At 73.6% G+C, this 57671-nt stretch carries 45 protein-coding genes and 3 pseudogenes (2 of these 48 running past the window's edge); 16 read left to right on the top strand and 32 right to left on the bottom strand.

The window, feature by feature from the left end; genetic code table 11:
• Window positions 1-1576, top strand: partial view of a fibronectin type III domain-containing protein gene (locus tag OEIGOIKO_RS39270; protein ID WP_125058050.1) — the 3' portion only. Its footprint begins 44 nt before the window's first position; only the last 1576 of its 1620 coding nucleotides appear in the window; its start codon lies beyond the left edge, outside the window; the stop codon is at window positions 1574-1576.
• Between the two features lie 115 nt (window positions 1577-1691).
• Here the strand turns inward: OEIGOIKO_RS39270 and OEIGOIKO_RS39265 are convergent.
• Together OEIGOIKO_RS39265 and OEIGOIKO_RS39260 are read right to left on the bottom strand one after the other, a co-directional pair.
• Window positions 1692-2142 (bottom strand): annotated as a pseudogene (locus tag OEIGOIKO_RS39265) (inositol monophosphatase family protein).
• 64 nt (window positions 2143-2206) lie between these two features.
• Window positions 2207-2974 (bottom strand): hypothetical protein, encoded by a 768-nt coding sequence (locus OEIGOIKO_RS39260; RefSeq protein ID WP_125058049.1) that lies wholly within the window; start codon window positions 2972-2974, stop codon window positions 2207-2209.
• Between the two features lie 241 nt (window positions 2975-3215).
• On the opposite strand from OEIGOIKO_RS39260, the gene OEIGOIKO_RS39255 reads away from it, so the two are divergent.
• Window positions 3216-3764, top strand: a complete 549-nt coding sequence (locus OEIGOIKO_RS39255; protein ID WP_125058048.1) for a CchlQ — start codon at window positions 3216-3218, stop codon at window positions 3762-3764.
• Between the two features lie 18 nt (window positions 3765-3782).
• On the opposite strand, the gene OEIGOIKO_RS39250 is transcribed toward OEIGOIKO_RS39255, so the two are convergent.
• From OEIGOIKO_RS39250 to OEIGOIKO_RS44040, 4 genes and pseudogenes are all read right to left on the bottom strand, one after another.
• The gene (locus OEIGOIKO_RS39250; protein WP_125058047.1) at window positions 3783-4352 is read right to left on the bottom strand and encodes a hypothetical protein; all 570 of its coding nucleotides are present in this window, start codon (window positions 4350-4352) and stop codon (window positions 3783-3785) included.
• A 240-nt stretch (window positions 4353-4592) separates the two neighbouring features.
• On the bottom strand, window positions 4593-5222 hold the full coding sequence (locus OEIGOIKO_RS39245) for a uridine kinase family protein (RefSeq protein ID WP_125058046.1): 630 nt from the start codon (window positions 5220-5222) through the stop codon (window positions 4593-4595).
• A gap of 137 nt (window positions 5223-5359) precedes the next feature.
• Window positions 5360-6169 (bottom strand): SAM-dependent methyltransferase, encoded by an 810-nt coding sequence (locus OEIGOIKO_RS39240; protein ID WP_125059552.1) that lies wholly within the window; start codon window positions 6167-6169, stop codon window positions 5360-5362.
• Between the two features lie 155 nt (window positions 6170-6324).
• Window positions 6325-6744: pseudogene (locus OEIGOIKO_RS44040) on the bottom strand (hypothetical protein); the annotation flags it as partial.
• A 290-nt stretch (window positions 6745-7034) separates the two neighbouring features.
• Here OEIGOIKO_RS44040 and OEIGOIKO_RS44035 point away from each other — a divergent pair.
• The gene (locus OEIGOIKO_RS44035) at window positions 7035-7817 is read left to right on the top strand and encodes a histone H1-like repetitive region-containing protein (RefSeq protein WP_371859040.1); all 783 of its coding nucleotides are present in this window, start codon (window positions 7035-7037) and stop codon (window positions 7815-7817) included.
• Window positions 7818-8166: 349 nt separating this feature from the next.
• Here OEIGOIKO_RS44035 and OEIGOIKO_RS39235 read toward each other — a convergent pair.
• The 3 genes and pseudogenes from OEIGOIKO_RS39235 to OEIGOIKO_RS39225 form a co-directional block, all read right to left on the bottom strand.
• Window positions 8167-14706: pseudogene (locus OEIGOIKO_RS39235) on the bottom strand (amino acid adenylation domain-containing protein); the annotation flags it as partial.
• Window positions 14707-15099: 393 nt separating this feature from the next.
• The gene (locus OEIGOIKO_RS39230) at window positions 15100-15237 is read right to left on the bottom strand and encodes a hypothetical protein (protein WP_174857272.1); all 138 of its coding nucleotides are present in this window, start codon (window positions 15235-15237) and stop codon (window positions 15100-15102) included.
• Between the two features lie 401 nt (window positions 15238-15638).
• Complete coding sequence (locus OEIGOIKO_RS39225) at window positions 15639-16211, bottom strand: rhodanese-like domain-containing protein (protein ID WP_125059550.1); 573 nt, start codon at window positions 16209-16211, stop codon at window positions 15639-15641.
• A 153-nt stretch (window positions 16212-16364) separates the two neighbouring features.
• Between OEIGOIKO_RS39225 and OEIGOIKO_RS39220 the strand changes: the two genes are divergently transcribed.
• The gene (locus OEIGOIKO_RS39220; protein ID WP_031005777.1) at window positions 16365-16643 is read left to right on the top strand and encodes a metal-sensitive transcriptional regulator; all 279 of its coding nucleotides are present in this window, start codon (window positions 16365-16367) and stop codon (window positions 16641-16643) included.
• A gap of 103 nt (window positions 16644-16746) precedes the next feature.
• On the opposite strand, the gene OEIGOIKO_RS39215 is transcribed toward OEIGOIKO_RS39220, so the two are convergent.
• On the bottom strand, window positions 16747-17493 hold the full coding sequence (locus tag OEIGOIKO_RS39215) for a sulfite exporter TauE/SafE family protein (RefSeq protein ID WP_125058044.1): 747 nt from the start codon (window positions 17491-17493) through the stop codon (window positions 16747-16749).
• A 70-nt stretch (window positions 17494-17563) separates the two neighbouring features.
• Window positions 17564-18928, bottom strand: coding sequence for an MBL fold metallo-hydrolase (locus OEIGOIKO_RS39210; RefSeq protein WP_125058043.1), 1365 nt, complete (start codon window positions 18926-18928; stop codon window positions 17564-17566).
• A 395-nt stretch (window positions 18929-19323) separates the two neighbouring features.
• On the opposite strand from OEIGOIKO_RS39210, the gene OEIGOIKO_RS39205 reads away from it, so the two are divergent.
• The gene (locus tag OEIGOIKO_RS39205; RefSeq protein ID WP_125058042.1) at window positions 19324-19947 is read left to right on the top strand and encodes a GOLPH3/VPS74 family protein; all 624 of its coding nucleotides are present in this window, start codon (window positions 19324-19326) and stop codon (window positions 19945-19947) included.
• Window positions 19948-20034: 87 nt separating this feature from the next.
• On the opposite strand, the gene OEIGOIKO_RS39200 is transcribed toward OEIGOIKO_RS39205, so the two are convergent.
• The 7 genes from OEIGOIKO_RS39200 to OEIGOIKO_RS39170 form a co-directional block, all read right to left on the bottom strand.
• Window positions 20035-21378, bottom strand: a complete 1344-nt coding sequence (locus OEIGOIKO_RS39200; protein ID WP_170251981.1) for a TolB-like translocation protein — start codon at window positions 21376-21378, stop codon at window positions 20035-20037.
• A gap of 162 nt (window positions 21379-21540) precedes the next feature.
• On the bottom strand, window positions 21541-22434 hold the full coding sequence (locus OEIGOIKO_RS39195) for a DUF4190 domain-containing protein (RefSeq protein WP_125058040.1): 894 nt from the start codon (window positions 22432-22434) through the stop codon (window positions 21541-21543).
• Window positions 22435-22572: 138 nt separating this feature from the next.
• The gene (locus tag OEIGOIKO_RS39190) at window positions 22573-23616 is read right to left on the bottom strand and encodes a hypothetical protein (protein WP_246177860.1); all 1044 of its coding nucleotides are present in this window, start codon (window positions 23614-23616) and stop codon (window positions 22573-22575) included.
• A gap of 169 nt (window positions 23617-23785) precedes the next feature.
• Window positions 23786-25438 (bottom strand): M48 family metallopeptidase, encoded by a 1653-nt coding sequence (locus tag OEIGOIKO_RS39185; protein ID WP_125058039.1) that lies wholly within the window; start codon window positions 25436-25438, stop codon window positions 23786-23788.
• 559 nt (window positions 25439-25997) lie between these two features.
• Window positions 25998-26756, bottom strand: coding sequence for an ANTAR domain-containing protein (locus tag OEIGOIKO_RS39180; RefSeq protein ID WP_125058038.1), 759 nt, complete (start codon window positions 26754-26756; stop codon window positions 25998-26000).
• 121 nt (window positions 26757-26877) lie between these two features.
• Window positions 26878-27555 carry an ANTAR domain-containing protein gene (locus OEIGOIKO_RS39175; protein ID WP_125058037.1) on the bottom strand — a complete coding sequence of 226 codons (678 nt, stop codon included), beginning with the start codon at window positions 27553-27555 and terminating at the stop codon, window positions 26878-26880.
• 137 nt (window positions 27556-27692) lie between these two features.
• Complete coding sequence (locus OEIGOIKO_RS39170) at window positions 27693-28271, bottom strand: DUF2690 domain-containing protein (RefSeq protein WP_125058036.1); 579 nt, start codon at window positions 28269-28271, stop codon at window positions 27693-27695.
• Window positions 28272-28408: 137 nt separating this feature from the next.
• On the opposite strand from OEIGOIKO_RS39170, the gene OEIGOIKO_RS39165 reads away from it, so the two are divergent.
• Together OEIGOIKO_RS39165 and OEIGOIKO_RS39160 are read left to right on the top strand one after the other, a co-directional pair.
• Window positions 28409-28885: a DUF1707 SHOCT-like domain-containing protein gene (locus OEIGOIKO_RS39165; protein ID WP_125058035.1), complete on the top strand. Its 477-nt coding sequence runs from the start codon at window positions 28409-28411 to the stop codon at window positions 28883-28885.
• Between the two features lie 110 nt (window positions 28886-28995).
• Complete coding sequence (locus tag OEIGOIKO_RS39160) at window positions 28996-29229, top strand: hypothetical protein (protein WP_125058034.1); 234 nt, start codon at window positions 28996-28998, stop codon at window positions 29227-29229.
• A 54-nt stretch (window positions 29230-29283) separates the two neighbouring features.
• Here the strand turns inward: OEIGOIKO_RS39160 and OEIGOIKO_RS39155 are convergent, their stop codons facing one another.
• Both OEIGOIKO_RS39155 and OEIGOIKO_RS39150 read right to left on the bottom strand, forming a co-directional pair.
• The gene (locus OEIGOIKO_RS39155; RefSeq protein ID WP_125058033.1) at window positions 29284-30552 is read right to left on the bottom strand and encodes a cation:proton antiporter; all 1269 of its coding nucleotides are present in this window, start codon (window positions 30550-30552) and stop codon (window positions 29284-29286) included.
• 2 nt (window positions 30553-30554) lie between these two features.
• Window positions 30555-31025 (bottom strand): cation:proton antiporter regulatory subunit, encoded by a 471-nt coding sequence (locus OEIGOIKO_RS39150; protein WP_125058032.1) that lies wholly within the window; start codon window positions 31023-31025, stop codon window positions 30555-30557.
• Between the two features lie 193 nt (window positions 31026-31218).
• Here OEIGOIKO_RS39150 and fes point away from each other — a divergent pair, with 193 nt between their 5' ends.
• Entirely contained in the window at window positions 31219-32505 is a 1287-nt protein-coding gene (gene fes, locus OEIGOIKO_RS39145) for an enterochelin esterase (protein ID WP_125058031.1), read from the top strand.
• Between the two features lie 168 nt (window positions 32506-32673).
• Here the strand turns inward: fes and OEIGOIKO_RS39140 are convergent, their stop codons facing one another.
• From OEIGOIKO_RS39140 to OEIGOIKO_RS39125, 4 genes are all read right to left on the bottom strand, one after another.
• Complete coding sequence (locus OEIGOIKO_RS39140; protein WP_125058030.1) at window positions 32674-33759, bottom strand: YncE family protein; 1086 nt, start codon at window positions 33757-33759, stop codon at window positions 32674-32676.
• 181 nt (window positions 33760-33940) lie between these two features.
• The gene (locus OEIGOIKO_RS39135; protein ID WP_125058029.1) at window positions 33941-37885 is read right to left on the bottom strand and encodes a non-ribosomal peptide synthetase; all 3945 of its coding nucleotides are present in this window, start codon (window positions 37883-37885) and stop codon (window positions 33941-33943) included.
• A complete protein-coding gene (locus OEIGOIKO_RS39130; protein ID WP_030018483.1) occupies window positions 37882-38112 on the bottom strand; it encodes a phosphopantetheine-binding protein in 231 nt (76 codons plus the stop codon). Before OEIGOIKO_RS39130 ends, OEIGOIKO_RS39135 begins: the two co-directional genes overlap by 4 nt.
• Before the next feature lie 169 nt (window positions 38113-38281).
• Window positions 38282-39253 (bottom strand): ABC transporter substrate-binding protein, encoded by a 972-nt coding sequence (locus tag OEIGOIKO_RS39125; RefSeq protein WP_125058028.1) that lies wholly within the window; start codon window positions 39251-39253, stop codon window positions 38282-38284.
• Between the two features lie 142 nt (window positions 39254-39395).
• On the opposite strand from OEIGOIKO_RS39125, the gene OEIGOIKO_RS39120 reads away from it, so the two are divergent.
• The 4 genes from OEIGOIKO_RS39120 to OEIGOIKO_RS39105 all read left to right on the top strand — a co-directional run bounded on the left by OEIGOIKO_RS39120 (window position 39396) and on the right by OEIGOIKO_RS39105 (window position 43451).
• Entirely contained in the window at window positions 39396-40484 is a 1089-nt protein-coding gene (locus OEIGOIKO_RS39120) for a FecCD family ABC transporter permease (protein WP_246177858.1), read from the top strand.
• The gene (locus tag OEIGOIKO_RS39115) at window positions 40481-41584 is read left to right on the top strand and encodes a FecCD family ABC transporter permease (RefSeq protein ID WP_125058027.1); all 1104 of its coding nucleotides are present in this window, start codon (window positions 40481-40483) and stop codon (window positions 41582-41584) included. Before OEIGOIKO_RS39120 ends, OEIGOIKO_RS39115 begins: the two co-directional genes overlap by 4 nt.
• Before the next feature lie 336 nt (window positions 41585-41920).
• Window positions 41921-42652, top strand: coding sequence for a GAF and ANTAR domain-containing protein (locus OEIGOIKO_RS39110; RefSeq protein ID WP_125058026.1), 732 nt, complete (start codon window positions 41921-41923; stop codon window positions 42650-42652).
• A gap of 88 nt (window positions 42653-42740) precedes the next feature.
• Window positions 42741-43451, top strand: coding sequence for a GAF and ANTAR domain-containing protein (locus OEIGOIKO_RS39105; protein WP_125058025.1), 711 nt, complete (start codon window positions 42741-42743; stop codon window positions 43449-43451).
• A gap of 121 nt (window positions 43452-43572) precedes the next feature.
• Here the strand turns inward: OEIGOIKO_RS39105 and OEIGOIKO_RS39100 are convergent, their stop codons facing one another.
• From OEIGOIKO_RS39100 to OEIGOIKO_RS39085, 4 genes are all read right to left on the bottom strand, one after another.
• Entirely contained in the window at window positions 43573-44319 is a 747-nt protein-coding gene (locus tag OEIGOIKO_RS39100; RefSeq protein WP_125058024.1) for a class I SAM-dependent methyltransferase, read from the bottom strand.
• A 133-nt stretch (window positions 44320-44452) separates the two neighbouring features.
• Window positions 44453-45238 carry an SDR family NAD(P)-dependent oxidoreductase gene (locus OEIGOIKO_RS39095; RefSeq protein WP_170251980.1) on the bottom strand — a complete coding sequence of 262 codons (786 nt, stop codon included), beginning with the start codon at window positions 45236-45238 and terminating at the stop codon, window positions 44453-44455.
• A 29-nt stretch (window positions 45239-45267) separates the two neighbouring features.
• Window positions 45268-46662 carry a cytochrome P450 gene (locus OEIGOIKO_RS39090; protein WP_125058023.1) on the bottom strand — a complete coding sequence of 465 codons (1395 nt, stop codon included), beginning with the start codon at window positions 46660-46662 and terminating at the stop codon, window positions 45268-45270.
• Window positions 46659-48227: a prenyltransferase/squalene oxidase repeat-containing protein gene (locus tag OEIGOIKO_RS39085; RefSeq protein WP_125058022.1), complete on the bottom strand. Its 1569-nt coding sequence runs from the start codon at window positions 48225-48227 to the stop codon at window positions 46659-46661. Before OEIGOIKO_RS39085 ends, OEIGOIKO_RS39090 begins: the two co-directional genes overlap by 4 nt.
• Before the next feature lie 335 nt (window positions 48228-48562).
• On the opposite strand from OEIGOIKO_RS39085, the gene OEIGOIKO_RS39080 reads away from it, so the two are divergent.
• Window positions 48563-49924 (top strand): DUF4334 domain-containing protein, encoded by a 1362-nt coding sequence (locus tag OEIGOIKO_RS39080; RefSeq protein ID WP_246177857.1) that lies wholly within the window; start codon window positions 48563-48565, stop codon window positions 49922-49924.
• 32 nt (window positions 49925-49956) lie between these two features.
• Here OEIGOIKO_RS39080 and OEIGOIKO_RS39075 read toward each other — a convergent pair whose 3' ends face one another.
• On the bottom strand, window positions 49957-50484 hold the full coding sequence (locus OEIGOIKO_RS39075; protein WP_125058021.1) for a DoxX family protein: 528 nt from the start codon (window positions 50482-50484) through the stop codon (window positions 49957-49959).
• A gap of 134 nt (window positions 50485-50618) precedes the next feature.
• The gene (gene otr(B), locus OEIGOIKO_RS39070; RefSeq protein ID WP_125058020.1) at window positions 50619-52271 is read right to left on the bottom strand and encodes an oxytetracycline resistance efflux MFS transporter OtrB; all 1653 of its coding nucleotides are present in this window, start codon (window positions 52269-52271) and stop codon (window positions 50619-50621) included.
• Between the two features lie 265 nt (window positions 52272-52536).
• On the opposite strand from otr(B), the gene OEIGOIKO_RS43695 reads away from it, so the two are divergent.
• From OEIGOIKO_RS43695 to OEIGOIKO_RS39055, 3 genes are all read left to right on the top strand, one after another.
• Window positions 52537-53058, top strand: a complete 522-nt coding sequence (locus tag OEIGOIKO_RS43695) for a MarR family winged helix-turn-helix transcriptional regulator (RefSeq protein ID WP_125058019.1) — start codon at window positions 52537-52539, stop codon at window positions 53056-53058.
• Window positions 53059-53192: 134 nt separating this feature from the next.
• Window positions 53193-54773 carry an amidase gene (locus tag OEIGOIKO_RS39060; protein WP_125058018.1) on the top strand — a complete coding sequence of 527 codons (1581 nt, stop codon included), beginning with the start codon at window positions 53193-53195 and terminating at the stop codon, window positions 54771-54773.
• A 219-nt stretch (window positions 54774-54992) separates the two neighbouring features.
• A complete protein-coding gene (locus OEIGOIKO_RS39055; RefSeq protein WP_170251979.1) occupies window positions 54993-55388 on the top strand; it encodes a DUF3515 family protein in 396 nt (131 codons plus the stop codon).
• A 54-nt stretch (window positions 55389-55442) separates the two neighbouring features.
• Here OEIGOIKO_RS39055 and OEIGOIKO_RS39050 read toward each other — a convergent pair whose 3' ends face one another.
• Together OEIGOIKO_RS39050 and OEIGOIKO_RS39045 are read right to left on the bottom strand one after the other, a co-directional pair.
• Window positions 55443-56237, bottom strand: a complete 795-nt coding sequence (locus OEIGOIKO_RS39050; protein ID WP_125058016.1) for a 3-hydroxybutyrate dehydrogenase — start codon at window positions 56235-56237, stop codon at window positions 55443-55445.
• Window positions 56238-56248: 11 nt separating this feature from the next.
• Window positions 56249-57671, bottom strand: partial view of an amidase family protein gene (locus OEIGOIKO_RS39045; RefSeq protein ID WP_125058015.1) — the 3' portion only. It continues 59 nt past the right edge of the window; the window shows 1423 of its 1482 coding nt (coding positions 60-1482); the start codon falls outside the window, past its right edge — the gene reads right to left on this strand; it ends in the stop codon at window positions 56249-56251.

Below are 57671 nucleotides of genomic sequence, written 5' to 3'. Positions count from 1 at the left end.
GTGGTACGGCACCATGAAGGCCACTGTGTGGAATTTCGAAAGCGAACCACTGGTCGATCCGGAAATCTCGTTCCGCGTGCAGTCGGACCAGAACGTCACCAACGTCTACGGGCTCGTCTGGCAGCGGTCCGGCAACGTCATCACCGGGCGTCTGGTGCCCGAGCGCAAGATCGTCACGCCGAACCGCGGCACCCAGGAGTTCCGGCTCGGCTTCTCCCGGTCCATGCCGGGCCCCGGTCCGCTGCCGACCGAGTTCAAGATCAACGGGCAGTCCGCCGACGTGCCCGACGACACGACGCCGCCGAGCGCGCCGACGACCCTGCAGGTGGACACGGTCGGCCCGACCCAGGCCACCCTGTCCTGGGCCCCCGCCACCGACAACATCGGCGTGCAGGGCTACGAGGTCACCTACGGCGGCGCCCAGCCACTGCGGGTCAAGGACGAGACGGCGGTGCTCTCCGGGCTCACCCCGACGACCGCGTACACGGTACGGGTCACGGCCGTCGACCTCGCGGGCAACCGCTCCGACCAGTCCCAGCCGCTGGAGTTCAGCACGACCGACAAGCTCCCGGACGGCGGCCCCTGGGACATGCCGCGCGCGCCGTACGTGGACTACATGGCCTGGCCGAACCCCAGCCTTCCCCAGTACGCCCAGGAATCCGGTGTGGACGGCTTCATGCTGGGCTTCATCGTCGCCAACAACAACAAGAAGCTGGCGTGGGCCGGTCAGGACGGCCCCGACTGGGAGGTCGACCAGAGCTCGTACGGGAAGAAGGACATCCAGCAGCTGGCCGCTACGGGCGGCAAGGTCGCCTTCTCCTGCGGCGGAGCCTCCGGCAGGCCCCTCGAAGCCGTCGAGACGAACGTCCCGAGGATCGTCGAGCAGTACGAGGCGTTCCTGCGCAACTACGGTGTGGCGCGCATCGACTTCGACTTCGAGGGCGACTTCCTGGCCGATGAGGCCGCGCACCTGAGGCACACGGCAGCGATCTCCCAGGTCCTCGTCAAGCACCCCGGTCTCAAGATCTCCTACACCCTGCCCGCCGACGCTCAGCCCGGCGAGGGGTCGGCGGGCTTCAGCCCGGTCGGCGTCAGGTTCCTGGCCAAGGTGGCCGCCGCCGGGATCGAGCCCGGCCTGGTCAACGGCATGCTGATGGAGTTCGGCCAGAGCGCGCCGCCGGACATGTACGAGTGCTGCGTCATCGGCCTCAAGGCCATGCACGGCCAGATCGGTTCGCTGTGGCCCGCCTGGGACGCGACGAAGACCTGGAACCGTACGGGCGCGACCCCGATGTTCGGCTGCAACATCAACAAGCGGGTCTTCACCCTCGACAACCAGCGCAGCCTGGTCGAGTTCGCCCACGAGAACCAGCTCGGCGCGCTCTCCGGGTGGGACGCCACCCGCGACCACAACCAGGGCAACCCCGACGTCCAGCCGCCGTGCACCGTCGGCGGCGACCAGTGCGACACCTACCGCTGTACCTGCGTGGACCAGCGGCCGTTCGACTTCAGCAAGCTCATCGCCCTGTACAAGAACGGCGCGGGACCCACCATCGGGGCGCAGTCCCGAGGGTGACGATCCTCTTTCCCGTACGGCGAACGGCCGCCTTTCGAGCGGCCGTTCGTCCGTGGGGAACCATCATCGGCACCGACGCGTTACTGCTTCCAGAACGCTTTGGAACGCTGCGCGGCTACTCCCGACCGCGCACCCTCGTCATCATCAGCCGGTGGGTCTCGGCGTCGGCGGCCGCGACGAGTCCCCGGCCGCCCTGGCCGACCGGGGCACCGTCGATGCCGGTGACGACGCAGTCGGCGGCCCGGCACAAGGCGACGCCGGCCGCGAAGTGACGCTGCCCGACAGGTCGCCGCCGTCCGTGACGTACGCGCGCCCTCGCGCAGCGCCACGTCGACGGCGACCAGCACGGTGCCGACGGCGTAGTTCAGCGTGCCGCGCAGGGGGCCCACCAGCCACTGCCGCGCTGCGTCCGCGGCGCCTTGCCGCCCACCTTCTGCGCCGAGCACCGCGTCGTCGGGCCGGGCGGCACGGAGGACGCCGAGGATCGCCTTCTCGGCCGCCGCATCGGCCTCGGTGGCGAAGGCCCCGCCACCCTTGTCGATACGGGCGAGCCGCTGTCCGTACAGGTCGCGAACGGTGGCGCCCGGCCCGGCCTTGCACCGGCCGGGCGCCCTCCGCGCTGCTCGCCCGCTACGGCTCGACGGTGGTCGGCCGCTCGGCGCGCAGATCGCTGACGAAACCGTCCTTCACCACACGCATCCAGTAGGAGTGCGACCGGATTCCGGCGGGGACGCCGGGGTCACGCTGAAGCGTCCGGTCCATCGAGGTGGCGCCGTCCGGTGCGTTCCATTGGAACGTGTACGGGTGCCACAGGCCCAGCTCACTGCTGTAGAACGGCTTGCGCTCCAGCACGATCACCTGGTCCGGGTCGCCTTGTGCGGCTTCCCAGTTGACGCGGACGGTGGCCGCGTCGACGCGGTCGACGGACGTCAGCCGCGGGGCCTTCGGGATCACCGCCGAGGACGCGGGCCGGAGGGGGCCACTGCGGATGGTCCGCGGCACGGACGGGTCGTAGTGCTCCGGGCGGTCCAGCTTGCCCGTGACCCGGAGCGTGGCGGGGGCCTGGCTCTGCCCGCCCGCGCACACGTCCACCTGGGCGACCTTGAGCCACTCGCCGGAGACCCGCACGAAGTCCTCCTTCTGCAGCGGGAACTCGCGCGTGCTGCCGCCGACGACCCCGCTCACGGAGTAGACGTAGCGGGAGTCGTCGGAGCGGACCACCTGGTAGCTGCACCGGTCGACGGCCGCGGCGCGCGCGTCGACCGCCGCCCTCGGAGACGGCGCATCCGCACCGGCGGCGGTGGCGGACGGTGCCGCCGCGGCTGTGCCCACGCCCGTGGCGAGGGCGCCGAGGCTCAGCGCACAGGTGGCTATGGCGGCGGTGATACGAGAGGTCATACATCCTCCGGTGGCATCCAACGGCTCACGGTACGGCCCTGATCGGATTCGCCGATCAGAACGGGACGCTACCGGCAATGAACGACCAAGAAACAGTCAACAACCGGCAAAGTGGTGACTTCATGGCGACTTTTCACAGTCGGCGGGTCGCGGGCCCGCCCTCTGTTCTTCGGCGGAGGCCGCGCGTAGATTCCCTTCCCGGCACCGTGATCACGGCGGGGAGAGGGAGGGGAGGGCCGTCGTGGACTGGGGAACGCTCGTCGCGACGGTCTGCGGTGGCTCGCTCGCCGTCTCCGGTACCGTCCTGGCCGACCACCTGCGCCGCCGCCACGAGAACGACCGCGGGGCGGGGGAACGGCGGCGGGCCGTGTACATCGAGTTCATCACCGCCGCCGAGGCCGGCCACGCCCGGCTGCGTCAGATCGCCCAGTCCCCGGTGGCCGACGCCGACCTGGGCGCCGCCACCCGGGCGGCGCTGAGCGATGCCGCGATCTACGAAGCGCGCGAACGGCTGTTCATCGACGCGTCCACCGCGGTCGCCGGCGCCGGACAGGCCCTGTTCGAGCAACTCCGCGCCCTGCAACGGGCCGTCGCGACGGGCGCCGAGCCGGCCTCACGCGCCTTTCACGACGCCTACCACCCGTACATCGGCACGGTCTGGGCCTACCGGGTCGCGGTGCGCCACGAGTTGGAGGGCCAGTCCCTCTCCCCCACGGCATTCGGATGGGACCGGTGGGACGGCCGTGACCGATGCCCACTGTGCCGGCAGGCGACCGACAGCGGGACGTGATCTCACCCAACCGTGTTCTCACCAGCCGGGAAACGGCTCTTCTTCCGCCTCCGGCATCGGCTCCTCCGCACGCCAGTCACCGGGGACGGCCGCGATGACCTCCCGTACATCGGCTTCCGTCCGGCCCACGACGACCAGGGCCGGGACCGGCTCAGCCGGATCCGGCTCGTCCGGCCCCGGCTCCAGGCACAGCAGTTTTCCGGGAGCGGAGTACCAGCGCACCGGGCCTTCCGCCGGGGCGTACCAGGCCGGACAGGGCGGCAAGGCCACCGGCGTGCACGTGGCCTCGACGGCCGCGACGACCGCAGCGGTCGCCGGGCACTCGCGTCCGTACGGGCCGTACCGGCGCGCCATGACCGTCTCGCTCAGCACCAGTTCGGCGCACGCCCACGACACGCGCTCCAGGTATGGCGTCCAGCTGACGTCCGGCAGGTGGTCGGAAAACAGGCCCACCGGCGGATCGTCGTGTCCCAGCGTTTCCAGGGGAATTCCCCAGCCCGCGCAGCCCTGGTTCTCACTGCGGAACACCAGCAGCTCGCCCGACGGGTCGAGCAGCAGTTCGTCAGGGGTGAGCAAGGGATTGTGCACGGCGGTCAGGTCCGCTCGCCGGCCGAAGAGCGCATAAGCCTCGTACAAGGCTGCCGGGAGGCGTAGCCCGAGCCGCTGCTCCGCATTCCGCACTTCGCATGACGCAATTCCGTCCCCAGGCGCCAGAGGGCGCCCCCACGCATTCGCGAATTCCTCGATGCTTTTCCACACCGCCGACCGTCCGGTCGTCGCGGTGCCGAATTCCTGGGACGGAGGTTTCCTGTCAGCCATCCATCGATCTCAGGTGTTCAGGAAATCGACGATCGCTCCACGGTACCTGTACGTCGGTACGGCGGAGTTCGTCTTCGGCGAGAGGTGATGCCGGAGTTCTGTGCGGGCCTGAGACCAGACCTGGTGGGCCAGGGTGTCGGCGGGCCGTGTCGCGTCGAGGATCAGGTCGCTGGCGTCGCGGGCCGGTTCGACGTGTCGTTCGTGCGCGTCGCGTCGGTGGTGGAGGTAGTTGTGCAGGAGGGTGTCGAGGGGGAAGCCGTGGTGCAGGCACTTGCGCTGGATCTTGCGTACCAGCCGGAGGTCGGCCGGCAGGTCCACGAAGATATCGAGGCGTGGGCAGCGTGCCGACGGTGCGGTGTGGCGGGCGAACAGTCCCTCGACGATGACGACGGAGGCCGTGGCCAGTGCGGCGTCGGCGTCCTGGGTGAGGCGACCGAAGTCCATCGACCGGGGAGATCCGTAGTCCAGATGCGGTGCCCCCGCGTCGTCGTACCTCCACACGCCGCCGCGTTCCGGTGTGCCGAAGTAGTAGTCGTCGCCGTGCAGGACACGGGTGGAAACCCGGGGCGCGGTGGCCGTCAGCGCATTCGCCAGCGTGGTCTTGCCCGCGCCGGAGCCTCCGGTCAGCGTCAGCAGCATGTGGTTCCCCCATCCACTCGACCCACGGTGGCATCGGTCGCGCCGTACGGCCGGGCCGCGGTCCGCCGGCTCCCTGTCTTCTCTTCGGAGCCGGCGAACGTACGGATCGGACGGACCGGGTCGGCAGGGGCCGGGCCTCAGGCGTTCTTGCGGGCGACTGCCCCGTACATCGCGATGTCCCGGTCGTCGACCCGCTCCTGGTCGGCGTCGGGGCGCCAGTGGTGGACCTGCGTCAGCCCGGGGCCGACCAGGTCCAGGCCCTCGAAGAGCGCCTCGGCCTCGGCCTTGGTGCGCAGCTTCATGGGCATGCCCCGGCGTGCGTACTCGTCGGCGACCCGGTTGACCTCGCGCGGCGCGAAGTCGGCGGTCCCGATGGTCATGGCCAGGAAACTGCCCGCGGGCAGCGGCTCCAGGAGGCGGCGCACCAGGCTGTGGTCGTCGGGCGGGAGGATGAAGTGCAGAATGCCGATGATCATCAGACCGACCGGCTGCCGCAGGTCCAGCAGTTCCTGGAACTGGCCGGAGCCGATGATGGCCTCCGGGTCGCGCATGTCGGCGTCGACGTACGCGGTCCGGCCCTCGGCGGAGCCGGTGAGCAGCGCCCGCGCGTGGGTCAGCACGATCGGGTCGTTGTCGACGTACACGGCGCGGGCGTCGGGCCGCACCTGCTGCACCACCTCGTGCAGGTTCGGGGAGGTGGGCAGGCCGGTGCCGATGTCGAGGAACTGTCCGATGCCTTCCTCACGGGCCAGATAGCGGGCCGCGCGGTGCATGAACTTCCGGTTGGCCCGCATGTGGACGGGCAGTGCCGGCCACTCCTCGCACATCACGTCACCGGCTTCGCGGTCCACGGCGTAATGGTCCTTCCCGCCGAGGATGTAGTCGTACACGCGCGCCGAGTGAGCCGTACCGGTGTCTATCCGGTCCACGGGGTAGCCCTGCTCCAACACCCTTGCTCCTTACGGTTGTACTTGCGCCACGACGGTCCGGCGCCACGGTGAGTGTATGCGGTGCCCGATACGGCCCTGACGGTGCGGTATGCCTGCTCACGGCCGTGGTGCCCGCGCGGCCGACCGACCGGACCGCAACCGTCACGCCCCGTTCACCGCGCCGCTTCGTCACTCAACCGGTCGGCGATCGCCTCGAATTGCTCGATCTCGTCCTGATCCAGGTCCAGGAGCGGGAAGTCGGAAGGCGTGTGCCCTCCGGCAGCGGGGCTGTCCGTGTGGGCGGCCAGGCCGTCCAGCAGGTCCAGCCAGGCACGGCCGAGCCGGGCCGCCACCGTCGCGTCCAGCAGCCGGTCCGGCCAGGTGAGGGTGAGGCTGAGGGCCGGCCCGTCCGCGGTGTCCCGGATGACCGCGCTCGCTTCCAGGACGTGCGGGGCGGGCATGCCGGGGTCGGAGGAGGAGCCGATGGCCGGTTCGCCGGTCAGTTGCCAGGGTTCGGGCGCGCCTGCCCGGGCGGGGGCGGCGAGGAAGCGGCCCATGTAGTTGAAGCTGATGCGGGCGGCCGGAAGGTGCGCCCGCGCGGTGGGTGCGTCGGTGCTCCCCGGAAGGTGGTCCGATCCGTCTTCAGTTGCCGCCCGGGACTGTTGCTTGACCGCTTTGAGCAGCCGGCCGGCCGCGGGGCCGCCCGCCGCCACCTCGGCCAGGTCGATGCCGGTGAGGTCCAGCCGTTGCGTGCGTACGGTGGTGAACCAGCCCACCGTACGGGAGAGGTCGGTCCCGTCGGCCGCCGTCCGGCCGTGCCCTTCGACGTCCACGAGGACGGAGCCGCCGCCGTCCGGCCGTCCGGCCATGACGGCCCCTGTCAGTGCCGCGAGCAGCACCTCGTGCACGCCGCAGTGGTACGCCGCCGGAGTACGGGACGTCAGGATCTCCGCCTGCCCGGCCGGTACCGCCCAGGTCCGTTCGCGCAGGGTCGCCGCGGTGTCGACGGCCGGGTCGAGGTCTTGGCCGACCGGCAGCGGGTCGGGCGCTTGCGCGTCGGCCGACAGCAGGGAGAGCGGTTGTGCGTCGGACGGCAGCAGGGAGGACGGTTGCGCGTCGGCCGACAGCAGGGAGGACGGTTGCGCGTCGGCCGACAGCAGGGAGGACGGTTGCGCGTCGGCCGACAGCAGGGAGGACGGTTGCGCGTCGGACGGCAGCAGGGAGGACGGTTGCGCGTCGGACGGCAGCAGGGAGGACGGTTGCGCGTCGGACGGCAGCAGGGAGGACGGTTGCGCGTCGAGCGGCGATGCGGTGGGGGGCGGCGCGTCGAGCCGCAGTGCGTCGCTCGCCCGATGAGCTTCGGCGTCCGGCCCGGCCGCGGCCGCCCAGGTTCGGAACGACGTGCCGACCGCATCGAGGTGCGGTACGCCGCCCTCCGCCGCCGTCTCGCAAGCGGCCCGCAGGTCCGCGAGCAGGATGCGCCACGACACCCCGTCGACCGACAGGTGGTGGACGGCCAACGCCAGACGCCCCGCCCGCCCGGGCCCGGCGTCCAGCCACACCGCCTGCACCATGCGGCCCGCCGCCGGGTCGAGCCGTCCGACGGCGTCCCGCGCCGCACGCCCGGCAGCCTCGTCGAGATCGTCCACGACCGGCGGACAGGTGATCAGCTCCTCGGCGTCAACCGAACCCCGCTCCGCCGTCTCCAGCGCCCACCCGTCCGCGTCCGGCACCACGCGGGCCCGGAGCATGGCGTGCGTGTCCAGTACGGCGCGCAGCCCGGCCGTCAGGGCGTCCCTGGTGAGTGCGGCGGGCGTGGCGACGATCGCCCACTGCGCGAACCCGCCGCCGGTGACCCGCTCGCCCAGCCTCCGCATGAGCGGCGTCCGGGGGATCCGGCCGACGCCCGTGTCCACGGAGGCCTGCGGGCCGGTCGCGTCGTCCGCCGTACGGGCCAGCCGGGCGAGCCGTTCGGGTGTCTTCGCCTCGAACACCTGCGGTGAGGTCAGCACCAGTCCGGCGCGGCGGGCCCGTGCCACCAGTTGCAGCGAGACGATGGAGTCACCGCCCAGCTCGAAGAAGCTGTCCTCGACGCCGGCCCGGTCCAGCCCCAGTACCTCGGCGAACAGTGCGCACAGGAGCTCTTCGGCCGGGGTGCGCGGCGCCCGGCCGGCGGCCCGCGCGGTGAAGGCGGGGGCGGGCAGGGCCGCGCGGTCCACCTTTCCGTTCGGGGTGCGCGGCAGCGCGTCCAGCACCACGACCGCGGCGGGCACCATGAACTCGGGCAGCGCCCCGGCGACGTGCTCCCGCACCGACCGGCCGTCCACCGGACACCCGCCCAGCGACCGGCCGTCCACCGGATGCCCGTTCACCGCGTGACCGTTCACCGCGTGACCGTTCACCGGCCGCTCGCCCACCGGCCGGCCGGCCGCCACCCCCCTCGGCACCACATAGCCGATCAGCCGCCGCTCCCCCGGCCGGTCCTCACGGACCGCGGCCGTCGCCTCGCCCACGGCGGGGTGGGCGGCCAGCGCGGCCTCCACCTCGCCGAGTTCGACGCGGTGGCCGCGTATCTTGACCTGGTCGTCGGCCCGCCCGGCGAAGACCAGTTCGCCGTCGCCGGTCCAGCGCACGATGTCCCCGGTGCGGTACATCCTCCCCCAGCCTTCGGCCGGGGGGACCCCCATGCCGGGCGGGAACGGGCAGGCCACGAACCGCTGCGCGGTCAGCGCCGTCCGGCCCTGGTAGCCGCGCGCCAGGCCCTCCCCCGCCACGTACAGTTCGCCGGGCACGCCGGGCGGCACCGGCTGGAGGAACGCGTCCAGGACGTACAGCCGGGTGTTGGCGACGGGACGGCCTACGGTGGGCGTCTCGCCGCCGGTCAGCGGGGCGGTGGACGTCTGCACGACGGTGGCTTCGGTGACCCCGTACTCCTCGTGGACCTGCCGCCCCGGGGCCCAGCGCCGGCGCAGTTCCCCGGTCAGCGGCTCGCCGCCGGTCACGATGACGCGCAGGTCCGGCAGGTCGTCCGGCGGCAGGTGCAGCAGGAAGGACGGGGTGCCGCCGAGCTGGGTGATCCGGTGGGTGCGCAGCAGGCGGGCCAGGTCCGCGCCCAGGGGCGGCGGGCCCGGCGGGGCCAGGACGAGGCGTCCGCCCGCGCACAGGACGGGCCAGGTGTCGGCGATCGACACGTCGAAGGTGGGGGCGGCGAGCTGGAGGACACGGCTGTGCGGGCCGATGCCGAACCGGGCCACCCGGTCGGCGACGAGGTTGCGCAGGCCGCGGTGGGTGACCGTGACGCCTTTCGGTACGCCGGTGGTCCCCGAGGTGTAGATGAGGTACGCCGCGTTGTCCGCTCCCAGCGGCGTACGGCGTTCGGCCCGGGTCACGAAACCGCCTTCGCGGCGTGCCAGGGCCCCGGTCAGGGCCGGGTCGTCCAGGTCGGCCACGCGGGCGGCGCAGTCGCCGGGCACCGCGTGCCGGGTGTCGGCGGCGCACAGCACCACGGCCGGGTCGGCGTCCCGCAGCAGAAAGGCCCGGCGCTCGGGCGGGTAGTCCGGGTCGACGGGTACGAGGACGCCGCCCGCCATGAGCACGGCCAGTGCGGCGGTCAGGGACTCCGCCGACCGCCGCAGCACCACCGCGACGCGGCGCTCCGGGCCGACACCGAGGTCGATCAGGTGGCGTGCCAGACGGCCGGCCGCGGTCGTGAGTTCCCCGTAGGTCACGGTCCTGCGGGCGTCCTCGACGGCCACGGCGTCGGCCGACCGCGCCGCGCGGCGGCGGAGCAGTTCCGGTACCAGTACGGCGGGCAGCGGCACCTCCGTACGGTTCCACTCCGTCACCACCTGCCGGTGTTCTTCCGCGTCCAGCACGCCGACCCGCCCCACGGCGGGCGCCGGACCGTCGGTGACCAGCTGTCCGAGGACCAGGGCCAGCCGGGCGGGCAGGGCTTCGACGACTTCGGCGGGGAGCAGTCCGCGCTGGTGGATGAGGTGGACGCGGAGCTGTTCGCCGGGGGTGATGTTCAGGCCCAGCGGGTAGTGGACGACGTCGGTCACGTCCGAGAGGCGGATCGTGAGCGCGCCGGGCCGGTCCGGAGCGGCCGGTGGCCGGGGCAGATTCTGGTAGACCACGATGCTGTCGAAGAGCGCGCCGGGACCGCCCAGTTTCTGCGCTTCGGACAGGCCGAGGTGCCGGTGGGGCAAAAGGGCCGACTGACGTTCCTGTACGTCCTTGAGCAGGGCGGGCACCGGCTGCGCGGCGTCCAGCGGCACCCGTACCGGCAGCGTGTTGATCAGAAGGCCCACCATCGTCTCGACGCCCGGCAGTTCGGGCGGGCGGTCGGCCATGGTGACGCCGAAGACCACGTCCGTACGGCCGGCCAGCCGGGCGAGGACCAGTGCCCAGGCGCCGAGTACCACGGTGCTCGCGGTCAGGCCGTGGGTGCGGGCCAGCTCCTCCACCCGGCGGGACAGCTCGGCGGGGAGGTCGGCGTGCAGGTGTACGGGGTCGGTCGCGCCGTGCTTCGGTGCCGTCGGCGCCACCAGGGTGGGTTCGTCCGCGCCGTGGAACGCGGTGCGCCAGGCCTCCCGTGCGGCTTCCTTGTCCTGCCGCGCCAGCCAGGCCAGGTACTCCCGGTACGAGGTGACGGGGGCCGGGCGCGGGTCGTCGCCGCCCGCTGCGTACGCCGCGGACAGCTCCGCGACCAGCACCGGCAGCGACCAGCCGTCCATCAGGACGTGGTGGGTGAGGACGACCAGGTGGTGGCGGTCCGCGCCGAGACGGATCAAGAGGAGCCGCCACAGCGGCGCTGTCGCCAGGTCGATCCGCCCGCGCTGTTCCCGTGCGGCCAGCTCCGCGGCCGCGGCCGCCGCCGCGTCCTGCGGGAGGTGCGACACGTCCGCCTCGTGCCAGGGCAGCGGCACGTCACGCGCGACGACTTGTACGGCCGCGCCGGACGCGCTCCGGCGGAAGCTCGCCCGCAGGGCGGCGTGCCGGTCCACCAGGGCCCGCCAGGAGGCCCGCAGCCGGCCGGTGTCCAGCGGTCCGTCGAGTTCCAGTGTCCACCGGCTCTTGTAGACGTCCGGCGCCAGCTCGTCGTAGACGGACTGGAACAACAGCCCTTCCTGCAAGGGTGAGAGCGGCCAGACGTCCGCGAGCTGCGGTACCGCCTGCTCCAGCTCGGTCACGTCCTGCTGGGTGAGGGTGAGCAGCGGGAAGTCGGAGGGCGTGTGCCCGCCCGCTCCGGTGGTGCGGGTGTGCGCGGCCAGGCCGCCGAGCAGGTCGAGCCACAACTGCCCCAGGGTCCGTACGGCTGTCTCGTCCAGCAGGTGGCCGGACCAGCTCAGGGCGAGGGTCAGTTCGGGTCCGTCGGGGGTGTCCCGTACGGCGGCCTCTGCTTCCAGGGCGTGCAGTACGGGCATGGCCGGGTCGGCGGACTCGCCGATCGTGGCGTGACCGGTGAGCTGCCAGGGTCCGGCCGGGCCGGCAGGTGTCCCGGTGGTGCGGAACCTGCCCAGGTAGTTGAACGAGACCTGCGGGGCCGGAAGCGCGGCCAGCGCCGGTCCCGTTTCCGGGTTGAGGTGGCGCAGCAGGCCGTGGCCGAGTCCGTCGCCGGGCACCGCCCTGGCCTGTTCCTTGACCGCCTTCAGCAGCGCGCCGGCCGCCGGGCCGCCCGCCAGGGCTTCGCCGAGGTCGACACCGGCGGCGTTCAGGCGGACCGGGTGCACGTCGGTGAACCACCCCACCGTACGGGCCAGTTCCACTCCTTCGGCCACCGGTTCGCGGCCGTGGCCCTCCACGTCCACCAGCAGCCCGGCGGCCGGGACGGTGTCCGGCCGCCAGCGGGTGAGTGCCCCGGCGAGCGTGGACAGCAGGACTTCGTGCACGCCGCAGTGGAATGCGGCGGGTGTGCGACCCGTCAGGGTTGCCGCGTGGCCGGCCGGAACGGTCCATTCCGTACGGCGCACGGTGGCGGCGGTGTCCCGCAGCGGGTCGGGCGCCCGCGTGCCCACGGACAGGTCGCCGCCGTCCAGCAGCGCCTGCCAGCCGTCCAGTTCCGCGGTGCGGCGCCCGTCCGTGGCCTGTGCCGCCAGCAGCCCGGCCCACTGCCGGAAGGACGTTCCGACGGGATCGAGGGCCGGCCGCCGTCCCGCGGCGACCGCCTCGCAGGCGGCCCGGAGGTCGGGGATCAGGATGCGCCAGGAGACCCCGTCCACCACCATGTGGTGGACGACCAGCACCAGCCGGCCGTTGCGCTCGGGCCCCGCGTCCAGCCAGACCATCTGGGCGAGCGTCCCGGCGGCGGGGTCGAGCCGCCGCAGCGCGTCCCGTACGGCCCGCTCGGCGGCCTCGTCCAGGCTGCGGCCGTCCTCGGGGACGATGCGTGTGACCAGCGAGGCCGCGTCCACCGTGCCGCGCCCGGCCACGGTCAGAACCGGCTCCGGGCCCTCCGTCACGATCCGGGCGCGCAGCATGTCGTGGGTGTCCAGTACGGCGGCCAGCCCGCCCGCCAGCACGTCCCGCGTCAGCCCGGCCGGCGCGCCGACCATCACCCACTGCGCGAATCCGTTGCCCGCGCCCCGCTTCCCCAGCGCCCGCATCACCGGGGTCCAGGGCACGTCCCCGGCCCCCGCGTCGTCCGCCGTGGCGTCTTCCGGCCGGTCCGAGACGGTCTCGGCCACCGCCGCCAGCCGCTCGGGCGTCATGAGGCCGAAGACCTGACCGGACGTCAGGACCAGCCCGGCCCGACGGGCCCGCGACACCAGCTGCATCGAGCTGATCGAGTCACCGCCCAGCGCGAAGAAGCCGTCCCGCGCCCCCACCCGGTCCAGCCCCAGTACCTCGGCGAACAAGCCGCACAGGGTCGCCTCGGCCGCCGTCCGCGGCTGTTCCGGCGCGGCGGTGCCGAAGCCGGGCGCCGGGAGGGCCTTGCGGTCGACCTTGCCGTGCGGGGTGAGCGGCAGCCGGTCCAGCGGTACGAGGGCGGCCGGGATCAGGTAGTCGGGGAGCGTCGCGGCGAGGTGGTCGCGCAGGCCGGCGAGGAACGCGTCGGGGTGGCGGCCGTCGGGGTGTTCGAGACCGGCGTGGCCGGTGGGACCGGTAAGTTCTGCGGGACCGGCATGACCGGCGGGCCCGTCCGGCTCCGTCGCCGCCTCAGGGCCGACGGCAGGAACGACGTATCCGACCAGCCGCCGCTCGCCCGGGTGGTCCTCCCGGGCCACCACCACGGCCTGCCCGACCGCCGGATGCGCGGCGAGGGCCGCTTCCACCTCGCCCGGCTCCACCCGGAACCCACGGATCTTGACCTGCTCGTCGGACCGCCCGACGAAGACCGGTTCGCCGTCAGCGCTCCACCGCACCAGGTCCCCGGTGCGGTACATCCGCTCACCGGGCGCGAACGGGCAGGCCACGAAGCGCTCCGCGGTGAACCCCGGGCGCCCCAGGTACCCGCGGGCCAGTCCGGCCCCGGCGAGGTACAGCTCCCCGTCCGTACCCGGTGCGACCGGCCGCAGCCACGGGTCGAGCACGTGCAGGCGGCGGCCGGCCAGCGGCAGCCCGAGGGGCAGGACGTCCGGCACCTCGTCGCCCGGCCGCACCGGACGCGTCGTCGCACACAGCGTGGCTTCCGTCGGCCCGTACAGATGCTGCACGGTCACCTCCGGGCACGCCTCCCGTACGCGTGCCACCGCCGCGGCCGGTACCACGTCCCCGCCGCACATGACCTGCCGGAAACCCCGGAAGCACTCCGGCGACTCCTCCGCGATCACCCGGAACAGCCCTGCCGTGAGCTGCACCGCTGTCACGCCGTCGGCCGCCGCCCGGCCGAGGCGCCGCGCGTCCGGCGCGCCCGGCTCCGCCATGACCACCGTGCCGCCGACCGCCAGCGGCAGCCACAGGTCGAACAGCGACGCGTCGAAGGCGTACGGCGCGTGGGCCAGCACCGCGTCGTCCGGGCCCACTCCCCACCTCGGGTCGCTCACCAGGCCCGCCACACTGCCGTGCGGGACCAGCACGCCTTTCGGCTGCCCCGTCGAGCCGGAGGTGTACATGACGTACGCCGCGTCCTCCGCACCCACCACCGTCCCTGGGCGGCCGGGCGGACAGGCGGCCACCGCCGCCATCACCCGCGGATCGTCCAGCACCACGGTGCGCGCGCCGGCCGGGACCAGGTGTCGTGTCACGGATCGGGTCGCCTTCGAGCACAGCACCACCACCGGGGCCGAGTCCGTCAGCAGGAATGCCACCCGGTCCGCCGGATATCCGCAGTCCACCGGAACGTACGCGGCCCCCGCCTGCCACACCCCCAGCAGCGCCGTCAGCAAGCCCGCCGACCGCTCCAGCACCACCGCGACCCGGTCACCGCGCCGCACGCCCCGGGCGGTCAGGTACGCGGCCAGCCGGCTCGACGCCGCCGCCAGTTCCTCGTACGTGTCCTTGCGTCCGGTGTCCGCCACGGCCACCGCGTCCGGTGTGCGGGCCACCTGGCGGCGGATCAGTTCGGGCACCGAGACGGCCGCGGCTCCGGCGGACACGCGCTCCCGGCCGGTCATCGTCCGGTCCCCGTGCCGGGCCGACGGCATTTCCCGCGTGCATCAGGTTCGGAGGGGGCCGTTGCCGTTGTTCCTTTCCGGTGGCAGAAAAGAGACGAGCGCAGGGGCAGGGGCAGGTCCGAGTACGCCAGGCCGTTCATGATTCCCCCTAGGATGGCAACGACCGAAATGACCGGCGACCCCGTGGCCGCAGGCGCGGCGCGTTCCCGCGACTTCCGCGCTTTCCGCGTCGGTCTGGACCGATCGGCGTGCCATGATTCGAGGGTCGGCAGCCCTCACTTTGCGGTCCGTGAAGTATGGGGTCAACTGCACCCAGTTGGACGAGCACTTGGTCCGCGCGCGTCCAACTGGCTGTTTTCCGCGCCCCGGACGCCGGACCGGCACGGACCGCCGTCAGGCATTCCCGCCGAAGAAGGCGGCGCGCTTCTCCACAGCCTGACCGAAGATTTCACAGCCGTCCCGGTACGAGCCGAAGTCGCCGGGCATACTGCCGACGACCTGCAGCAGCTGGGTCAGCAGCAGCTCCGCCAAGTGGAACGCGCCGAAAGCGAATGCGGCTCCGGGACCGAAGAGGGGAGCCGGTTCGGGGAGTCGGGCGCGAGCTCCACCGAATTCGCCGGGCGAGGGGGTGCACACCTGCCAGGGAACTGCACCCCCGTGCCTCGTCTTCGACCGTCACACCCGTCACTTCCCCGTACAAGGGGACGCTTCCGTCCCCGGATCGCACTCTCCGGGGATACATGTGGCCGACCTTCCCGGCACGCCGTTTCTGCGAAACTCGTACCGTGACCAGAACACTCACAGAAAAGAGCTGAGTGAATGCGGCGGGAGGCAGCCGCTCTGCTCAAGGATTTCTCCCGGATTTCCGAGGAGCACCGGAACTATGTGCGGTCGGCCTTTTTCGGCCCGGCCGTGCGGGCGGCGCCGCCCGGTCAGCGGCCGAGGGCCGCGAAGGTGGCTTCGAGGTCGGTGGCGCGGGGCTGGTTGTGCGGAAGCCTGGCCAGCAGGGCCGCCATGCCGCAGGTGTCGGTCGCGGCGGAGAAGACCAGGCCGCAGCCGATCGCGGCGGACAGCCAGCGGGCGTGCCGGTAGCGGGCACCGAAGGCGAGTCCGGCCACGACGAGGGAGCCGGCGGCCAGGCGGACCTGGCGTTCCATGGGCCAGGCGGTCTTGCCGCCGGTGTCGTCGCCGCGCTCCACCGGATGGCCCTGTGCGGCCCAGGCGGCGGTGCCGCCGGTGAGGGTGGCGGCGGGGATGCCCGCGGCGGCGAGCTGTTCACAGGCGGTGGCGGAGCGGTTGCCGGAAGCGCAGACCATCAGCAGTTCGCCGCGGGCGGCTGCCGCCTCCATGACGGGGACGGCCCTCGCGAGGTGGTCGAGGGGGATGTTGTGGGCACCGGGCAGGTGGCCCGCGGCGTATTCGCCGGGGGTGCGGACGTCGACGACGGTGTAGGCGCTCAGCCGGCCGGCCACCTCGGCGGGACGGACGGCGGCCTGGGTGATCATGTGCATGGGGTTCCTTTTCGTTGCGTCCCCCGGGCCCCGGGGAAGCGGGCCCCGACGGACTAGAATACCCGCGGGGGTATCCGGAGAGCCCGGAGCCGCACCGGGGACTCCCGGGGTGTCCCCGGGACGCGGGTCTGCCGCGGAGGAGGAAATGTGGAGCTGGAGATGGCGGCCGACGAGCTGAAGAGCGTGCTCAACCGGCTGCGACGGGCACAGGGACAGATCGCCGGAATCATCAAGATGATCGAGGACGGCCGCGACTGCGAGGACGTCATCACGCAGCTCGCCGCGGTCTCCCGCGCGCTGGACCGGGCCGGGTTCGCGATCATCGCGACGGGCCTGCAGCACTGCATGGCCGACGGGGAGCAGGCCGGCGGCGACCGGGAGCAGATGCGGGCGCGGCTGGAGAAGCTGTTCCTCTCGCTGGCCTGAGAGGGCCGGACGCCTGCTCGCCCGAGGCGTCCGGCCGCGCGGCGGCCCGAGACGTCCGTCCGTTCACCGGCCCGAGACGTCCGTCGCCGCCCCGCCGGACGCGTCATGTCACGGCCTCCACGAGCATGAAGGCCGCCACCGCCAGCAGGGCGAACGCGAACAGGCGCTGCAGACGGGGCCCCGAGACCTTCCCGGCGAGGCGCTTGCCGTCCCAGGCCCCGAGGACGGCGGCCGCGGTGAACGGGCCGACGACCGCCCAGTCCAGGGCACCGGCCGCCCCGAAGCGGGTGGCCAGTGAGGCCAGTGAGTTGACGGAGATGACCAGCAGGCTGGTGCCGACGGCTGCCCGCATCTCGAAGGCCAGCACCGTGACCAGGGCCGGTACGGCGAGGAAACCGCCTCCCACGCCGAGCAGCCCGGTCAGGGCGCCGAGCCCCGCGCCGGCCCCCGCGGCCCGCCCCTTGCGTACCTCGCGGTCCCCCTCCACCGCGGCCGCGGGGCGCAGCATCCTGATTGCGGCGAGGGCGGCGACGCCCGCGAAGGCGAGGGTGAGGGCCGCCTGCGGAAGGCGGGCGGCGGCCGCTCCGGCGAGGGCCGCGGGCAGCACACCGGCGGCGGCGAAGGCCGCGCCCGCCTTCCACCGCACGTGACCGGCCCGCGCATGTGCGTACAGCGCGGTCAGGGAGGTGGCGGTGACGATGAGCAGGCTCGCGGTGGTGGCCTCGGCAGGAGTGAAACCGAGCAGGTAGATCAGCGCCGGTACGGCCAGGACGCTGCCACCGCCGCCGAGCGCGCCGAGCGCCAGGCCGACCACGCCGCCCGCCACCAGGGCCAGGACCAGTGCGCTCATGCTGCCGGGCCACCCCGTCCGCACACGCCGGCGACCGGCGGGACGGGAGCGACGGGACCGGGAACGGGCATCAGGAGCCGGCCACGGTCAGGCCGGCGTCGGCCGCGGCGTCGAAACCGTCGTCGACGGCGACGACCTGCCGCCCCACCGCGTCCAGGAGGGAGGCGGCGATCGCCGCGCGCATGCCCCCGGCACAGTGCACCCACACGACGCCCGGCGGTATCTCGCCGATCCGGCCGTGCAGCTCGTGGACGGGGATGTGCACCGAGCCTTCGACGTATCCGCCGGCGCGTTCCGAGGCGCGGCGCACGTCGAGCACCACGACCTCCGCGCCGCGCTCACGGGTGGCGGCGAGGTCGGCGAAGGCGGCGCGCGGGAACGAGGCGAGTTCCTCGCCGTCGCGTATCCAGCCGGCCGGGTCACCGGTGGCGGCTGCGGCCGGGCGGTCGATGCCGACCCGGGCCAGCTCCCGCTGGGCGGCGGCGATCTGCTCCGGCGTCGTGGCGAGCAGGGTGACCGGCTTGCCCCACGGGATCAGCCAGGCCAGGTAGGTCGCGAGCTTGCCGTCCCCTTCGAAGTTGAACGATCCGGCCACGTGTCCGGCGGCGAAGGCGACGCGGCTGCGCAGGTCCACCACCCACTCCCCCGCGGCCAGCCGCTCGGCGATCCGCCGGGCGTCGGCGGGCTCGGGCGGGGTCAGGTCGACGGGAGCCGGGCCCGCGGCGTTGGCGGGGCCCATGTGGGCGTAGTAGGCGGGTACGTCCTCCAGGCCGGCGAGGGTGCGGGCGACGAAGGTGTCCACGTCCAGCGTGAGCGCGTCGTTGGCCGTGCGTTCCTTGCCGATCGTGGTGGTGTCGCCCGCGGCCTGCGAGGAGGAGCAGAAGCTGCCGAATCCGTGGGTGGGCAGCACCGGGACCTCGTCGTCGAGCTCGTCGGCGAGGCGGTGGGCGGAGGCGTGCTGGGCGCGGGCCAACCGCTCGGTCAGCCGCGGCTCGACCAGGTCCGGGCGGCCGACCGTGCCGATCAGCAGCGATCCGCCGGTGAAGGCCGCCACCGCCCGGCCGTCGTCCTCCAGCGCGTACGAGGTGTGGTGCGGGGTGTGGCCGGGGGTGGCGATCGCGCGCAGCACCAGGCCCTCGTCCACCGCGACCGTGTCGCCGTCGGCGACGGCCGTGCGGGCGAACGACACGCTCGCCGCGGCCGGGACCAGGTAGGCGGCGCCGGTGACGCGGGCCAGCTCCAGGCCGCCGGTGACGTAGTCGTTGTGGAGGTGGGTCTCCGCGACGTACGCGATCCGCACCCCGCGCCGCGCCGCGGCGGCGATCACCTGGTCGATGTCGCGCGGCGGGTCGATCACGACCGCGGCACCGCCGCCACCGGCCAGGTAGCTGCGGTTGCCCAGACCCTCGAACGTCAGGGTGTCGACGAAGAACACAGTGGTGCCTCCTCCATGGAACGGGAGTGACGGGTGTGGAGCATGTACCCCCGGGGGTATCTGTCATCCACCTTAACAGGGATACCCAGGGGGGTATTCCAAGGTGCTGGGACTCCGGGGATTCCGGCGGCCCCCGGGGACCGGAACCCCTGCGTCCGACAGCGCCCCACTGCGACGGGTACCCGGTGGGGTATCGGGGAATCCGGCCGGGCCCGGGGCGTCGGCGCGCGCGGTCCCGCCGCGGGAGCACGGACCGGGCTACAGTCGAAGTCGGTCAACTCCGCGCGGGGCACCGCCCGTTGCCGTCCTTGGTTCCCACTCCGCCCCGCCCCCGGCCACTCACCGCCGTACCGCTGCGGGTACCCCTGACGTGCCCCTGACACGGAGCCTTCGTCATGACCACCACACCGCGGGACCTCCAGATCGTCGCCGTGCTCGTCTCCAGGGACCCGGCCGCGCCCCGAACGGTGGATCCGGGTGATCTCTCCCTCGCCCTGGCGGGAGCCGAAGTGATCGACCTGTTGCGCGCCGGGATCCTCACCCTGGACGGCGACCGCATCGTTCCCGCCGACCGCGACCGGAGGGCACCGGCCGACCGCCTGCTGGACGCGGCGGCGACGACACTCGCGCGGCAGACGCCCCACGAGTCGGTCGAGGACTGGCTGTGGCGCCGGGGCCGCGGCCTGTCGGCGGTCTACCGGGCCGCCCTGACGCAAGAGGGGACCCTGACCCGCGAGCGCCGTCGGCTTCCGTTCCTCAAGGGCCGGACGACGGTGGCCGCCTCGTCCGCCCGCAGCCACGCGGCCGGCCGCTGGGCATCGGGCGAACCCGTCCTCGCCGCCCTCGCGGCGGCGGCCGGAATCCGCGAAGCGCCGGCCGACGATTCCCTGGGCGGGACCGACGACGCGGTCGTGACCGTCCTCGCCGCCGTCAACGAGGCGGTGGTGGAGCTGGAGGGCGTACGGCAGCGACGCTCCGTCGAGCAGGCGGCCTTCGACAACATCTGGCGAGGCGTGTGACGGGAGGGGACGGTGCGGCGTGGGCCCGACGGACGGAGGCGGACGGTCCGGCCCCGCAGACCGCCCGCGCCGCCGCCCACCGCCCCCTCAGCGCAGGCGCCGTACGAAGATGTCCGTCGCGCCGTTGGTGTCGCCCCGCACCAGGTCGTCACCGGCACCGGCGAAGGCGACCAGCCGGCCCCCGCGGCCGGAGGACACCCCGAAGGAGGCCTCGGCGGAGGGCCCGCCGTCGGGCGTCGAGCTGAGGCGGGTGACCCGCCCGGTCCGCAGGTCGCGTGCGAAGACGTCCCAGGTGCCGTTGGTGTCGTCCGGGGCCAGGTCGGGGGCGTTGGTGGTGAAGTAGGTGGTCCGGTTGTCCGCGCTGAGCCCGCCGCCGGTCACGCTGCCCGTCGGGGGGCCGCCGTCGGGACGGGCCGCCAGTCGCGCGTAGGAGCCGGTGCGCAGGTCACGGGAGTACGAGCCCCACATGCCCGGCCGGTCCCCGGGCAGTACCGCGTCGCCGGTGTCGAACTGGAGGTACCGGCCGTCCGGGGAGAACCGCAGCCCGTACTGGACTTTCGCCGGTATGCCGGACTGGTTGTACGCGCCCGCCCGGGTCTCACCGGTGCGCCGGTCGTGCACCCCGAAGGAGACGTAAGGAGGCTGCGGCCTGACGATGCCGGGCGCGCCCTGGGGCCAGGGGAAGAGATTCCTCGCCTCGGTGGTGAAGGCGACCTGCCGTCCGTCGGCGCTGATGACCGGGTCGGAGGAGGGCGCGGTGCCCTGCGTCCCGTCACTGGCCGCACTGACCAGTTCGGTGCTGCCCTTCCGGAGGTCCCGGACGAAGACGTCCGCCTGCGCGTTGATGTCCCCTGGCACCAGGTCGGCGCGCAGCGAGGTGAAGGCGAGGTGGTGCCCGTCGGCGCTGATCGAGGGCGCGAAACTGCGTCCGGCGGCCGGGTCGCCGTCGTGCCGGGTGACCAGTTCGGTGGCGCCCTTCCGGCGGTCGCGGACGAAGACGTCCATGCCGTCACCGCGGTCGCGCGGGTCGAGCGTCTTCGACGGCGAGTCGAAGGCGACGAACCGTCCGTCGGCGCTCACGGAATGGGTGTAGCCGGGCTCGTACCCCGGTGAGCCGTCCGGATTCGCGCTGACGAGATCGACGCGCCCGGTACGGAGGTCCTTGGCGTACAGCTGGATGCCGGTGCCCTCGGGGGTGCCCGGTACGAGATTGCGGGCCCGGCTGGTGAAGACGAGGACGCGGCCGTCTGCGCTCAGTACCGGGCCGGAGGAGTCGCCGTCGGCCTGTTCCCCGGTGGCGCTGACGCTGACCCGCTGGAGGGCCCCGTACGGACCGGCCGGTGCGGGGCCCGCCCCGTGCGCGGATACCGCGGGCAGCGTCGTGGCGCAGGCTCCCGCCAGCACCGCCAGAACTGCGGTCCGTCGACGCACGGTTCCTCCCCTGGCCCACGGGCACCGAACGGAGCCGTAGATAGCCAACCGGTCCGGCGTCGCACCGGCAACGGAGGAACCGGCCATCCGCAGGTCCGCGACGACGCGCGGCGGCCCGCAACCCCGGTGACGGCTCACGGGGGTTGCGGGCCGCCGCCCGGATCACTTCCCCGTCAGTCCGGTGGGGCCGCTCCAGTAGGTCCGCTCCCACCGCTTGGCGTCGGGAGTGAACTCGACCTCCATGCGGTCGGCGGCGTCCGGCGGCAGCGAGAACGCGTACTTGCCGACGACCTCCCGGCCGGGCAGGACGTACCCCTTGAGGACCTTCTGCCGCCCGCTGCCGTCGATCACCAGCTCCGTCGAGGCGCCGTCGGCGTCGTTGACCGAGGGCAGTCCCGTCTCGATCTCGACCCGCTCGGTCCCGGTGTTGACCACCTTGATCGTCACCTGGACCGCCTTGTTGCCCTTGGCGTGTCCCAGGACGTAGCCGTCCGGTACGAACGGCTGCGGCTCGGCGACCGTCACCTTCAGACCGTCCCCGAAGGTGTACGAACCGCCGAACGACGGGTGCCGCGCCTTCCTCTCGGCCTCGGCGGACTCCTTCGCCTTCTCGATCCGGGCACGCGCGTCGTCGTTCGCCTTGTGCACCACGGTGGCGAGGAAGAACCCGCCGGCGATCGCGCCCAGCAGCCCGGCCACGCCCAGCAGCACACCGGCCAGCGCCATGCCCTTGCCCCGCGCCCGGCCCTTGCGTACCAGGCCGAGCCCGACGGCGCCGAAGATCACGGCCAGCAGCGCCGGCAGCCAGGACATCCAGAACAGGACGAGGGGCAGGGCGAGTACGACGCCGAGGACACCGAGGACCAGCGCCGTGACGGCCATGCCGTTGCCGGGCCGCGGCGCGGGCGGCAGGCCCGTCGGGGGCAGACCGGTCGGAGGCGGGCCCCACGGGGCGGGGGCCGGCCCGTGGCCGGGGGGCGGCGGGCGCCACGGGTCGCGGTCGTCCGGCGTCGGAGCGGCGGGCTGCTCACCGTCGGGCGGAGTGGATACGGTCACGCACAGTCCTCGTAAAGGGTCGAAACGGACAAGCTGTTGACCTTATCAGTCAGTCGGACAGCATCAGTCAGGCAGGCAGACGGCGGTCGGCCGCCCCCTGTCCAGCGTTCGAGGGCCTGCCGTTCCCAGCAGTGCCGCTCACGACCCGTTCACCGCACCCCGCAGCGCCTTGGTGCGGTAGCGGCAGTAGGTCTTGGCCGGGGAGGGGCGGTAGCTCCACGGCAGCGCGCCCACGTATCCGTCCACCGCGCGGAACTGTTCCAGGGCCGCCTCGTGACGGTCCTGCTTCGTCAGGAAGTACGCCAGCAGGTGCCTGACCTCCGCCACCCGGCGGTCGTCCGGCCGCGCCGCGCCGACGTCCCGCAGCGCGTCGTCGGTCATCCCCAGGACATCGGGCCAGCCGTACGCCTCCGACGGCGCCTCGTCGTCGTGTTCGAACCAGGCGATGAGGCGCAGCACCGTCAGCAGGCTGCCGGGCGGGGCGGTCGCCGCGGCCTGTCCCGCGAAGTCGCGGGCGGTCTCGGCGGAACCGCGCCACTTCGCGCACCAGTACTGGAGTGCGCGCACGTGCCCTTCGAAGTGGTGCGGGGCGCGGGTGGTGACCTCGTTCCACAGGTCGAGCATCATCGCGTGCGAGGCGCCCAGGCCCATGTACAGGGGGATCTTCTTGACGTACGGGGTGGGGTCGCCGGGCAGCGCCAGGGCCTCCGCCCGTTCGAACGCCTCCCTGGCTTCCCGCAGCACCCGGTGGAATCCGGCGAACTGCTCGGCGGTGGTGTGCTCGGCGGTGTACGCGCCCCGGATCTTCCAGGCCAGCGTCACCTGCGCGGAGGCCCGGACCACGGCCGCGTCCGGGTCGTCGGGGCGCTCCGCCTCCCAGGCCCGCAGCCAGGTGTCGTCCTCGGCCGCCCGGTCGGCGACGACGCCGACCAGGTGGGAGCGGTGTTCCCAGTCGGTGCCCGCCGCACTGATCATCTTGGCGGCGGTCTGCCACTCGCCCCGGACGAGGGCCTCCGTCACGGCGTCCGCCTCGGGGTCGGCGCAAGGCCGTTCCGTGTCCTGGCGGTTCGGCGGCAGCAGCTCCGTACCGGCCGCCGCGGCGAGCTTGGTGGTACGCCTTCTCTTCCACAGCCAGGTGCAGACCGTGACGGTGAGGATGATGAGGGGAAGAATCCCGTGCATGGGTGCGATTGATCCGATCGAAGGTGTGCTCGCCGGGCGGCCTCGGTGGCTGCCGGCGTGGGGAGTGGTCAGTGACGGGTGACGTGATGAGTGGTCGGTGGCGGGTGCTACGTGATCCTGGGCGGGTGCCGCGTGGCGTCGGCCGGAGCCGGAGCCGCCCCGCGTCCGGTCAGCCGGCGAGGAGGCCGCGCAGCGGTCCGGTGTCGGGGTCGTCCGCGACGGCCGCCCGTACCGCCGCCGCCAGTTCCTCCTCGACGTCCCGCTCCCCCGGCAGCCGGAGCCGGGGCCCGGCGGCCCAGGACGGTTCCCAGCGCGCCCCGGCCGCCTCCACGAGGGCGAGTTCCGCGAGGTTGCGCGCCCCCTCCTCCAGGTCCGGGCGCAGGAATTCACGTGCTGCCCGGCCGCTGGCACGGGCCGCCTCCGGAGACTTGGGCAGGTGCCGGGCGACCCACCACAGCCGTCCCGCGTCGACGGCGTCCAGCAGGGCCGCCAGGTCCTCCGCCGCGCTGCCCGGTGTGATGCCGAAGGCCGCCATCGCCGTCCGCAACGGCCGCGCGTCCGCTTCCGTCAGCGTGTGCACGGCCCGGTGCGTCAGGTCCGGCCAGTCGGTGCGTTCCATGACCAGCGCCTCGGGCGTGAGGACGGTGCCCTCCACCTCGACCAGCACCCGCTCCGCATCGCGCAGCAGGGCCAGCGCGGGCCGCGCCGGGGACGCGGCCGGGCCGTCGTCGGGCAGTGCCTCGATCAGCCGGATCCGTTCGGCCACCGGCGGGTGCGAGTCGTACGGGGTGGGCTCGCCGGACGGCGGTTCCCCGCGCAACTCCGCCAAGTCGGCCCGCAGCTCGGGATCGTCGAGCAACTGCCGTACGCCGCCGACGACCTCGCCGTGCGGCGGGAGCAGGCCCGCCCGGGCGCCCAGGCCGACGTACCGGCCCACGTAGACGTCGTGGACGACGTCCAGGACCGCGGTCTCCCGCAGCGCCGCGACCGTGGCGTCCCGGCCTGCGACCCGGGCCGCCACCCGGTCCGCGGCGAGTTCCTGCTGCCGGCCCACGCTCTGCGTGGCCCGCAGGTAGAACCGCGCGTACGCCTGGAACGGCCTCGCCACCACCCCGTACAGCAACGGCCCGGCGATCCTCCCGAGTCCGCTCCGGACCGCCCGGACCGCGACCGCGGCCGTGCTCCCGCGCCGCTCGGCCCCTGCCTCGGCGGCGGCTGTCCGGCCCCCGTCCCGACCGGGCTTCCTCCGGTCGCCCCGCGTCCGCCCGGGTGCCTGGAGTCCCGCCACCGTCCGCAGCACGCTGTCGCGGCCGCGCAGGGTGATGCCGGCGAGCCGGGTGTCCGCGTTGCCGTAGTGGCCGAGTTCGTGGGCGATGACCGAGTGCAGCTGGGGTTCGCTGAGGCCGATCAGCAGCGGTACACCCAGGTACAGGCTGCGCCGGCCGGGCAGCAGGCCCAGCAGCCGGGTGCGTTCATGCACGGCCGCGTTCACCTCTTCGGTGAGGAGCAGCCTGTCGGGCGCCCGGGTGCCGGTGCGTCCGGCCAGCGAGCGGACGGCGTGCCACAGCTCGGGCTGTCCGGCCTCGGTGACCGCGAGCCCGTGCTTGCCGTCCCCGTCGCCCGTACCGAGCGTGCAGACGCCCCGCAGAATCGGCAGGCCCACCAGGACGGCGAGCACGGTCGCCGTGACCGCGCCGCCGGTCGGCGCCCAGGCCCAGGCCGCCAGTGCGGCGCCGGTGAGCGCGCAGAGTACGGCGAGGGCGAGGACGTAGAAGCCGGCCAGCAGGAACAGTGCGCGCAGGGCGCGCAGAGTGGTGCCCACAGGGCAGAGTCCCCCCACAAACAGAAAAACGGAGCGAGAGGATCATAAGTGCGACATGGTCATGACCTGAACCGATTTCGCGGTCACCGAACGGGCCCCGGCCGCTCACCGGGCGGGCCGGCAGCCGGGGGCCGACCGCGACCGCAGTCCTACGGCCCGGCGGCGGGCCGCCGGGACACCGTGCGGCAGGCCGAGCGTCCGACGGCGATCACCCGGCTCCTCCCCGGCTCGCTCCCCGACCACCCCACAGAAGTTCCTCCGAGCCCTCCCCCTCACGAGAAGTGCGCGCCGCCGCAGCGCTCCCCGGCCTCGTCCACCGCCCCGCGGGTTTCGACCGTCTTGAGCTGCCGGACGACCTGACGGCTCACGTCGTGGACCTGCTGCCCGTACGGCCGCGGGCGTCACCGCCGTCCAGGTTCTGGGCGCGGTCGACGTGCTGATGGACGCCGAGCCGTACGCCGACGACCGCAACCCGGGCCAGGCCCGGGTCCCCGCCGATGACGCCGCCGCCCTCCGTCTCACCCGCAGTGTCGAACCCGACGGCAAGGACGAGACCGTCTCACTCGGCCGGCGCGTCCTCGGCCGGGTGGTGCGGGCCGGCCGGCGGCCGGGGCAGGTCTCCGGTGTCGATGGCTCGCTGCGCGACGGTGGACAGCAGCAGGCCGTGCCGTCGGGCATGGTCACGCAAGAGGTCGAAGGCGTCTCCGAGCGAGACGTCACGGTACGCGGCGAGGTAGCCCTTGGCCTGTTCGATGAGGATGCGGCCGTGCAGGGCGCCGTGCAGCTGTTCGTTGATGGTGCCGGTGTCGGTGTGCCGGAGGGTACGGGCGTGGATCAGACCGATGGTGGCCGCGTCGGCGAACGCCTGCGCCATCGCGAGGTCGTCCAGCGGCACCGGGCTGTCGGTGGCCCGCAGGAGCAGCAGACTGCCGAGGGTCTCCCGGCGCAGCCGCAGCGGGACGGCGCAGGCATAGGTGTAACCGGCGCCCCGGGCCTGCGTGGCGAAGGCCGCCCAGGCGGCGGGAGCTCGGGAGAGGTCGCCGGGGGCGACGGGCTCGGCGGTGCGGTAGGCGTCCAGGGCAGGGCCTTCGCGCAGCGCCAGGTCCAGCACCTTGGACAGGGCCGGGCTGGGGTCGCAGGGCGCGGGGCTGTACATCTGCGGCCCCGGGTAGGCCAGTACGACCGCGGCGTCGGTGACGGCGAAGATGTCCCGGCAGCGAGCGGTCAGCTGCTGCAGGAAGTCGATGACGTCGAAGTCCGCGACAAGGGTGTCGGCGAGTTCGACGAAGGTCTGGGCGATCTTGCCCTCTCTGCTCATGTCCCTGCTCCTCGGTACGCGGGTGCGGGCACGGCAGGCCCGTGCCGGGCGGCGGTGTCATGACGGCAGGTCCCGGAGGACGCCGCGGACAGTCGTGGCGGTGACGGACGTCGCGTGGTGGTCATGGCGGCAGGTCCTGGAGGATGTCGCGGGCGGTCTCGGTGAGGGGCCGGCCGGAGGCGAACGCCCGGGCCCGCAGCCGGACCAGCGCCTCCTCCAGCGGTACGCCGAGCCGGCAACTGAGCACGCCGGTGGCCTGGTGCACCTCGACCCAGTGCAGGTCGACCGCGCCCGCGGCACCCGGCCCGTCGTGGGGCATGGCCTCCCCGGTGTCCGGCCGCCAGGTCAGCAGCCGGCCGGCCAGCGCGTCGGCCACCCGCAGCCCGTCCGCCGCCTGCCCCGCGGACAGCGGCCCCGGCGTCCTGCGGTATCCGGTCAGCGCACCGAACCGGGCGCCGCCGGTCCGTACCGGCCACACGAACACCGCCCGTACGCCCAGTGACTGTGCCTCGACGACGAAGTGCGGCCACCGTTCACCCGCGCCCGCGCCCAGATCCGGTACCTGGTAGGGCACCTCGCTGAAGTCCGTCGTCACGCCGGGGCCCTCCCCCAGGGTGAACTGCGCGTCCTCCAGCCGCGCGCTGATGTCGTCGCTGAACCACACCAGTTCCGCGCCCCACCGCAAGGAGACCGCGATGCCCTCCAGCCCCAGCGCGTGCGCGCACCGCACCGCCCAACTCCGGTGTTCCCCGGAGTCGACGGCCAGCTCCAGACCGACCAGCAGTTCCTGCACAGACACCCGGTGCTCCATCACTGAGCCTTCCGCGCCGAAGGGCGGACCGGCACCGAAGACGGCCGTGTTCCGTAGCTGAAGGCTACTCTCCACGGCCCCCTCGGGAGCCGGTACAGGAGGAGCGGTTCCCCTCTGCCGAGGCATTACTTCCAGGCGGTGGCGTCCGTCACGACAATGCAGTACTTGCTCCACCTGCCGGTACGTGAAGCGGAGATCGTCGGCTCCGCGCAGGCGGTGGCCCGAAACGTTTCGCCCACCGACACCATCGGCGTGTACTGGTCCTTGCCGTACTCGACGACGGCGCTGCGGGCCGAGCCGCCTTCCACCCGGACGGTCACCACGTCCCCCACTTCCGCGCTGGTGATCCGCCCCCACACGACGCCGCAGCGCTTGCTGCGCCGCACCTGCAGCGAGACCGGGTTGTCCGCCGGCGGGAGCCAGGTGACCGCATCGGCGGAGCACCCCTCCTTCTGCGGGTCCTTCCCGTCGCATCCGGCTCCCGGGCAGGTGGCCGGTGCAGGTGCCGGCGGGGAGAGCCAGTCCTGCAACGCACCGGTCAGCAGGACCGGCACCACCCCGCCCACCACGGCCGCCGCGACCGCCACCAGGAGCGCGTGCGTACTGTGGTCACGCAGCCAGCGCCACACCCGGCGCAGCCGCGACCGGCTCTCCGTGCCGGCATCCTCGGCCTCGCCCGCTGCCTCGCCCTCGGAATTGCTCACCCTGCCTCCCGGAGCCCCCCGCTGCCTCACCAGCGTCGGCGGCCCCGCGGCGCGCGGTAAGAATGATTCACGCCTCGTCCGAATCCGGTGCAGGGACCGGAACATGAGCATCGTCGGCGCGACACCGGAGTGAGACGGTGACGCCACGATCGGACCCTCCGCAACGGCCGCTCGACGAGGACGACCGTGAGCGGGCCCTGCAACGCCTGCGGGATGCGTATGCCGACGGGCTCGTCCCGCACGAGGAGATGGACGGACGTCTCGACCGGGTGCTCGCCGCCAGGACGCACGGTGAACTGGCATCGCTCCTGGCCTCGCTGCCACCGGAGCGCCCGGGCACCACGCCGACGATCGCGGCCGCCGGCGGACGGATCCGGCGGCGGGGCGCCTGGCGGGTGCCCCGGGTCCTGAAGGTCGGGTCCGCGTTCGGAAAGGTACGGCTGGATCCGTCCCGGGCGGTCATCGAGCATCCGGTCGTCGACATCGAGCGGCAGCTCGGTACCGGCGGGGACGTTCACCTACGGCGCGCGCCGGGGGCGCGCTGTTTCCGGTGTGCGCCAAGTGGCGGCGGCACGGCGTACCCGCGTCGTTTGCGACCTGCGACCGGAAGGTAAAGAGAAGGTATAGCGGCAGGTCAGGCAGGGTCTTCCGGGCGGGGCGGTGCGCGGGTGGCATCGGTGGCGTCGGCCGGTGGGCCGCACAACGGAGGTGAGGGGGAGGAATCGTGTTCGACCTCAAGGCCGAGGCGGAGATGCGCCTCTTCTCGGAGAAGCTGGCCAGGGAGCTCGCCGGGAAGCGTCCCGGCGCTCGGGAGGACGCGGGCGATCGCGCCCCGGACGGGCCTTCCACGGCGGAAGGGCTTTCGGCTGCCGGCCGGCAGTCCGCGGACGCGGCGGACGGACCGGATGCCGCGGAGACGCCGGATGCGACGGAGATACCGGGCGCCGCGAAGGCCTAGGACATACCGGGCGCGAGCGGTTCCCCTCCCGCCGGTCCGTAGCCGGCCGCACGGTCACATGGTGCCCCGGGTCGGCCACGGATCGTCGGACGGGAGGCGGCTGACGGCCCGTTCGTCCTCCGGAGGTGCCGTGGGCGGTGGGCCGGGCGGGGTCCGGCCGGGGCGGCAGCGCAGCGCGGCCCGCAGGTGGTGGGCGGCGGGGTCGGCCCAGCGGGCGGTGAGTGTGCCGAGGACGACCGTGAGCAGGACGTAGGCCGTGGCGATGGGCCCGATGCGGGGTTCCGTCGCGGTGGCGAGTCCGGCGATGACGATGGAGAACTCGCCGCGTGCCACCAGCGTGCCGCCCGCGCGGAGGCGGCCGCGGGACGCGATGCCGGCGCGGCGGGCCGCGTACCAGCCGGTGAGGATCTTCGTGGTGGTGGTGACGGCGGCGAGCAGCAGGGCGGGGAGCAGTACCGGGGGAATGGCGGCGGGGTCGGTGGACAGGCCGAAGAAGACGAAGAAGACCGCGGCGAACAGGTCGCGCAGCGGGGCGAGGAGGGTACGGGCGCCTTCGGCGACCTCGCCGGACAGGGCGATGCCGACGAGGAACGCGCCCACGGCGGCGGAGACCTGCAGCCGCTGGGCGACTCCGGCGACGAGCACGGTCAGGCCCAGGACGACCAGCAGGAGCATCTCAGGGTTGCCTGAGGAGACCGCGCGGCTGATCAGCCGGCCGTGGTGGAGGGCGAGGTAGAGGACGGTGGCGGCGGTGGCGAGGGCGACGAGCAGGGTGATGCTGCCGCCGGCGAAGGACGCCCCGGCGAGCAGGACGGTGAGCAGCGGCAGATAGACGGCCATGGAGAGGTCTTCGAGGACCAGCAGGCCGAGGACGACCGGGGTTTCGCGGTTGCCGAGGCGGCCGAGGTCGGTGAGGACCTTGGCGACGACGCCGGAGGAGGAGATCCAGGTGATGCCCGCGAGGGCGACGGCGGCCACCGGGCCCCAGCCCAGCAGGACCGCCGCCCCCGCGCCGGGCAGTGCGTTGAGGGCGAAGTCGACGGCGCCGGAGGGGTACTGGGTCCTGAGGCTGGTGACGAGTTCGGAGGCGCTGTACTCCAGGCCGAGGAGGAGCAGGAGGAGGATGACGCCGATCTCGGCACCGACCGCGGTGAAGCTTTCGCTGGCGTCCAGCGGCAGTACTCCGCCCTGCCCGAAGGCGAGTCCGGCCAGCAGGTACAGGGGTATGGGGGACAGCCCGACGCGCCCCGCGAAGCGCCCGATGAGGCCGAGGGCGAGGATGAGGGCGCCCAGTTCGATCAGCAGCGCGCTGGTGTCGTGCACGGTCAGCCTCCGGCGATGATCGCGGCCAGGGTGTCGACGCCTTCGCGGGTGCCGACCGCGATGAGGGTGTCGCCGATGGCGAGCCGGAAGTCGGGGCCGGGGGCGGGGTGGGCGCTGGTGCGGCGCAGGACGGCGACGATCGAGGCTCCGGTGCGGGTGCGGGCCCGGGTGTCCCCCAGGGGGCGTCCGCCGTACGGTGAGCGGGCGTCGAGCGGGAGGTGTCCGGTGACCAGGTCGAGCCCGTCGGCGGGCACCCCGTCCAGCGGGGAGGGGGTGACGAGGCGGGCCAGTTCGGTGGCTTCGTCCGGTTCGAGGGGGACGGATTCCTGGCAGGCGTCCGGGTCGTCCGCCGAGTAGAACCCCAGAAAGCGGCGGCCGTCCTGGTGGACGACGACGGACAGGCGGCGCCCGCCGCGCGTGGCGAAGTCGTACCGGGTGCCGACTCCCGGCAGTGCGGTGCGTCGGGTGCTCATGGCTGCCTCCCGCGTGCGTGCCCCGGCGGCCGGTGCCCGCACCGCGCGAGATCTCCTGCACACCATCATTACAGAGGCGGCGGCACGCCCGGGGGCGCCGGCGGGCCTGGTCGCGCCCGCCCGCGACCGGGACGGAGCAGCGTACGGGACGTAAGGTAAGGGTGACCTTACCCGTCGGCCTGGAGACCATCCGATGACCGTCACCGCCCCGCCCTCCGACACGCCGCGGCACCCGCCCCGGGTGCCGCGGCCCTCCCCCGTGCCGCGCGTCACGGACGAGCGCGTCGTCCGCCGGGCAGCCGCGCTGTCCGGGGCGGAGTTCTGGCGGGCGGTGGAGCGCGAGGGTACGCCGCTGACCGGACCCGACCCGTACGGTGCGGCGGACCACGCGCTGGTGACGTTCCTGTGGCGCGGCTCCCACGCCACCCGCGCGGTCCTGGTGTCGCCCAACAAGCTCGCCGATCCGCGCGACCCGTCCGGGAACCTCATGGAGCGGGTCCCGGGGACGGACGTGTGGCACTGGTCGGTACGGATGCGCCGGGACTGGCACGCCACGTACACGCTGTGTGTGGACGAGGGCGACGGCCCGGCCGACGACACCGCGTACTGGCCGTGGCTGCGTACGCAGCAGCGCTCCGACCCGTACAACAAGCGCGCTATCGCGAGCCGCTGGGGCAAGACACCGGTGTCCTGCGTCGCGCTGTCCGGTGCGCCGCAGGGTGAGATGTGGCGGGAGCGGCCCGGCGTACCCCGCGGCACGGTCTCCGTGCACACCGTACGCAGCGCGCTGCTCGGCAATGAGCGCCGGGTGTGGCGGTACGCGCCCCCGGGCGGCCCGGGCGGCACGGAGCCGGATGCGGATCTCCCCGTCCTCGTCCTCCTGGACGGAGAGATGTGGCAGCCGGGGCTGGGGGTGGCCACGCTGCTGGACAACCTCGTCGCGGACGGCCGCATCCCCCCGCTGGCCGCGCTGCTGCCGGAGTCGTTGGGCGCGGACACCCGCTGGGCGGAGATGACGTGCGACCCGCGGTTCACCGGCTTTCTCGCGGACGAGTTGCTGCCCTGGGCGAGCACGGACCTGCCGTTGACCGCCGACCCGGCCCGTACCGTCGTGGCGGGCCAGAGTCTGGGCGGCCTGACCGCCGCGTACGCCGCGGTGTCCGCGCCCGGCCGGTTCGGCTGCGTGCTGGCGCAGTCCGGCTCCTTCTGGTGGCCGAACGGTCCGGGCGCGCAGTGGCTGACCGAACGGATCGCGGAGTCCCCGCGGCTGCCGGTGCGGTTCTGGCTGTCGGCGGGCGAGCAGGAGTGGGTCGCGCTGCCCGCGAACCGCCGGCTGCGCGACACCCTGGCGGCGAAGGGGTACGACGACGCGGTGTACCGCGAGTTCAACGGCGGCCATGACTACCTGTGCTGGCGTACGGAGTTGGCCGACGGGCTGTGCGATCTGCTCGGCCCGGGGGCGGGAGCAGCGGCCGGCTGACGCCCCGCCGGATCCGCGGCCTGCTGACGCACCCCGGGCCCGGCCGCTGGGGTGCGGCCGGGCCCGGGGCGCCGAGGCGCCGTCGAACGCCGTCAAGTCCGGTTCCACCGCACCGGGAGCGTGCGCGGCGGAACCGGACTCAGGGGCGCGTGCGCGGCGGTACCGGCCTCAGTGGGAGCGCGTGAGGCTGATGCGGTGCACCGAGTCGATCCGGTCGGCGCCGGCGGCGGACTTGTCGACGACGTAGGCCGTGCCGCGGCGGACCGTGACGTGGTTCGGGTTGGGGCCGGTGGCCAGGTCGGCCAGGACGGTGCCCTTCCTCGGGTCCACGACGGTGGTGGTGCCGCTGCCCCGGTTGGCGACGAAGACCCGGCCGGAGCGGTGGTCGGCGGCGACGGAGATCGCGCCCGCGCCGGTGGTGACGGTCCGGGTGACGGTGCCCTTGCGCAGGTCGACGACCGAGAGGGTGCCCGCGGCCTGGTTGGCGGTGTAGGCGGTGCGGCCGTCGGCGGACAGCTCGATGCCGATGGGGGCGTCACCGGTGGGGATGAAGCGCGGCTCGGCCTTGTACGGGCTGACCGCGATGATCCGGTCGTTGGTCAGGTCGGTGGCGTAGGCGGTGCCGGTGCGGGTGTCCACGGCGAGTCCGGCGGTGCCGGCGCCCTCGACCTTGACGCGCTTCTTCTCCTTGAAGGTGCGGGTGTCGAAGGCGACGACCGAGCCGTCGCCGAAGCCGCTGGCCCAGGCGAGGTCGTGGCGCTTGTCGACGACGATCTCGCGGGCGTGGGCGACGTCGGGCAGGGTGGCGAGGTGCTTGCCGGTGCGCTGGTGGTAGACGGCCACCGAGTTGTTGCGGGTGTTGGTGGTCCATACGGTGTCGTGCTCGTCGTCCACGGCGACGCCGTAGACCGCTTCGACGGCGCCGGTCGCCTGGTCGGTGACCGGCGGGGTGTACGCGGCCTTGGTCTTGAGCGTCTTCGGGTCGACCTTCAGCAGTCTGGACTGGGTGACCGGGGGCCGGCCGACGGCCGTCGTGGTCCACAGGACGTGGTGGCGCTCGGAGTAGGCGGACTGGTAGAGCCCGGTGGCCAGTTGCGCGGTGTCCACCTGGTACGACGCCCGGTGCGCGGGCCGGTCGTGGGCGACGGCGGTGCCGCTCACCGCCAGGACGCTGCCCGCGGCGACGGCGAGGGCGGTGGCGTTGCGGACGAGACGGCGGGCGGCGGAGCGGGGCTGCGTCTTGAGGGCGCTCATGGTCTGGACTCCTCCTGAAGAGGCGGGCGGGGCAGGACAGTCGGGGGAGATCCACCCGACGCGGTCAAAGATTAGCTTAGCCTTACCTAAGTTTCACTCCCTCGGCGGGACCGGCGGGGCGCGGAAGGCGAGTCGGGCACACCGGCGCGATGTGCCCGACTCGCCGGTCCGGGCGGCTCGTTCAGCCGTCCAGCTCCGCCAGACGCCCCGCGACCACCGCCGCGATCCCGTCCATCCAGCGCGGCTGCGTCATCTGCGGGTGCAGGCAGTCCACGTCGTGGTTGGCCAGCCCGCCCCGGATGTACGGCGCCCAGGCGTCCCGCGTCAGCCAGTCCTCGGCACGCGGGGCGGCGGCGGTGAAGAACAGCGCGTCGCCGGTGAACACCCGGTGCTGGTGTTCCCGCATGAGACGGGCGTTGTTGACGACGATGTCGACAACGGCGGACAGCGTACGGTCGGACAGCCCGGCCAGCGCGCTGCCCTCACGGCGCAGCGTCTCCAGGACGTCCTCGCGGGTCAGCTCGCCGGTGCGCTCGAACCCCGCCATCCGCAGCAACGCGGTCAGCGCGTCGGCCTCTTCGGGGACGGCCTGGTCCCGCCACTGGTCGGAGGGGTAGGCGTCCAGCAGCGCGAGGAACTCGACCCGCTCCCCCGCCTCTTGGAGCTGTACGGCCGCGGTGTGGGCGAGGACGCCGCCCACGGACCAGCCGAGCAGCCGGTACGGTCCGTGCGGCCGCACGGTACGCAACTGCCGTACGTAGTCCGCGGCCATCTCCTCCATCGTCGCCGGAAGCGGCTCGTCCCGGGCCAGACCGCGCGCCTGGAGGCCGTACACCGGTTGCGCGGGGTCGAGCCGGGAGAGCAGGCCCGAGTAGCACCAGCTGATGCCGCCCGCCGGATGCAGGACGAACAGCGGTACGCGATCGCCTGCCGGGCGCAGCGGCAGCAGGACGTCCAGGGCGTCACCGCCCTCCCCGTCGCCGTCCAGGCGGGCGGCGAGCGCGGCCGGAGTGCGGTCCTGGAAGAGGGCGCCGATGGCCAGGCTGGTGCCGAGCGTGTCCCGTACCCGTGCCATCAGCCGGGCGGCCAGCAGGGAGGTGCCGCCCAGGTCGAAGAACGCGTCGTCCACGCCGACCCGGGGCAGACCCAGCACTTCGGCGAACAGCCGGGTGAGGGTCTCCTCCCGGTGGGTGCGCGGGGCGCGGCCGGGTCCGGCCTCGAAGGAAGGGGCCGGGAGCTGTTTGCGGTCCAGCTTGCCGTTGGGGCTGAGCGGGAACGCGTCCAGGGCGACCACGCTGGTGGGCACCATGTGCTCCGGCAGCGTGCGGGCGAGCGCGGCGCGCAGTTCCTCCGGGTCGGGCGGGGTCTCGCCGTCGCGGTGTTCGTACGTGACATAGCCGGTCAGCCGCTGGTCGCCGGGGCGGTCCTCGCGTACCACCGCGCAGGCGGCGGCGACGGTGGGCAGGGCGGCCAGGGCCTCCTCGATCTCGCCGAGTTCGACGCGCTGGCCGCGCAGTTTGACCTGGTGGTCGGTGCGGCCGAGGTAGAGCAGTTCGCCGCGGTCGGTCCAGCGGGCGAGGTCACCGGTGCGGTACATCCGGCCGCCGTCGGGCCCGCAGGGATCGTCGACGAAGCGGGTCGCCGTCAGGCCGGGCCGTCCCAGGTACCCGTCGGCGAGCTGGGTGCCCGCGAGGTACAGCTCGCCGGGGATGCCGGGCGGGCAGGGTTGCAGCGCCGCGTCCAGGACGTACAGGCGGGTGTTCCAGACCGGCGCTCCGATGGGCACCGGACCTTCGCCGTCGGGTGCGCAGGCGTGGTACGTGACGTCGACGGCCGCCTCGGTGGGGCCGTACAGATTGTGCAGTTCCACGTCCGGCAGGGCGCGCGCGAACTCCCGTGCCGTCTCGCGCGGCAGCGCCTCGCCGCTGCAGAACACCCGGAGCAGCCCGGTGCAGTTCACCGTCTCCGGCTCGGCCAGGAACATCTGGAGCATGGAGGGCACGAAGTGGCAGGTGGTGACGCCCTGTTCACGGATGACGCGGGCCAGGTACGCGGGGTCCCGGTGTCCGCCGGCCTCGGCGACCACCAGCGTGGCGCCCTGGCGCAGCGGCCAGAAGAACTCCCACACGGACACGTCGAAGCCGGAGGGCGTCTTCTGGAGCACCCGGTCCCCCGGTTCCAGGCCGTACTCCCCCTGCATCCAGCGCAGCCGGTTGTCGATGGCCCGGTGGCTGACCACGACGCCCTTGGGGCGTCCGGTGGAGCCGGAGGTGTAGATGACGTACGCGGGGTGGTCCGGGGTGAGCGGGCGCGGCGGAACGGTGCCCGAGTACGCGCCCAGGTCGAGGCCGTCCAGGACGACCACCGGCCGCTGCCCGTCGCCGGGTACGCGGTCGTCCCGGTCGGTGATCACGCACACGGGCCGCGCGTCGTCGAGCATGTACGCGAGCCGGTCGGCGGGGTAGTCGGGGTCCAGCGGCAGGTAGGCGCCGCCCGCCTTGAGCACGGCCAGCAGGGTGAGGACGAGGTCCGCCGAGCGCGGTACGGCGACGGCGGCCAGCGTGCCGGGCCGTACGCCCAGGGACGCCAGGTGCCGGGCCAGCCGGTTGGCGCGGGCGTCGAGTTCGGCGTACGTCCAGCTGGTGTCCCCGAAGACCAGCGCGGTGGCGCCGGGGGTGCGGGCGGCCTGTGCCTCGATGGGCCCGACGAGCGTGGTGGGCGGCAGGTCACGGGCCGTGGCGTTGAACTGCTCCAGCACCAGGGACCGTTCAGCCGCGGTGGCGATGCCGTGCTCGCCCTGGGGGACGTGCGGGTCGGCGTGCGCGAGGCGGGACAGCAGGTCCAGGAACCGCTCCTGGTGGCGGCCGAGCTCCGGGTCCTCGTACAGCGCGGGGTTGGCGTCGTAGTCGAGGCGGAGGCCGCGGCCGTCGGCGCGGTCGTAGACGTTGACGGTCAGCTCGTCGACCGGGCCGGTGGAGAGGTTGTGCGCGGTGGCCGGGGCGCCCGCGAAGTCCAGGCCGTAGTCGAAGGGCATGACGTTGACCAGCGGCCCGACCAGCGCCCGGTCGGCGCCGAGCAGGCCCAGGTCGCGGCGGATGTCCTCGTAGCGGTAGCGCTGGTGGCGGCGGGCCGCGCGGATGCCGAGGACGACCTGGCGGGTCAGTTCGGCGAAGGTGGCGCGCGGGCCGGTAGTCAGCCGCAGCGGCAGGACGTTCATGACCATGCCGGGGACGCGCAGCGCCACCGAGCCCATCCGGCCCATCATCGGCAGCCCGAGGACGACCTCTTCGGCGCCGGTGGCCCGGGACAGATACAGCGCCTGGGCGGCGATCAGCACGTCGGGCCAGGTGGCGCGGACCGAGGAGGCCAGTTCCTTGAGCCGTTCGGTGGCCTCGGGCCCCAGGTAGGCGGTGCGGCGCAGGTGCGTACGGGAGGGCAGGGCGGTGCGCCCGGCCAGGTTGACGGCCTCGGGCCGGTCCGCGAACGCCTCGTTCCAGTGCCGCCGGTCGGCCTCGTACGTGTCCGAGGCGCGGTACGCGGCGTCGTCGTCGACCAGGTCGGTGAGCCGCCCGAAGGGGTCGGATCCAACGGGTTCGCCGGTCGCGAGCGCCGTGTAGACCTCGGCGGTGCGGCGGGCCAGCAGCGAGTAGCCGAAGCCGTCCATGACGACGTGGTGGACGCGCTGGTACCACAGCCAGCGGGTGTCGCCGACCCGGAACAGCGCGTGCGCGAACAGCGGTCCGGCGGCGAGATCGAACGGTTCGGCCAGGTCGGCGCGCATCCAGGCGAGCGCCGCGCCGTCCGGATCGGCCTCCGCGCGCAGGTCCGCCAGATGCAGGGGCAGCGGCGCCGGGCCGGTGGTCAGCGGGAGCTGGCGGGGCCCCTCGGGTGTCTCGACGATCCGGACCCGCAGCGCGTCGGCCTCGGCGACCACGTGGTGCAGCGCGTCGGAGAACAGCGCCGGGTCCACCGGGCCGTGGATCTCCAGGTACTCGGCGGTGTTCTGCGCGGGGCTCGCCGGGTCCAGGGCCTGCGCGTACCACAGACCGGTCTGGGCAGCCGTCAGCGGCAGGCCTTCCGCGGTGAGGTGCCGGCCGGCCGCGGCGGCGTCGAGCAGCGCCGTCATGAGTCCGCGCCCAGGATGCGGGCCCACGCCTCGATGGCGGGCTGCTCGGCGAGGTCCACGAAGCCGGCCCGGGTGCCGTGGTCGCGCCGCCATCGTTCCAGGAGCGCCATGATGCGGACCGAGTCCATGCCGTAGTCGACGAGGTTCTCGTCGACGGGGATGTCGGCCGGGTCCTCGCCCAGCACGTCGGCGACGTCCGCGCGCAGGTGGTCGATGGTCAGAGCCATGACAGGTGGTTCTCCTTGAGGGGTGGGGCCGGTGGTGACTGAGGGCGTGCTGCCGGAGTGCCGGCGGACGGCCGGGACTCGCGGGTACGGGCGGGTTGCTGCCGGTGCGTACGGCCACGGGCGGGCGCCGGGCCGGGCGGAGTGAGCCCGTCCGGCCGGGCGCCGGGCGTCACTTGGCCATGGCCTTCTCGATGTCGTCCAGGACGGACAGGGCCGCCAGGCCGCCGCCGAGGCTGGTCCACTTGGAGCCGTCGATCTCGGTGGCGTGGCCCTCGCGGACCGCGCCGAGCTGCTGGTAGGCGGGCTTGGTCTTCAGCTCGGCGAACAGGTCGGCGTCCTTGCCCTTGGCGGCGAGGGTCCCGATGAACAGCCAGTCGCCGTCGATCTGCTGGATGTCCTCGTCGCTGATCGGGGTGGAGTGGCCCTGGCCGCGCTCGTTCTGGATGCCGGGCCGCTGGAAGCCGAGGTTCTTCAGGACGTCGCTGATGAACACGCCCTGCTGCATCACGGCGGTGCCCTTGGCGGAGTAGCGGGCGACGGAGACGGTGGCGCCGGCCCGCGGGCCGAGCTTCTTCTTCAGGGCCGCGGCCTTGTTCTCATAGCCGGTGAGGAAGGCCTTGGCCTCGTTCTGCTTGCCGAGGACCCGGCCGGTCAGGTCGAGCGCCTTCTTCCAGTCCTTGTCCTTGCCGACGGTGACGACGGTCGGCGCGACGGCCTTCAGCTGCTGGAGCACCTTCGGGTCGGCGAGCTGCCCGGCGAGGATCACATCGGGCTTGGCGCGCAGCACCTTCTCGACGTCGGGGCCGGTGACGGCACCGACGACCGGTATGTCCCCGGCCCGGTCGGCGAGGTACCCGGGGGCGCCCTTCTGGCCGCGGCCGGCGGTCAGCCCGATCGGCTTCACCCCGAGGGCCAGCGCGGAATCGAGATCCAGCTCGCTGAGCGCGACCACCTTGGCGGGCTCGGCGGGCACCTCGACCTCGGTGCCGGTGGCGTCGGTGACGGTGACCTTGCCGCCGCCGGTCTTCGCCTGCCCGGAACCGGACGCGTCCCCTCCGCAGGCGGTGAGGGCCAGCGCCAGAGCGGTGGTGGCGACGGCCGCCGCGGTCCGGCGGACGCGCGGCAGGGTGTGGGTGGACATGTCTGTGCTCTCCGAGTGGTGAAGTCCGGCGCCGGGACGGCGTTTGACGGAACAGCGGGTGCCGGGCATGCCGGGGGAACCCCGGTGTCCGGGCCTGTCGGGCGACGAAAGCCCCGGTCAAGCCTTAGGTTAGGCTAACCTTATGTTGGTTGCGCAAGAGGCCGGGCCCCCCGTGGGCGACACCCAGCCCCCTCCGTCACGGGCGTCCGGCCACCGCCGGCGCATCCTGACCGCCGCGGTCGCCCTGACCGTGCTGCTGGCCGTCCTGGTGCTGCTGTCCCTGCTCATCGGTACCGGATCCAGCCCGGTCGCGCGTGCGTGGGACTTCCTCCTGGGCGATCCGGCGGCCCGCGCCGACGCCCAACTGCGGCTCGCCGTCCTCGACGTACGGCTGCCGCGGACCCTCGCCGCCGTCCTCGTCGGTGTTTCCCTCGGCGCCGCAGGCTGCCTCCTCCAGGCCGTCACCCGCAACCCTTTGGCCGAAACCGGTCTGCTCGGCGTGAACTCCGGCGCCGCACTCGGCGTCGTCATCGGCCTCACCTACTTCGGGGTGGACTCCTCCTACGCCCTGCTCGGCTGGGCCCTCGTCGGCGGCATGGCCGCCAGCGCGGTGGTCCTGCTGCTGGCTGCCTCCGGCCGGGCCGCGGCGTCACCGCTGCGGCTGGTGCTCGCCGGCTCCGCGCTCGGCGCCACCTTCCACGGCATGACCTCTTACGTCCTGCTCAGCACCCAGTCCACCTTCGACACGTTCCGCTACTGGACCATCGGATCCCTGGCGGGCATCAAGACCTCGGACACCTACCCGCTGATCCCGCTCGTCGTGGCCGGCCTGCTGATCGCCTTCGGCGCCGCCCGCCCGCTGGCCGCCCTCGCGCTCGGCGACGACAGCGCGCGGTCCCTGGGGCACCGCCCCGGGCCGGTCCGCGTCGTCGTCGCCGGGGCGGTGACCCTGCTGGCCGGGTCGGCGGTGGCGATCGCCGGCCCCATCGCCTTCCTCGGTCTGCTGGCCCCGCACGCCGCCCGTGCCGTCACCGGCCCGCGGATCGCCGCACAGCTCGCCCTGTCGGCGCTGATCGCCGCCGACGTGATGATCGCGGCGGACATCTTCGCCCGGATCGCCATCCGCCCCTGGGAAACCCCCGTGAGCGTGCTCCTCGCCTTCGTCGGCGGGCCGTTGCTGATCTGGATCGCCCGCTCCCGGCGGATGTCCACGGCGGGAGGGACGGCATGACGGAACCGACGACGGGCGAGCCGGCGGCCTCCGCCCGCCCCGGAGGAACCGCCCCGGACGTCACGCCCCCCGACAGCCTCGTCCTGCGGACCGGCGCCTTCTCCTGGCTCTTCCCGCGCCGCGGCTCGCTGGTCGCCGTCGCGCTCGGCGCGCTGATCCTGGTCATCGTCGCGCTGGGTACGTTCGCCAGCTCCACCGGCATGAGCCTCGCCGAGACGCTCTCCGGCCTGTTCGGCACCGGCGACCCCGCGACGGTGTTGCTGGTCCAGGACTTCCGGCTGCCCCGGATCGCCGTCGGCGTCCTGGTCGGCGCGGCCCTGGGCATCGCCGGCTGCCTCACCCAGACCCTCGCCGGCAACCGTCTCGCCACCCCCGACCTCATCGGCGTCAACGAGGGCGCCACCGCGGCCGTCGTCGCCTCCGTCGTCGGCTCGTCCACCGGCATGATCGGCGAGTGGTGGCTCGGGCCGGTCGGCGCCGTACTGGCCGCCGCGCTGGTGGTGCTGTGCGCGGGCGGTGCGGGCCACCGGGGGCACCGTGTCCTCGTCGTCGGCATCGGCGTCTCGACCGTCGTCGGGGCCGTCACCGACCTCGTCATGTCCCGCCAGAACGACAACACGGCCGGCGGCGTCTTCCTGTGGACGGTCGGCAGCCTCAGCGGGCGCGACTGGTCGGTGGGTACACCGCTGCTGCTGATCCTGCTCGTGCTGCTCCCGTTCGCCCTCGCCGCCGGGAACCGGCTCCAGCTGCTGCGCTTCGACGACGACACCGCCGCCGGGCTCGGCGTGCCCGTACGGCGGGTCCGGGCACTCGCCCTGGCCCTCGCGGTGGTCCTCTCCGGCGTCGCCGCGGGCATCGGCGGCCCCATCGCCTTCGTCGCCCTCGCGGCCCCCGTACTGGCCGACCGCCTCGGCGGCCGGGCACGCGTACCGGTACTGGCCTCCGGCCTGGTGGGCGGCGCGCTGATCGCCGGTGCCGACGCGCTGGGGCGGGTGATCGCCCCCGTCGAGATCCCGGTGGGCGTGGTCACCAGTGTGCTCGGCGGCCCCTTCCTGCTGTGGGTCCTCTTCCGCTCGGACCGGGGCGCGGGCCGGCCGTAAGGGAACGAGGCGGGCCGCGCGCGGCGCCGGGCACGTACGGGGGGCGGGCCGGATCCTCGTATCACCAACGGCTCGCGCGAGCACCGGCCTTCCCTGTCCGCGCTCCGGCCGGAGCGCTACCGTGAGGGGTGCACCGTGAGACCGTCCAGAGCCGGGTGGAACCGGCCGACGCGACGGTCCCGGATGGGCCAGGTGAGAGACGAGGCGGCCGGCAATTCCTGTCAGCGGGCATCAGCGGTCCCTGAGACCGGACTTCCTTCTCCCACCGCCGCGGGCGCGCGCCGAGACCCCGCGTCCTCGTCGTGGAGGCGGGAGCCTGCCGATCGGCGGCCATTCATGCCTGCGACCGAACGTGAGGCGCGTATCGCCGAAGCGGTACGCGATCTGGTGCACCGCAACGCGGACTTCGATCCGCTGGAGCTGCTGCACGACCTGACCGAACACACCACGAGCCTGCTGCCGGTGGCCGGAGCCGGGGTCACCGTCGTCGACGATCTGGGGCGGGTGGAGTACGCCACCGCCTCCGACGAACGCTGCCGCCGGCTGGAAGAGGTCCAGATCGAACTGGACGAGGGGCCCTGTCTCGACGCCACCCGGGGCGGTACCGCCCTGGCTCCGGCGCCGCTGACCGGCCCCGCGGCGATGCGCTGGCCCCGCTTCGCCCGCCGCGCCCGGCGCGTCGGGGTCACCGCGGTCGCCGCGGTCCCGCTGCGCACCCCCGGCTCCACCGCCGGCGCCCTCAACCTGATGAGCGGCCAGGAGACCGAGATCCCTACCGCCAACGACCTGCGCATCGCCCAGGCGCTGGCCGACGCCACCGCCGCCTGCTTCGGCCACCAGCACGACCTGCACGACCAGGCCGTCCTCATCCAGCAGCTGTCCACCGCGCTGGAGAGCCGCCTGGTGATCGAACAGGCCAAGGGGGTGCTGTCCGAACGGCTGGGGCTGAGTCTGGACGACGCCTTCGTACGGCTGCGCGCGCACGCCCGCGCCCGGCAGCTCAAACTCACCGACCTGGCGGCGAGTGTCGCCCAGGGCACCGTACCCTCCGAACTGTCCGAGCCGTGATGTCCCGGCCGGACGGGCCGCGTCCCGCACGCACCGCCGGCGCCGCGCACGCCGGCCGCGCCGGCCGCGCCCGCCACGAAAGGTAGCCATGTCACCCGCCGAGTGGGAGACGTTGCTCGACCGGTTGCGCCATGCCGCGCGCACCGGTCAGGGCCTGAACGGCGTGAGTCCGGGAACCGCCGCGCGGTTGCTCGGCCATGACGCCCTGACCCTGTGCCTGGCCACGCCCCGCGGCCAGCTGGAGCTCCTGTGGTCCGACGATGCCGCCGACCGGCTCGGCCCGGCCATGGACGACCTGCAGTACGTCCTCGGGGAAGGGCCCACCCTGGAGGCGCTGCACACCGCCCGTACCGTCATCGAACCCGACCTGCGGAACACGCCCGTCGGCCGCTGGCCCCAGTTCCTGCCCGCCGCCCGTACCGACGTCCGTACGGTGGTGGCCGTCCCGCTGCTCCTGGGTGTCGTGTCCGTCGGTGTCCTGACCGCCTACCGCACCCGGCCCGGTGCCCCGAGCGCCGAGCAGACAGCAGCGACCGACCGGTTCGCGCGGGCCGCGCTGAACCTGCTGCTGTACGCCTCCCCCGCGCGACTGCTCACCGGTGAGCACGGCGCCGGGCTGGCCCTGCACCGTGCCGAGGTCCACCAGGCCACCGGCGTCCTCTCCGTCCAGCTCCGGGTCGCCCTCGACCAGGCCCTCCTGCGGCTGCGGGCCCACGCGTACGCCCAGGACCGCGCTCTCCTCGACGTGGCCCGCGACGTCATCGCGCACCGTCTCCGCCTCGACAACGGCTCGTCGTGACCGTTCCGGCACGGCCGGGCACGGCGATCGTCGCGCGCCCCGAAGACGTCGCGCGCTCCGAAGACTTCGGCCGGCCCGGAAGACGCCGGCCGGCCCGGAAGCACCAGACGGCCCGGAAGCATCAGGCGGCGCGGAGCCGGAAGACCATGTCCGGAGCGTCCCCCTCCACGGCATTGCCGTCCGCGTCCGTCACCGACACCGTACGCAGCCCGGCCTCGGCGGCGAGCTTCTCGAAGCCGGAGCGGGTGTACCAGTGCAGCAGCCAGGGACGTTCCACCACGGTGGGCCCGCCAGGGCCGTGGCGTTCGTAGCGCAGCACGGTGGTCCTGGTGCGCGCGGTCTCGTCGCGCTGCTCCGACACCACGGAGAACCGCAGCTCGGCGCCGTCGTCGGCGGGAGCGGAGCGGACCTGCCCGATCCGGTCGGCGGGGGTCGGGGGCGGGACGTGCAGCGGGATCAGCGCGGTACCGCCGTCGGCCAGGTGGCGGCGGATGCTGTGGAGAGCGGCCGCGGCGACACTGTCGTCCGGCAGCAGGTTGAAGGTGGGCCCGGCCAGGAAGACCGCCTGGAACCGGCGCGACAGGCTGAGCGCTTCCATCCGCTGATGGTGGACGGTGACGGTGACGCCCGCCTCGTCGGCCCGGCGGCGGCAGCGTTCCAGCATGTCGGCGGACGAGTCGACGCCCTCGACGTCCAGGCCACGGCGACGCAGGGCGAGCAGCGGGTCACCGTCTCCGCAGCCCAGTTCGAGGGCCGGGCCGCCCACTTCACGGAGGAAGGCCGCACAGACCTCGGGGTCCGGGGAGAAGGACCGTAGCGGGGCGAAGGACTCGGCGACGAGGCCGGTGTAGAAGTCGGCTGGGTCCACGGACGTCTGCCGGTCCTTTCTGCGGGAGGCCGGCTCCGCGGACCGGAGCCGGGGGCCGCCGGCCTGAGTTGACGGCAGCGACCGCCTCCGCAGGGTAAGTTCCACGAGATCGGCGCCGCCAGCGGTTTTCGTGCTACTTGGCCAGGTATCCGCCGTCCACCACATGGTCGCTGCCGGTCATGTACGAGGCGTCGTCGGACACCAGGAACGCGATGAGGGCGGCGACTTCGGCCGGCTGCGCGGTGCGCTGCAGCGGGACGGAGGCGATGAGGTTGTCGGTGCTGCCGGGCGGCAGCGAGGTGACCATCGGGGTGCCGACGACACCCGGTGACACGGACAGGACCCGGATGCCGTGGTTCGCGTACTCGCGGGCCGCGGTCCGGGTCAGGGCGAGGACGCCCTGCTTGGCCGCCGCGTAGGCGGCGTGACCGCGGAAGGCCGAGTGGGCGGCGATGGAGGAGAGGTTGACGATGACGCCGCCCGTCGCGGCCATCGCGGGGAGCTGGCAGCGCATCGCGTGGTAGACGCCGTAGAGGTTCACCTTCGTCACGGCGTCGAAGTCGGCGGGTGACAGCTCCGCCAGCGGGGTGAGGGGCCCGCTGATCCCGGCGTTGTTGACCGCGATGCGCAGGCCGTCGCCCATGGTGGCGGCCTCCTTGACGACGCCGGTGACGCTGTCCAGGTCGGTGACGTCCACCCGGCGGGCCAGGGCGGTGCCGCCGGCCGCGGTGATCTGCCCGGCCACCCGGGCGGCACCGTCCTCGTCGAGGTCGGCGGCCACCACCACGGCGCCCTCCGCGGCCAGCCGCTCCGCACACACCGCGCCGATTCCGGAGGCGGCGCCGGTCACCAGGGCGACCCGGTCCCGCAGCCGGCCGGGCCGGGTTCCGTCGCCGGACGTGGGGAGGGGCGTGGTCATGTGCGGCTCCTAGAGTGGGGCGGAAGGGGTCAGGAAGTGCGGGGGTGCGCCGTGAGCAGCAGCCGGTCCGGGCGCAGGACGGTGCCGACCAGGGGGCGTACGGGCGCGGCGGCGACCGGCTCCAGGCGCCGGTGGGCGGTGAACGCGGCCACCGCCAGCGTCAGTTCCGTCCAGGCGAAGTCCTCGCCGATGCACAGACGGCTGCCCGCGCCGAACGGCAGATAGGTGTGCCGCGGCGGCTTCGCGGCCGCGTCCGGCGGCCAGCGGTCGGGGCGGAACTGCTCGGGGTCCTCGTACAGGTGCGGGTCGTGGTGCAGGGCGTACGGGCTGAAGAACACCTCGGCGCCCGGGGCGAGCCGTACGCCGCCGAGTGTGACCGGCCGTACGGCGCGGCGCATCAGCAGCCACGACGGCGGGTGCAGCCGCAGGGTCTCGGTGAGTACCTGCCGGGTGAAGACCAGCGCGGGTACGTCCTCGAAGCGGGGCGGCCGTCCCGCTTCGAGGACGGTGTCGAACTCGTCGTGCAGGCGCCGCTGGACGTCGGGGCGGCGGGAGATCTCGTACAGCGCCCAGGCCAGTGACGCGCTGACGGTGCCGGTGCCGGCCAGGAAGAGGGTGATCAGCTCGTCGGTCACCTCGGTGTCGGTCAGGGCGCCTTCCGGGCCGCCCGCGAGCAGGAGCATCGAGAGCAGGTCGCCGCGGTCCCGGCCGTCGGCGCGGTAGCCGTCGACGATCCGCTGCTGGACGGCCACCAGCCTGCGCAGCGGGCCGTCGTCCGGCGGCCGCCAGCCCGGCAGCAGCGGGAGGCGTTCCGCCCAGGCGTGCAGGGGGGACAGGGCGAGGCGCATGGAGTGGTACTTGACGGTCAGCCAGTCCTTGACGGCGGTGCGCAGCTCGGGGTCCTGGTGGTCCGCGAAGAGGGTGCGCAGCAGGATGTCGAGGGTGAGGCGGTGGATGTCCGGCACCAGGTCGCGGGTGGTGCCGGGTTCCCAGGCGGCGGAGCGTGCCAGGGAGCGTTCGGACATGGTGCGGGCGTAGCCGGCGATCCGGTCGTGGTGGAAGGCGGGCTGCATCGTGCGGCGGTGGCGGAGGTGGCGGTCCCCGGCAGCGGTGATCAGCCCGTCGCCCAGCGGGACGCGCAGGGCGTCGAACATCGCGCCCTTGTCGAAGGAACGGGCCTGGGCGGTCAGGAGTTCCCGTACCAGCTCGCCGGAGTTGACGACGTGGACCGGCCGCGGGCCGATGTAGACCTTCGTCACCGGGCCGTGGTGCCGCTGCTCGCGGACGAAGCGCAGGGCGTCCCGCCGGAACCGCGGGGCGTGCCCGGCCAGTGGGACGCGGCCTGGAGCGACGGGCGCTTCGGTGGGGGCGTCGGCGGAGGAATGCCGGGGGCGCGCGGCCGGCCGTGCACCGCTGCTGTTCACGCCGGTCCCCCTCCCGTCCGGCCGCAGGACAGCTCCTCCCCGTGGGGCTGGAGGCAGCCGCCTCGCGCGGCGGCGCGGAGCATGCGCTGCCCGGCGAAGAGGCCCTCCACGGTGAACGCGTGGGTGTGCGTGGGGAAGTGGGTGAGGAGCGGCCGCGGGCCGTACATGAGCGGTACGCCCGGCCAGGTGCCGTCGTCGCGCTGGGTCTCCACGAGGTACGTCAGCCCCGGCGCCCAGAGGTCTTCGTCGCGGAGTCCGCCCCGTTCCAGAGCTGCCAGCGCCAGGCCGGTGGCGGCAGGCGTGCTCGGGCCGCCTGCCTCGACGGGCCACCCGCCGTCCGGGTTACGGGTTCCGGCCAGCGCGCGGGCGGCGGCATGGCCGTCCGGCGGTGCGGGGGTGTCGAGGGCGGGGAGGACTTCGGCCGTGGCGTACGCCAGGCCCCGGTACCAGCCGGCGTGCCAGCGTCCCTGGCCGACGAGGCGTCCGGTGAGCCAGGCGCGCGCCGGGGCCAGGTCCACGCGGTGGCGGCCGGAGTGACGGGCCAGCGCGGTGACGACATGGGCGATCACGTCGTCCACCGGGGGATCTCCGGCGGACTGCCAGGTGCGCCAGAGCCCGTCGTCCCGCTGCTGCCGGGCCAGGTGCCGCACCCCGGCCCGGATCACCCCGCCGGGAGCGCCGCTCGCGCCGTCCAGGGCGATCAGGGCGGCCCCGGTGGTGTCGTTGTCGGACTCGACGCCCAGCCGGAACGGCCAGCCGCCGTCCGGGTTCTGCGCCGCGACCAGGTAGGTGACGGCGGCGGGCAGCGCATGGCGGTCGAAGTCCGGCGCACCCCGGAAGGCGCGCACGGCCAGCGCGGTGTCCCAGACGTCGCTGGTGGTGAAACGCCAGGTGCCGTCGACGTGTTGGCTGGTGAGGAGGTACTCCGTACAGCGGCGGGCGGCGGCGGTGCCGGGCGCCGCGGACTGGAGGGCGAGCGACGCGAGAGCCGTGGTGACCGGGTTGGCGGAGAAGTCGCCCGCCGGGGACTGCTGGTCGGCGATCGTACGGGCGGCCTGCAGGGCGGCCTTGCGGTCTCCGAAGTGGGCCGCCACGAGGGCGTGCGCGGACCAGAGTTCCACGCGTGACCAGCGCTTGAGCCGTCCCGGGGCGGCCACCGCGGCGGCCAGCTCCGTGCGCAGCGCGTCGGGTCCGGCGCCGCCGCGAACCGTCCGGCCGGCGCGCAGGGCGAGGGCCTGGAGTAGCCGGGCCCGGGCCGACAGCGCCGGGTCATCGAAGGCGGGGTGGCTCACGTCGATGGAGCCGTCGGCGCCCAAGGCCAGGGAGAGCAGCGCGCTTTCCACGGCCCGGGCCACCGGGTGGTGGTCCTGCGGGGCGGCTCCGGCGGCGAGCCAGGCCCGGCCCCGGGCGGCGGCGTGCCCTGCGCCGGGTTGCGGTGAACACGCCAGGGCCAGGGTGCACAGCGCGGTCTCGGTGATCCGGGGGCCGGGGACGGCGAGCCAGGAGCCGTTGTCCCGCTGGGTGGTGAGGGCATGCCGGGTGGCGAGGGCGAGGGAACGGTTCACCCGTGGTGCGAGCGTGGGTGACAAGCGGGCGACCGGTAGGTGCGGTAACGCGCGTCCTGCTGACATCTTGCCTCGATTTCTGCTGGTCCCGCTTGTGCTTCGTACACACGCGCCGTCAGCGCGACGGCCGTTCCCGCGTACTGCCGGGCGGCCGGGAGACGACCGGGCGGCCCGGCCGCGCACGGCGGCTCCGGAGCGCGCCGGGGTACGGGGCGGCGGACCGCGCCCGGACTCCCGGGACATAACCTGACGGCGTGCACACCTCACAGCCGGCCGGCCACCCTCCCCCGGAGATCGTCTCCATGGCGGACACATGCTCCGCCGCTCTGCAAAACATGCCCAGGCTCGAAAACTGGCTGGAAAAGCACGGTTTACCCGTGGACACCGCGCTGGTCCCCCTCATGTGCCTGCAGACGGCGTTCTTCACCCCGTGGCTGCCGCCCGACACCTGTCTGCGAATGTCCCGGCTCACGGTCTGGCTGATGGCCATCGACAACGTCCTGGACGCGCCCGCAGCGCCCGGCTGCCCGGGCCCGGACTGGCCCGCGGCCCGCGTCGAGGACTGGCACCGGATCCTCGACGGGCACGACGGCGGCAGCGACGATCCCGTGGCGCGCGCTCTGGCCGAGATCATCCGGGACGTGGACGGGGACGGACGGCCCGAACTCCTCGCCGTGTGGCGCGAAAGCATGCATCAGACCCTGACCGGCATGCGGTACGAACACGAGACGTCCCGGACGGCCGCCGCCGGCGGCACACTGCCCGGGCTGACCGACTACCTCCGGCACGGCGCTTGGAGCATCGGCGTCGAACAGCAGGTCACCGCCCTGTGGGCGCTCCTGGACGAGCCCGGCCTGGCCGGCCGCCTGCCGGTGCTGCGCACCGCGCTGCACGCGGCCGCGACCGCGATCCGGCTGCTCAACGACCTCCGCGGCCACCACCGGGAGCAGGCCGAGGGCAAGCCCGACGCCCTGGCCCTCGGCCTGACCGAACGGGAGGCGTACGAGCGCGCCGACGCGGGGCTGGAAAGCTGCCTGCGGGCCCTGGCTCCGCTCACCGCCGCCGGGTACGGTTCCGCGGTGGCACTGGAACGGGTGGTGATCTGGCACGCCCGGATGTACCACCGCTTCGACCCCGTACGGCCCGGCCCGGCCGCCGCCCCTCCCCTGCCGGGCAGTACCGCGCCCGTCCCGTCCGTCCCGTCCGTCTCCCGGCCGAAGGAGGCCCCGCCCATGGGTACCGAGCAGGAAGTCCTGGACGCCGTCGCGTCCGGAGGCACGTACGACACCGCGGAACTCGCGGCCCTCTTCGACAGGTTGGCCCCCGTCGACACCGCTTTCCTGATCGGTACGTGGCGGGGCGGCGCCTTCGAGCACACCGGCGAGAACGCCGAGCTGCTGACGAAGATGCGGTGGTACGGCAAACGGTTCGTCGACGCCGACCACGTGGAGCCGCTGCTCTGCCGCGACGAGGGCGGGGCGGTCTACTCGTACACGGAATCGGGCCTGGCCTCGCTGCGCGAGGTCGTCCACCGCGGCAAGCAGTCCGCGGCGATGGTCTACGACCAGTTGCCGGTCATCGATCACTTCCGCCGTCTCACCGACGACGTCCTGCTGTGCGTGATGGACAAGAAGGGCGATCCGGAGGACTTCTACTTCCACCTCACCCGCGTACCGGAGCCCGAGGCAGGGGCCTGACGTCGGACGTCACAGGAGCGAGCGGGAGGCCGTCACTCCGGCCCCTCCACCACCTGCCGGGCCCGCTTGTTGCGCGTGCCCACGACCAGCGCCGTGGCCGCTCCGGTCACCGCGAGGGCCACCGGGACCATCCAGCCGCGGTTGACGGAGTGGCCGAGCGCGTGGTCGAGGGAGATCCGCCCGGGTCCGGTGACGCTCAGTCCGACAGTGGTCAGCCCGAGGAAGGCCGGGTGCTCGTAGCCGCCGCTCTGCGCGAAGAACCCGTTGGGGGTGTGTACGGCGGCGGCACCCGCCATCGCGCCCGCCGCGGCCGCGCCGGCGGCGGGGGTGGCCAGCCCGAGCGCCAGCAGTACGCCGCCGCCGGCCTCGGTGAGTCCGGCGACCGTGGCGTTGGCCTTGCCCGGCGCGTAGCCGACGGACTCCATGAACTGGCCGGTGCCCTCGATGCCGCCACCGCCGAACCAGCCGAAGAGCTTCTGCGCGCCGTGCGCGGCCAGCACTCCGCCGGTGCCCACACGCAGAAGCAGCAGGCCGAGGTCTCGTCGGTCGAAACAGGTCACGATGGGCTCCCGGGGCAGCCGGACAGAGACGGTCCCCTCCCGCGTGCCCATCGTCCCTCCCCGGCACGCCACGGGCTTTCTCACTCGGCCGTTCAGGTGACGGGCCGTGAGGAGAGCCTGCGCGCCCGTAGGGCCTACTTCACTGCCCGGAGCGCGCGCTCCGGTGTCCGGGTGCCGTCATCGAGTTCGCGCAGGAACCAGGTGAGGACGAAGCCGGCCAGCAGCACGGCTCCGGCCGCGAGGAACACGACGTGGAAGCCGTGGGCGAAGGACTCGGTGACCGACTGCGCCAGCCTGGTGTCGATGCCCTGGAGCAAGGACGTGTCGTCGAGGTCGATGCCCGTACCGCGCCCCGAATCGACCATGGCGAGGAAGCGGTGGTTGGCGGGGTCCCCGGTGACCGACGGGTCCGTGAGGACACTCTCGAAGCGGCCGGAGTGCAGCAGGTCGGCCAGGCGGCCGAGCGCCACCGAGAACAGGACGGAGAACAGGACCGCGATGCCGGTGGAGCCGCCGATCTGCCGGCACAGACCGGACGCGCCGTTCGCCACCCCGAGCTGGCTCTTGGGCGCCGCGTTCTGCATGGCCAGGGTGATGACGGTCTGGGACAGTCCGATACCGACGCCCAGCCAGCCGACGGTCAGCGTGATGCCCCACATCGGGGTCGTGGGGCCGGCCGCGGCGAGCGTCAGCAGCGCTCCGGCCATGGACCCCAGGCCCACGACGGCGAGCTTCTTGAACCGGCCCGAGTCCGCGATCAGTTTGCCGGACACGACCTGGGAGGCGATGGTGCCCACCATGAACGGGACGACCACCAGCCCCGCCTCGGTCGGCGTCCGCCCCTGCACCAGTTGGAGGAAGAGCGGCAGGGTGGTCACCGTACCGAAGATGCCGACGCCGATCGTGAAGTTGACCGCCGAGCACAGGGCGATGCCACCGCGCCGGAACAGCCGCAGCGGCAGTACGGCCTCGTCGCCGCGCCGCAGCTCGACGGGGACGAACAGCGCCAGTCCGGCCGCGCCCAGCGCGAAGAGGACGAGGGAGACCGGCGCGGTCCAGCCCCAGGACCGGCCTTGTTCGGCCACGATCAGCAGCGGCACCAGGAACAGGGCCAGCGCCACGGCCCCCAGTACGTCCATCCGGTGCTCCCGGCGCTGGTGCGGCAGGTCGAGGGCCCTGCGTACGGTGACCAGGGCCAGCAGCCCCAGCGGCACGTTCAGCAGGAACACCCACCGCCAGCCGTCCACGCCGAACACCTCACCGGCCTCCGCGAACGTCCCGCCCGCCAGCGGCCCGACGACACTGGCCGCAACCCAGGCCATCTGCAGGAAGGCGAAGTATCGCCCCCGCTGCCGTACCGGCGCGAGGTCGGCGACCACCGCGGTGGGCAGGGACATCAGCCCGCCGCCGCCCAGCCCCTGGACCGCCCGGTAGAGGGCGAGTTCGGTCATCGACCCGGCCGTACCGCACAGGACCGATCCGGCGACGAACACGGCGATCGCGATCAGGTACATCGGCTTGCGCCCGTGGATGTCGGAGAGCTTGCCGTAGAAGGGCATCGCCAGCACGGAGGCGATGAGGTACGCGGTCGTCGCCCAGGCCTGCTCGGTCTGGCCGTGGAGGTCGTCCGCGACGGTGCGCATCGCGGTGGCGACGACCGTCTGGTCCAGGGCCGCGAGGAAGACGGCCAGCAGCAGCCCCGACATGGCCGTCAGGATCTGCCGGTGGGTGAACGTCCCGCCTGTCTGGGCGGCCTCGTCGGCGGTGCCCGGATGCGCGGATGACACGGTGCCTCACTCTCCAGGCCGGGGTCACGGCGCCGTCCGCGCAGCCTGTCCGCTGCCTTCTGCACACGGCCTGCTGTTCGCTGCCTGCTGCTCGCTGCCTGCTGCTCGCTGTCTGCCCGCGGTCGGCGCCCCGGCCGGACGCCGAGCGTAATCACCGGAGCGGATTTCGACAAGTCCTTGTCGTTCTTCCCGGAGCGGCGCCCTCCAGGAGGCCGTTCCCGGAGGCGCGGAACTCCCCGTGGGACCGGGGATCTACGCTGTGGCCATGGATTCCTCACCCCCGGACGTGGACGTCGACGCCTTGGTCGAGGTGACCGCCGAGGTCTTCGCGGTCAACGGCCGCCTGCTGCGCGAAGGGGACTGGCTCTCCGCCCACGCGGGGCTCACCTCGGCGCGCTGGCAGGTGGCGGGGCTGCTGCTGGACGGGCCGTCGACGGTGGCCCGCCTGGCCCGGGAGCGAGGACTGCGGCGCCAGGCGGTCCAGCAGACCGTCGACCGCCTACGGGCCGAAGGCGTCGTGACGACCCGCCCCAACCCGCAGGACCAGCGCAGCCCGCTGGTCGAACTCACCCCGGGCGGCCGGCAGGCCCTGGACGATCTGCGCCCCCTGGAACAGCGCTGGCTGGAGCACCTGGCCGGGGACATCCCGTCCGAGGACCTGCACGTCGCCCTCTCGGTGCTGCGTCGGCTGCGGGAGAACTTGGACGCCCGGCCGGTGCTGGACGCCCGTACGGCGGGGGATGCCCGTACGGCGGTGGAGCCCGGCGCGGGGCAGCAGACGTCCTGATCCCTGGAACGTCCCCCTGCCCTCCGGGACGGCGCTCCCGCCCGTCCCGGGCGACGTCCCCAACGCCTGCCCTCGCCCCTGTCCTTGCCCCTGTCCCCGCAGTCAGCGCCGAGCACCGCACCAGGAGCCCCCACGTGATCCCCCGCCGCACCCTGCTCATCGCCTCCACCGGTATCACCACACCGGCCGCCGCGACCGCCCCCTCCTCCCCGCGGCCCGGGCCCCGGTCCGGCGCCCGGAAGGCCGACGCCGAAGCTCTCCACCTGGCGCCCGCCCGCGAACAGGTCGCCGCACTGTGCCGGCGCGAGATCAGCAGCCGCGACCTCCTGGAGCAGTACCTCCGGCACATCGCGCGAGCCAACCCGCAGGTCAACGCCATCGTGACCCTCGACGCCGACGCCGCACGCGCTGCCGCGGACCGGGCGGACCGGCACCTCGCCGGGACCGGCCGGCCCCTCGGCCCGCTGCACGGTCTCCCGATGACGGTCAAGGACGCCTTGGAGACGCAGGGCATGCGCACCACCAGCGGCTCCCCCGACCTCTCCGGCCACGTACCGGACCGGGACGCCGACGCCGTCGCCCTCCTGCGCGCCGCCGGCGCCGTCCTCGTCGGCAAGACGAACGTGCCGGTCATGTGCCAGGACATCCAGACGTCGAACCCCCTCTTCGGGAAGACGGACAACCCGTACGACAGCACCAGGACCGCGGGCGGCTCCTCCGGTGGCGCGGCCGCCGCCGTCGCCACCGGCCTCACCGGTCTCGAAGTCGGCTCCGACCTCGCCGGTTCGCTGCGCCTGCCGGCCGCGTACTGCGGTGTGCACGCGCTGCGGACCTCCCGCGGCGCCGCGCCCGTCGTGCCCGTACGGGGCCACATCCCCCGCCTGCCCGGCTGGGCCACCAGCAGCGACATGGTCACCCTCGGCCCGATGGCCCGTACGGCCGACGACCTCGATCTCCTCCTGGACGTGCTGGTCGCGCCCGCCCCCGCCGACCGGAGCGGGTGGACGATCACTCTCCCGGCCCCCGCCAGGACCGAACTGGCCCAGTACCGCGTCGGCGTCTGGGCGGACGACGCCTACTGCCGCGTCGACGCCGAGACCCGTGCGCTTCTCGATCGGGTCACCACGCTGCTGCGCTCCGTCGGTGCGAGCGTCGACGACGTCACCCGGCCCGTCGACTTCGCCGAGAGCAACACCCTGTTCCAGCGCCTCCTGTTCGCCACGGGCTCCGCCACCGCCACGGACAGCGCGTTCGCCGCCGATGTGGCGGCGGCGGAGAAGATCCCCGCCGACGACCCGGCCGGTCTGTTCCTGCATTCCCGGACGATGCGGCACCGGGACTGGTGCGTCGCCGACGAGGCGCGGCAGAAGCTGCGGGCCGCGTGGGACCGCTACTTCGCCGACCATGACGTCCTGATCACCCCGGCGGCGCCGACGGCGGCCGTGCCCGACCAGACCGGCACCCCGCCGCCGCAGCGGTTCATCACGGTGGACGGCGTGCGGCGCCCGTTCTTCGACCAGACGAGCTGGGTCAACCTGGCGAGCTTGGTGGGCCTGCCGTCCGTGGTCGTGCCGGCCGGCCGGACCGCCGACGGGCTGCCGCTGGCCGTTCAGATCATCGGCCCCTACCTGGCGGACCGCACACTCGTCGCCATGGCAAAGCAACTCGCGCCGCATCTGCCCGGTCCCGGCCGGCCGCCTGCCCGGACGGCCTGAGCCGGTACGGTCTTCCCGGCCTTATGGGAATTTCACCCTGAACAAGCATTAATGTTGCCCGGCACGGCTAGAGTCGCCGTTTGACTTGTTCGACCGAAGAAGGCGTGGCGAGAAGTGGTTCCACCGTCGAAGAAGGCCCTCATCACGGGCGGGGCCGTAGGCGGAATCGCCCTCGTCGCGGCCGGAGTACTCGCCTTTTCACTCCTTCCCTCCCCACCGGTGATCGAGAGCGCACCGAACGCGGGCCAGCCGCTCTGCGACAACATCGCCCGGAACTACCCGCGCAAGCTCCTGGGAGAGGACCGAACCGATGCGGAAGGGGAGGGAGTTGCGGCCTGGGGAGATTCGGCCGTCATTCTCCGCTGCGGCATGAAGCCGCCCAAGCCGACCACCGACTTGTGCCTCAACGTGAACGGAGTCGACTGGGTATTGCGAAGCGACTCGTCGAGCGAGGGCGAGGGCGGCGGCAAGAGCAAGAAGACCCTTCTCACCTACGGGCGCGATCCTGCCGTCGAAGTGACGGTGACGGCGGACGCGACGACCGCTGCCGGGGACACGCTGGTCGACCTCGGCGACGCGGTGCGGGCGATCCCGCAGAAGGCCAAATGCATTTAGCGAGGGCATTTCCTGACGGGAAATCGGCTGCTTCGCATTCTGCGGCGGCTGAGGTCAGCCGGCTCCCCAGCCGCCGTCCAGCGGGACGGAAGCACCGTTGATGTACGCGGTGTGCGCAGAACACAGCCACAGCACGGCCGCGGCGACCTCCTCGGGCTCCAGCAGCCGCTTGATCGGCGACCGGGCCAGCAGGACGTCGGTGAGCACGTCCGACGCGTCGATCCCGTGAGCCGCGGCCTGGTCGCCGACCTGTTTCTCGACCAGAGGCGTCCGCACGTAACCAGGGTTGACGCAGTTGCTCGTCACGCCGTGCTCCGCCCCTTCGATGGCGGTGACCTTGCTCAGTCCTTCCAGAGCGTGCTTCGCGGCGACATAAGCGCTCTTGTAGGCGCTCGCCCGCAGACCGTGGACGCTGGAGATGTTGATGACGCGACCCCAGCCGTTCGCGTACATGTGCGGCAGTGTGCGGCGCAGCAGCAGGAACGGCGCGGTGACCATGACCTGTTGCATGAGCGCGAACCGCTCCGGAGGGAACTCGGTGAGCGGGGCCACATGCTGGAATCCGGCGTTGTTGACGAGGATGTCGACCTCGGCGGGCAAGGACTCGATCGCGACGGGATCGGCCAGGTCGACGACGTGCGCCCGGCCGCCGGTCTCCGCGGCGACAGCCTTGGCCGACTCGCCGTCCTTGTCGACCACGTGCACTGTGGCGTGCGCCGCCGCCAGCGCCACAGCGCACGCCTTGCCGATGCCGCTGCCGCCACCGGTCACCAGGGCAGTACGTCCGCCGAGGTGCACGTCGGCGGAAGGCGTGGGGGCTGATGCGGAGGCCGGGAAGACGTTCGTCATGGGTGGCAACGCTAAGGGGTGTACCGGAGGGGTGCCACCCTGCCGCGGTGCGGCAGTCCCCACAGTGCCGCGCAGGCGCGCGCGACCTCCAAGAGTGTCAAGTCCCCATCCGTCGGGGCTTGGAGGTCGATGCCGAACGGGAGCCCGTGTTCGTCGCGAACGGCGGGCAGGGTGATGGCGGGCCAGCCGACGATGCTCGACGGGTCGGTGTTGCGCAGGAGGGCGGGGAACGCCGGTACCGGGCGGCCTGCGAGCAGGATGTGTTCGCCGGGGAGCAGGCGTGGCGCGGTCACGGGCGCGGTGGGCAGCAGGAGGGCGTCGAGCCCGCGGTCGGCGAGGTGGGCGTGCAACAGGGCGTCGAGTGCGGGCCGGTGGACCGTCAGCGCCTGCTCGTACGCGTCTTCGGTCGGTCCGCCACCGGGCAGCGGGCGCAGGAGCCGGGCGACGTCCGGGCTCGCGATCCGGGCGGCGACATCGGCGAAGCGCAGGGGCAGCCCGTGTTCGCGGAGATACCCGTCGAGGGCGCGGGACGCCTCGTACAGGGCGATGGGCAGTCCGGCGGCCGCCACATGGGAGTGGGTCCCAGCAGGCAGCTCGTCTTCGACGATGGTGGCTCCGGCCGCGGCGAGTTCGGCGAGCCGGGCGTCCAGTGCCGCGCACAGCGGCGGGGCGATGCCGTCCCGGAAAGGGTGCCGTGGAGCGCCGAACCGCAGGCCGCGCAGCACGGTACGGGGATCGGGCGGCGACGCCGAGCGCGCGGGGCGGGCAGGGTGCGTGCCGGTGATGACGGCGTCCAGGAGGCAGACGTCCTCGACGGTGTGCGCCAGGACGCCGATGGTGTCCCGGGTCCACGACAAGGGCAGTACGCCCCGCGCGGGATAACGGCCGGGCGTCGGGCGGAAACCCACCACCCCGCACAGGGCTGCCGGGAGGCGTACGGAACACCCCGTCTCGGTGCCGAGCCCGGCCGTGACCAGGCCGGCCGCCACGGCAGCGGCGGTGCCGCCGCTGCTGCCGCCCGCCAGGCGGTCGGGCCGCCAGGGGTTGCGCACCCGGCCGTACGCGTGATTGTCGCTGGTCGCGCCGAAGGCCAGCTCGTGCATGTTGGCCTTGCCCAGGACGGCCGCTCCCGCGTCGCGCAGTGCCCGCACCGCGGCGGCGTCACGCGCCGGGCGGTGCCGACGCAGCGCCGGTGTCCCGCCGGTGGTGGGCAGCCCCGCCACATCGATGTTGTCCTTGACCGCCAGGAGTACGCCGTGCAGAGGGAGTCGGGTGCCGGAATCCGTACGGGTCCGGTCGGCGCGCTCCGCGTCGGCCAGCACGCCGGCCGGCTCCACGCTGATGAAGGCACGCAGGTCACGGGCGTGGGACAGACGACGGGGCTGCAACGCCCGGGCCGCGTGTCCGCGCGCCGTGAGCCGTCCCGCCGTCACC

It is taken from the genome of Streptomyces paromomycinus (genome assembly GCF_003865155.1).
GTDB lineage: Bacteria > Actinomycetota > Actinomycetes > Streptomycetales > Streptomycetaceae > Streptomyces > Streptomyces chrestomyceticus.
The sequence above is the reverse complement of the archived record's forward strand: the minus strand, read 5'-3'. Positions and strand labels throughout refer to the sequence as shown.

Excerpts from the sequence above, each read along its gene's own strand:
- OEIGOIKO_RS39260 (WP_125058049.1), bottom strand. The coding sequence starts at position 2,974 with ATGACCTCTCGTATCACCGCCGCCATAGCCACCTGTGCGCTGAGCCTC.
- OEIGOIKO_RS39245 (WP_125058046.1), bottom strand. The coding sequence starts at position 5,222 with ATGCTGCTGACGCTGACCGGAGGCTCCGGCGCGGGCAAGACCACGCTG.
- OEIGOIKO_RS39225 (WP_125059550.1), bottom strand. The coding sequence starts at position 16,211 with ATGATCACCCAGGCCGCCGTCCGTCCCGCCGAGGTGGCCGGCCGGCTG.
- OEIGOIKO_RS39215 (WP_125058044.1), bottom strand. The coding sequence starts at position 17,493 with ATGAGCGCACTGGTCCTGGCCCTGGTGGCGGGCGGCGTGGTCGGCCTG.
- OEIGOIKO_RS39205 (WP_125058042.1), top strand. The coding sequence starts at position 19,324 with ATGACCACCACACCGCGGGACCTCCAGATCGTCGCCGTGCTCGTCTCC.
- OEIGOIKO_RS39190 (WP_246177860.1), bottom strand. The coding sequence starts at position 23,616 with ATGCACGGGATTCTTCCCCTCATCATCCTCACCGTCACGGTCTGCACC.
- OEIGOIKO_RS39180 (WP_125058038.1), bottom strand. The coding sequence starts at position 26,756 with ATGAGCAGAGAGGGCAAGATCGCCCAGACCTTCGTCGAACTCGCCGAC.
- OEIGOIKO_RS39150 (WP_125058032.1), bottom strand. The coding sequence starts at position 31,025 with ATGAGCACCCGACGCACCGCACTGCCGGGAGTCGGCACCCGGTACGAC.
- fes (WP_125058031.1), top strand. The coding sequence starts at position 31,219 with ATGACCGTCACCGCCCCGCCCTCCGACACGCCGCGGCACCCGCCCCGG.
- OEIGOIKO_RS39140 (WP_125058030.1), bottom strand. The coding sequence starts at position 33,759 with ATGAGCGCCCTCAAGACGCAGCCCCGCTCCGCCGCCCGCCGTCTCGTC.
- OEIGOIKO_RS39135 (WP_125058029.1), bottom strand. The coding sequence starts at position 37,885 with ATGACGGCGCTGCTCGACGCCGCCGCGGCCGGCCGGCACCTCACCGCG.
- OEIGOIKO_RS39130 (WP_030018483.1), bottom strand. The coding sequence starts at position 38,112 with ATGGCTCTGACCATCGACCACCTGCGCGCGGACGTCGCCGACGTGCTG.
- OEIGOIKO_RS39125 (WP_125058028.1), bottom strand. The coding sequence starts at position 39,253 with ATGTCCACCCACACCCTGCCGCGCGTCCGCCGGACCGCGGCGGCCGTC.
- OEIGOIKO_RS39120 (WP_246177858.1), top strand. The coding sequence starts at position 39,396 with ATGTTGGTTGCGCAAGAGGCCGGGCCCCCCGTGGGCGACACCCAGCCC.
- OEIGOIKO_RS39115 (WP_125058027.1), top strand. The coding sequence starts at position 40,481 with ATGACGGAACCGACGACGGGCGAGCCGGCGGCCTCCGCCCGCCCCGGA.
- OEIGOIKO_RS39110 (WP_125058026.1), top strand. The coding sequence starts at position 41,921 with ATGCCTGCGACCGAACGTGAGGCGCGTATCGCCGAAGCGGTACGCGAT.
- OEIGOIKO_RS39105 (WP_125058025.1), top strand. The coding sequence starts at position 42,741 with ATGTCACCCGCCGAGTGGGAGACGTTGCTCGACCGGTTGCGCCATGCC.
- OEIGOIKO_RS39095 (WP_170251980.1), bottom strand. The coding sequence starts at position 45,238 with ATGACCACGCCCCTCCCCACGTCCGGCGACGGAACCCGGCCCGGCCGG.
- OEIGOIKO_RS39080 (WP_246177857.1), top strand. The coding sequence starts at position 48,563 with ATGCCCAGGCTCGAAAACTGGCTGGAAAAGCACGGTTTACCCGTGGAC.
- OEIGOIKO_RS43695 (WP_125058019.1), top strand. The coding sequence starts at position 52,537 with ATGGATTCCTCACCCCCGGACGTGGACGTCGACGCCTTGGTCGAGGTG.
- OEIGOIKO_RS39050 (WP_125058016.1), bottom strand. The coding sequence starts at position 56,237 with ATGACGAACGTCTTCCCGGCCTCCGCATCAGCCCCCACGCCTTCCGCC.